Annotated in this window: 42 protein-coding genes and 1 tRNA gene; 20 read left to right on the forward strand and 23 right to left on the reverse strand. The window is 72.3% G+C overall.

What is annotated here, in order from left to right; translation table 11 throughout:
- Positions 1-64 precede the first annotated feature (64 nt).
- From AC060L_RS15325 to AC060L_RS15340, 4 genes are all read right to left on the reverse strand, one after another.
- Positions 65-643, reverse strand: a complete 579-nt coding sequence (locus AC060L_RS15325) for a Uma2 family endonuclease (RefSeq protein ID WP_483799280.1) — start codon at positions 641-643, stop codon at positions 65-67.
- A gap of 96 nt (positions 644-739) precedes the next feature.
- The gene (locus tag AC060L_RS15330) at positions 740-1,369 is read right to left on the reverse strand and encodes a hypothetical protein (protein ID WP_483799281.1); all 630 of its coding nucleotides are present in this window, start codon (positions 1,367-1,369) and stop codon (positions 740-742) included.
- Positions 1,370-1,485: 116 nt separating this feature from the next.
- Positions 1,486-2,397, reverse strand: a complete 912-nt coding sequence (locus tag AC060L_RS15335) for an undecaprenyl-diphosphate phosphatase (protein ID WP_483799282.1) — start codon at positions 2,395-2,397, stop codon at positions 1,486-1,488.
- Between the two features lie 218 nt (positions 2,398-2,615).
- Positions 2,616-3,158: a DoxX family protein gene (locus tag AC060L_RS15340; protein WP_483799283.1), complete on the reverse strand. Its 543-nt coding sequence runs from the start codon at positions 3,156-3,158 to the stop codon at positions 2,616-2,618.
- 127 nt (positions 3,159-3,285) lie between these two features.
- Here AC060L_RS15340 and AC060L_RS15345 point away from each other — a divergent pair, with 127 nt between their 5' ends.
- Together AC060L_RS15345 and AC060L_RS15350 are read left to right on the forward strand one after the other, a co-directional pair.
- A complete protein-coding gene (locus AC060L_RS15345; protein ID WP_483799284.1) occupies positions 3,286-3,561 on the forward strand; it encodes a barstar family protein in 276 nt (91 codons plus the stop codon).
- Positions 3,562-3,612: 51 nt separating this feature from the next.
- Positions 3,613-4,254 (forward strand): MarC family protein, encoded by a 642-nt coding sequence (locus AC060L_RS15350; protein ID WP_483799285.1) that lies wholly within the window; start codon positions 3,613-3,615, stop codon positions 4,252-4,254.
- A 46-nt stretch (positions 4,255-4,300) separates the two neighbouring features.
- Here the strand turns inward: AC060L_RS15350 and AC060L_RS15355 are convergent, their stop codons facing one another.
- The gene (locus tag AC060L_RS15355) at positions 4,301-4,774 is read right to left on the reverse strand and encodes an Lrp/AsnC family transcriptional regulator (protein WP_483799286.1); all 474 of its coding nucleotides are present in this window, start codon (positions 4,772-4,774) and stop codon (positions 4,301-4,303) included.
- Between the two features lie 135 nt (positions 4,775-4,909).
- On the opposite strand from AC060L_RS15355, the gene AC060L_RS15360 reads away from it, so the two are divergent.
- Both AC060L_RS15360 and kynU read left to right on the forward strand, forming a co-directional pair.
- On the forward strand, positions 4,910-5,758 hold the full coding sequence (locus AC060L_RS15360; protein WP_483799287.1) for a tryptophan 2,3-dioxygenase: 849 nt from the start codon (positions 4,910-4,912) through the stop codon (positions 5,756-5,758).
- Positions 5,755-7,017, forward strand: a complete 1,263-nt coding sequence (kynU, locus tag AC060L_RS15365; protein WP_483799288.1) for a kynureninase — start codon at positions 5,755-5,757, stop codon at positions 7,015-7,017. The genes AC060L_RS15360 and kynU overlap by 4 nt, the downstream gene beginning before the upstream one ends.
- Before the next feature lie 86 nt (positions 7,018-7,103).
- Here the strand turns inward: kynU and AC060L_RS15370 are convergent, their stop codons facing one another.
- Entirely contained in the window at positions 7,104-8,546 is a 1,443-nt protein-coding gene (locus tag AC060L_RS15370) for a choice-of-anchor A family protein (protein ID WP_483799289.1), read from the reverse strand.
- Between the two features lie 245 nt (positions 8,547-8,791).
- Between AC060L_RS15370 and AC060L_RS15375 the strand changes: the two genes are divergently transcribed.
- Positions 8,792-9,295, forward strand: a complete 504-nt coding sequence (locus AC060L_RS15375; protein ID WP_483799290.1) for a hypothetical protein — start codon at positions 8,792-8,794, stop codon at positions 9,293-9,295.
- A gap of 31 nt (positions 9,296-9,326) precedes the next feature.
- Here AC060L_RS15375 and AC060L_RS15380 read toward each other — a convergent pair whose 3' ends face one another.
- Positions 9,327-10,334, reverse strand: coding sequence for an Lrp/AsnC family transcriptional regulator (locus tag AC060L_RS15380; protein WP_483799291.1), 1,008 nt, complete (start codon positions 10,332-10,334; stop codon positions 9,327-9,329).
- Between the two features lie 101 nt (positions 10,335-10,435).
- On the opposite strand from AC060L_RS15380, the gene AC060L_RS15385 reads away from it, so the two are divergent.
- Positions 10,436-11,227, forward strand: a complete 792-nt coding sequence (locus tag AC060L_RS15385) for an inositol monophosphatase family protein (protein ID WP_483799292.1) — start codon at positions 10,436-10,438, stop codon at positions 11,225-11,227.
- 7 nt (positions 11,228-11,234) lie between these two features.
- Here AC060L_RS15385 and AC060L_RS15390 read toward each other — a convergent pair whose 3' ends face one another.
- Entirely contained in the window at positions 11,235-11,870 is a 636-nt protein-coding gene (locus tag AC060L_RS15390; RefSeq protein ID WP_483799293.1) for a nucleoside/nucleotide kinase family protein, read from the reverse strand.
- 76 nt (positions 11,871-11,946) lie between these two features.
- Here AC060L_RS15390 and AC060L_RS15395 point away from each other — a divergent pair, with 76 nt between their 5' ends.
- Both AC060L_RS15395 and AC060L_RS15400 read left to right on the forward strand, forming a co-directional pair.
- Positions 11,947-13,500 (forward strand): carboxylesterase/lipase family protein, encoded by a 1,554-nt coding sequence (locus AC060L_RS15395; protein WP_483799294.1) that lies wholly within the window; start codon positions 11,947-11,949, stop codon positions 13,498-13,500.
- Between the two features lie 213 nt (positions 13,501-13,713).
- Entirely contained in the window at positions 13,714-16,788 is a 3,075-nt protein-coding gene (locus tag AC060L_RS15400; RefSeq protein ID WP_483799295.1) for a hypothetical protein, read from the forward strand.
- Positions 16,789-16,875: 87 nt separating this feature from the next.
- Here the strand turns inward: AC060L_RS15400 and AC060L_RS15405 are convergent, their stop codons facing one another.
- Both AC060L_RS15405 and AC060L_RS15410 read right to left on the reverse strand, forming a co-directional pair.
- Positions 16,876-18,162: a M23 family metallopeptidase gene (locus tag AC060L_RS15405; RefSeq protein WP_483799296.1), complete on the reverse strand. Its 1,287-nt coding sequence runs from the start codon at positions 18,160-18,162 to the stop codon at positions 16,876-16,878.
- A gap of 125 nt (positions 18,163-18,287) precedes the next feature.
- On the reverse strand, positions 18,288-19,154 hold the full coding sequence (locus AC060L_RS15410; protein WP_483799297.1) for a GyrI-like domain-containing protein: 867 nt from the start codon (positions 19,152-19,154) through the stop codon (positions 18,288-18,290).
- 172 nt (positions 19,155-19,326) lie between these two features.
- Between AC060L_RS15410 and AC060L_RS15415 the strand changes: the two genes are divergently transcribed.
- Positions 19,327-19,551, forward strand: a complete 225-nt coding sequence (locus AC060L_RS15415; protein ID WP_483799298.1) for a hypothetical protein — start codon at positions 19,327-19,329, stop codon at positions 19,549-19,551.
- A 54-nt stretch (positions 19,552-19,605) separates the two neighbouring features.
- Here the strand turns inward: AC060L_RS15415 and AC060L_RS15420 are convergent, their stop codons facing one another.
- The 4 genes from AC060L_RS15420 to AC060L_RS15435 all read right to left on the reverse strand — a co-directional run bounded on the left by AC060L_RS15420 (position 19,606) and on the right by AC060L_RS15435 (position 24,289).
- The gene (locus tag AC060L_RS15420; RefSeq protein ID WP_483799299.1) at positions 19,606-20,754 is read right to left on the reverse strand and encodes a serine hydrolase domain-containing protein; all 1,149 of its coding nucleotides are present in this window, start codon (positions 20,752-20,754) and stop codon (positions 19,606-19,608) included.
- Positions 20,755-20,940: 186 nt separating this feature from the next.
- Entirely contained in the window at positions 20,941-21,861 is a 921-nt protein-coding gene (locus tag AC060L_RS15425) for an SGNH/GDSL hydrolase family protein (protein WP_483799300.1), read from the reverse strand.
- Complete coding sequence (locus AC060L_RS15430; protein WP_483799301.1) at positions 21,858-23,018, reverse strand: glycosyltransferase; 1,161 nt, start codon at positions 23,016-23,018, stop codon at positions 21,858-21,860. The genes AC060L_RS15425 and AC060L_RS15430 overlap by 4 nt, the downstream gene beginning before the upstream one ends.
- The gene (locus AC060L_RS15435; protein ID WP_483799302.1) at positions 23,015-24,289 is read right to left on the reverse strand and encodes a glycosyltransferase family 4 protein; all 1,275 of its coding nucleotides are present in this window, start codon (positions 24,287-24,289) and stop codon (positions 23,015-23,017) included. The genes AC060L_RS15430 and AC060L_RS15435 overlap by 4 nt, the downstream gene beginning before the upstream one ends.
- Positions 24,290-24,524: 235 nt before the next feature.
- On the opposite strand from AC060L_RS15435, the gene AC060L_RS15440 reads away from it, so the two are divergent.
- On the forward strand, positions 24,525-27,353 hold the full coding sequence (locus AC060L_RS15440) for a penicillin acylase family protein (RefSeq protein ID WP_483799303.1): 2,829 nt from the start codon (positions 24,525-24,527) through the stop codon (positions 27,351-27,353).
- A 130-nt stretch (positions 27,354-27,483) separates the two neighbouring features.
- On the opposite strand, the gene AC060L_RS15445 is transcribed toward AC060L_RS15440, so the two are convergent.
- Positions 27,484-27,840, reverse strand: a complete 357-nt coding sequence (locus AC060L_RS15445; protein WP_483799340.1) for a winged helix-turn-helix transcriptional regulator — start codon at positions 27,838-27,840, stop codon at positions 27,484-27,486.
- Between the two features lie 167 nt (positions 27,841-28,007).
- On the opposite strand from AC060L_RS15445, the gene AC060L_RS15450 reads away from it, so the two are divergent.
- Positions 28,008-28,673 carry an NAD(P)-dependent oxidoreductase gene (locus AC060L_RS15450; protein ID WP_483799304.1) on the forward strand — a complete coding sequence of 222 codons (666 nt, stop codon included), beginning with the start codon at positions 28,008-28,010 and terminating at the stop codon, positions 28,671-28,673.
- Entirely contained in the window at positions 28,667-29,206 is a 540-nt protein-coding gene (locus AC060L_RS15455; protein WP_483799305.1) for a nitroreductase/quinone reductase family protein, read from the forward strand. Before AC060L_RS15450 ends, AC060L_RS15455 begins: the two co-directional genes overlap by 7 nt.
- 7 nt (positions 29,207-29,213) lie before the next feature.
- Here the strand turns inward: AC060L_RS15455 and AC060L_RS15460 are convergent, their stop codons facing one another.
- Entirely contained in the window at positions 29,214-30,869 is a 1,656-nt protein-coding gene (locus AC060L_RS15460; protein WP_483799306.1) for an MFS transporter, read from the reverse strand.
- Positions 30,870-31,032: 163 nt separating this feature from the next.
- On the opposite strand from AC060L_RS15460, the gene AC060L_RS15465 reads away from it, so the two are divergent.
- Positions 31,033-32,112, forward strand: coding sequence for a TetR/AcrR family transcriptional regulator (locus tag AC060L_RS15465; protein ID WP_483799307.1), 1,080 nt, complete (start codon positions 31,033-31,035; stop codon positions 32,110-32,112).
- Positions 32,113-32,238: 126 nt separating this feature from the next.
- Positions 32,239-32,955 carry a DUF899 family protein gene (locus tag AC060L_RS15470; RefSeq protein WP_483799308.1) on the forward strand — a complete coding sequence of 239 codons (717 nt, stop codon included), beginning with the start codon at positions 32,239-32,241 and terminating at the stop codon, positions 32,953-32,955.
- 56 nt (positions 32,956-33,011) lie between these two features.
- Here the strand turns inward: AC060L_RS15470 and AC060L_RS15475 are convergent, their stop codons facing one another.
- Positions 33,012-33,611, reverse strand: coding sequence for a hypothetical protein (locus AC060L_RS15475; RefSeq protein WP_483799309.1), 600 nt, complete (start codon positions 33,609-33,611; stop codon positions 33,012-33,014).
- Between the two features lie 367 nt (positions 33,612-33,978).
- On the opposite strand from AC060L_RS15475, the gene AC060L_RS15480 reads away from it, so the two are divergent.
- Positions 33,979-43,755, forward strand: coding sequence for a LamG-like jellyroll fold domain-containing protein (locus AC060L_RS15480; RefSeq protein ID WP_483799310.1), 9,777 nt, complete (start codon positions 33,979-33,981; stop codon positions 43,753-43,755).
- 135 nt (positions 43,756-43,890) lie between these two features.
- The gene (locus tag AC060L_RS15485) at positions 43,891-44,169 is read left to right on the forward strand and encodes a hypothetical protein (protein WP_483799311.1); all 279 of its coding nucleotides are present in this window, start codon (positions 43,891-43,893) and stop codon (positions 44,167-44,169) included.
- 136 nt (positions 44,170-44,305) lie between these two features.
- Here AC060L_RS15485 and AC060L_RS15490 read toward each other — a convergent pair.
- A tRNA-Val gene (locus AC060L_RS15490) sits at positions 44,306-44,380 on the reverse strand.
- Between the two features lie 121 nt (positions 44,381-44,501).
- Here AC060L_RS15490 and AC060L_RS15495 point away from each other — a divergent pair.
- Positions 44,502-45,911, forward strand: a complete 1,410-nt coding sequence (locus AC060L_RS15495) for a coiled-coil domain-containing protein (protein ID WP_483799312.1) — start codon at positions 44,502-44,504, stop codon at positions 45,909-45,911.
- Positions 45,912-46,025: 114 nt separating this feature from the next.
- Positions 46,026-46,250 (forward strand): FmdB family zinc ribbon protein, encoded by a 225-nt coding sequence (locus AC060L_RS15500; protein WP_483799313.1) that lies wholly within the window; start codon positions 46,026-46,028, stop codon positions 46,248-46,250.
- A gap of 1 nt (position 46,251) precedes the next feature.
- Here the strand turns inward: AC060L_RS15500 and AC060L_RS15505 are convergent, their stop codons facing one another.
- Positions 46,252-47,088 (reverse strand): HAD family hydrolase, encoded by an 837-nt coding sequence (locus tag AC060L_RS15505; protein ID WP_483799314.1) that lies wholly within the window; start codon positions 47,086-47,088, stop codon positions 46,252-46,254.
- Positions 47,088-49,646, reverse strand: a complete 2,559-nt coding sequence (locus AC060L_RS15510; protein WP_483799341.1) for a phosphoribosyltransferase — start codon at positions 49,644-49,646, stop codon at positions 47,088-47,090. The genes AC060L_RS15505 and AC060L_RS15510 overlap by 1 nt, the downstream gene beginning before the upstream one ends.
- Before the next feature lie 402 nt (positions 49,647-50,048).
- Here AC060L_RS15510 and AC060L_RS15515 point away from each other — a divergent pair, with 402 nt between their 5' ends.
- Entirely contained in the window at positions 50,049-50,984 is a 936-nt protein-coding gene (locus AC060L_RS15515) for a TerD family protein (RefSeq protein WP_483799315.1), read from the forward strand.
- Between the two features lie 43 nt (positions 50,985-51,027).
- Here the strand turns inward: AC060L_RS15515 and AC060L_RS15520 are convergent, their stop codons facing one another.
- A complete protein-coding gene (locus AC060L_RS15520) occupies positions 51,028-51,771 on the reverse strand; it encodes a Tellurium resistance (RefSeq protein ID WP_483799316.1) in 744 nt (247 codons plus the stop codon).
- 232 nt (positions 51,772-52,003) lie between these two features.
- Between AC060L_RS15520 and AC060L_RS15525 the strand changes: the two genes are divergently transcribed.
- Complete coding sequence (locus AC060L_RS15525; RefSeq protein WP_483799317.1) at positions 52,004-53,041, forward strand: DUF2637 domain-containing protein; 1,038 nt, start codon at positions 52,004-52,006, stop codon at positions 53,039-53,041.
- A gap of 126 nt (positions 53,042-53,167) precedes the next feature.
- On the opposite strand, the gene AC060L_RS15530 is transcribed toward AC060L_RS15525, so the two are convergent.
- Positions 53,168-54,337 (reverse strand): DUF475 domain-containing protein, encoded by a 1,170-nt coding sequence (locus AC060L_RS15530; protein ID WP_483799318.1) that lies wholly within the window; start codon positions 54,335-54,337, stop codon positions 53,168-53,170.
- Positions 54,338-54,409: 72 nt separating this feature from the next.
- Positions 54,410-54,994: a TerD family protein gene (locus AC060L_RS15535; RefSeq protein WP_483799319.1), complete on the reverse strand. Its 585-nt coding sequence runs from the start codon at positions 54,992-54,994 to the stop codon at positions 54,410-54,412.
- Positions 54,995-55,274 lie beyond the last annotated feature (280 nt).

Raw genomic sequence — 55,274 nt, forward strand, 5'->3', positions numbered from 1 at the left:
GGACGCCATTCTCATTACCCCCCCCCCGCCTTCCTACCTCTTGCGTCCCCCCCCCCGCGGTGGGTCAGAGGCGACCGATGGCGGTGAGGTCGATGTCGACGTCGAACGGGAAGCCCGTCTTCAGCCGAAGGTGGTGGACCCCGGTCGCCACGTACGTCTTGGTCACCGGCTCCAACTCGAACGTGTAGACCACCGGTCGTCCGGCCTCGCCCTTCTCCACCAGCCAGAAGTACCGGATACCCGCTTGGGCGTACTTGCGCGGCTTGACCTCGCGGTCCCGCACGAGGGAATCCGGCGAGACCACCTCCACTGCGAGCAGCACGTCGGCAGCCTCGTAGCCGGTCTCGTCCAATTCCGCCGTGACAGCCGCAGCCCGCACGACGCAGAGGTCGGGCTCGGGACGGTCACGCCTGCCGAGTGTCACGGTCATCTCGCGCGCCACCCGGAGATCCGGCGGTGCTGCAACTCGGAGGCCGTGAACCAGCAGGTCAATGGCCAGCGAGTGAAAGTACTTCTGCGGACTCACGAAAACCAGGCTCCCGTCGAGCAACTCCGTGTGCGGCGGGAGGTCGGGCAGGTGGTCGAGATCCTCGGCGAAGTACCCCTCCGCCGGCGGAATCAGCCAGTCGGGTGCGGCAGTCATGGTGTTTCCTCCCATGGGCGTGATCCTCACCGACAGGGCCAGCGTAGCGGGCACGATCCCCGCATGGGTCACTCCGAAGAGTGATTGCCGCGTTTCTCAGTACCGCAGCGCGTTGGCCACGCTCGCCGTGACGGTGCCCGAGAGCGTGCGGTGGCTGGTGGCCGTGGCGGTGGCGCTCTGGCCGGCCGGGACGGAGGCGGCGGTGACGGCGACGACGTCGAGCAGGTTGCCGGAGGTGTCCTTGAAGTCGACCTGGATCACGTAGCTCTTTGCCTCGGACTGCTGGTTGGCGACGGTGAGCTGGACCGTCGCGTCGCCCGAGGAGTTGATGCTGACCGTGCCGAGCGTGATGTCGCCGGTGGCGTCGAGGCCGGCGGTCGCGCCGGCCAGCGCCGAGGAGGCCGCGGACTGGGCCGAGGCGAGCGCGGAGGAGGCGGCGGAGCCACCCGCGGCGGTCGCCGAGCTGACCGCGGACTGGAGTGAGGAGGCGCCGGACTGGAGCGCCGAGGCCACCGAGGACGCGGCCGAGGACGCCGCCGAGCCCGCGCCCGACGGGAGCGCGGAGAGGAGCGAGCTCACCCGGGCGCTGGCGCTCGGCGTGACGGCGGGCTTGCTGGACGAGCAGCCCGCCAGTGCGCCCACCGCGCAGAGCACCGCCCCGAGCGCTAGGGCGACCGGGGCGGTGCGGGTACGGCTGGGTGGGACGGCGTGCGTGGTGCGGTTCATGGCGGCCTCATCGTGCGCAGGGCTGGGGTCACCCCTCACCCTGCGCGGGGCCGGACGGACCGGCCAGCGGAGCGCGCCCGTCCGCGTGACGCGCCGTCACGAGCCCGCAGTGGCCGTCACATGCTCAGGTAGACCGCGCTGCCGACGCCGGCGACCATGCAGTAGATCGCGAACGGGGTCAGGCTGCGGTTCTCGAAGTACTTGGTGAGGAACTTCACCGAGACGTAGCCCGCCACGAAGGCCGCGATCGAGCCGGCGACCAGCGGGCCGCGTATGCCGGCGTTCTCCGGCTTGAGCAGCTCGGGGAGCTTGAGCACCGAGGCGGCGAGGATCACCGGGGTGGCGAGCAGGAAGGAGAAGCGAGCCGCGTCCTCGTGGTTGAGGCCGCGCAGGATGCCGGTGCTCATGGTGACGCCGGAGCGGCTGATGCCGGGCAGCAGCGCGAGGATCTGCGCGGCGCCGATCCAGGTGCCCTGGCGCAGGCTCAGCTTGGCGAGGCGGCGGTCCGACTCGATGTCCGGGTCCACGCCCGGGGTGTGCCCGACGTGCTGTCCGGCCCGCCGGCGGCCGCCACCGCCGCGCTTGAGCCGGTCGGCGAAGAGCAGCACGATGCCGTTGAGCGCGAGGAAGACGGCGGCGGGGACCGGCTTGCCGAGGGCCGAGCGCAGGGCCTTCTCGGCGACCAGACCGGCGATGCCGACCGGGATGGTGCCGACGATCAGCAGCCAGGCGAGCCGCTGCTCGACCGTCTCTATTCGGCGCTCGCGTATCGAGCTGACCAGACCGCCGATCACCCGGACCCAGTCCTTGCGGAAGTACGCGACCAGGGCGAGTGCGGTGGCCAGGTGCAGGCCGACCAGCACGGTCAGGTACTGGGAGTTGGGGGAGGTCATGTCGAGGTCGTGCTTGACACTGCCGCCGATCAGCGCGGGGAGCAGGATGCTGTGCCCGAGGCTGGAGACCGGGAAGAGCTCGGTCACGCCTTGCAACAGGCCCACGCCGATGGATTCCGGGTAGGTCAGGGACATCGCACACCCTCAGCTCTGCGGTACGGGTCGTCTTCGTCGGAAGGCGACAGCGTACCGAGGCGCGGCTGCACAGCCTCAGGCCCCTCCCAGCGAGAACGTACTACAGATCTGTAGACGCCAAGCCGGGAGGGGCCCGAGTTCATCCCATGGTCATATTTTGATCATCTTCTCCTGGAATCAGCCTGGGATCGGCCTGCGATCGGCTCGCACCGGTGCGGTCACTCCGGCTCCGACTCCATCGCGGCCGCAGCGGCGGCCGCGACCGCCTCCTCGCGCTTGGCGACCACCTTCGCCGCCCCGATCGCGGCCAGCACGAAGGCGATCGCGCCGATCCGGGGGCGGTCCAGGGCGTGCCCGGTCAGGTGGTCGAGCGAGTACCGCCCGGCTCCGGACAGGCCGATCGCCAGCCCGCAGACGCCGAGCAGCGCCGGGTACTCGAAGCCGCCCTTGGTGGCGAAGAAGCCGTGCTGGAAGTGGACCGCCGTCGCGCCGGCCATGGTGCCCGCCACGATCGGCCCGGCGACCGGCGTGGCCAGCCCGGCCACCAGCAGCGCACCGCCACCGGCCTCGCCGAGCCCGGCCGCGAGCGCCGCCTGACCGCCGGGCTTGAAGCCCATCGCCTCCATGCCCTTCGCGGTGCCCTCGATACCGCCGCCACCGAACCAGCCGAAGAGCTTCTGGGTGCCGTGGCCGATGAGCACACCGCCGACGGCCGTTCGCAGAATCAGCAGCCCGAGGTCCTTGCGGTTGACGCAGCCCATGTCGTGCCTCTTCTCTGCCGGCTGCTCGGCCCCCGGCTCCATCCCACCGGACGGCGGCCCGGTCCTCGACCCGGGTAGGCCATCCGGGGGACGCGGCGGGGCACGCGGCGGGCCGCAGAATGAAGGCATGACCGAATACCAGCTGGACGGCTCACGGGTCGCCGACCGGGCCACGCTGTACGCCGCGCTCGGCGCCGCGCTGAACGGACCGGGCGGTTACTACGGCAGCAATCTGGACGCACTCGCCGACTGCCTGCGCGGCGGCTTCGGCCCGGTGCCGCCGTTCACGCTGGTCTGGCACGACTACCCGGTGGCCGCCGGCGCCCCCGCACTGCCGCCCGGCTACGCCCGCGCGGTGGTGGACCTGCTGCGTGAGAGCGGAGTCACAGTCCGGCTCGGCTGATCCCGGTGCGGCGTCCCCGGCCCGGTGGGAGCACTCGATCATGCTGGGTGGATGTCCGTCCTCAACCTGAGCAGCACCTTCATCACGTTCTTCGCCGTGGTCGGCCCGCCCAAGATCCTGCTCGCCTACGCGCAGCTGAGCCGCACCCGGTCGGTGGCCGAGATGCACCGGCTGGTGCTGGTCAGCTCGGTGCTGGCCGCACTGGTCGGCGGGCTGATGGCGTTCTGCGCGGACGCGATCACCGCGTTCTTCCACGTCAGCGACGAGTCGCTGCAACTGGCCGGCGGGGTGATCTTCTTCCTCTACGCGGTCGGGCTGGTGCTCGGCCTGCACCTGGGCAGCACGCCGGAGGACGAGCAGGACCAGCTCAGCAACCCGCTGGCCGAGGGCGTGCGCGAGCTGCTGCTGCCGTACGTGGCGAGCCCGCTGGCGATGACGGCGGTGCTGGTCGAGTCGCTGGCCAAGGACACCTGGAGCTGGCGGAGCACGGTGGCCGGCTCGTACCTCGCCGTCGTGGCGATCAACACGGTCTGCGTGCTGCTGCTGGCCCCGCTGCTGCGGCGCACCCACCAGACCTCGCTGGAGGTGCTCTCCCGGCTGCTCGGCCTGCTGCTGGCCGCGGTCGGCGTGGAGCTGTTCCTGAACGGCCTGGCGGGACTCGGCGTCCCGTTTGCCGGCCCCGGCGGGCACTGAGCGGCTACGGGCACCGAGCGACTGCGGGGTCTGAGCGACTGCCGGTTTACGGCGGGGTGACCGGCCGCCAGGGCACCGGGCTGGAGAGGATCATCGAGCTGGCCGGCTGCCCGTAACCGGCCAGCCGGTCGATCAGCGCCTCGAAGTCGGCCATCTGCGAGACCGCGACCAGCAGCACGCAGCAGGCTCCGCCGGTGACCCGGTGCAGTTGGAGCACCTCGGGCCACTGCGCCACCTGCGGGTCGCGCAGCACGCAGCGCGGCCCGTAGCACTGCACCTGGACCAGCGCGGTGATCGGCAGTCCGGCCCGGCCCAGGTCCACGTGCGCGTGGTAGCCGCCGATCACGCCGTCCGCCTCCAGCCGGCGGACCCGCTCGGCGACGGCGGGTGGCGAGAGGCTGACCCGGCGGGAGAGCTCGTTGTAGGAGAGCCGGGCGTCGGCCTGGAGCTCGGCGAGCAGGCGGCGGTCGAGTGCGTCCATCTGGTGGTGCTCCGATGGTGGATCCAGTGCTGTTGTCATATGACAGGCGATACCAGGAAAACACCTTTCGGATGGAAGGCGCCCGCCCGGATCGCGTCGTCAACGCCCATTCAACGGCTGGAGAACCCGCCGCACAATAGTCGTGACCAGCCGCCAAGGGGGAGAAAAACGACCATGACACGGCCCACGATCCACACGCCGAATCTGGCCTTCGACCCCGCCCGGGACCCGGGTGCGGACGAGCAGAGCGGCGCGACACCCTACGAGCGCTACGCCCGCCTCGACGTCCTGCACACGCTCCAGCAGCCGCGCAGCAAGGTCGACGCCGAGCTCTCGTTCATCATCACCACGCAGGTGATGGAACTCCTCTTCGACCTGCTGCGGCACGAGTGGACCAAGGCCCAGCACGCGCTGCGCGAGGACGACCTGACCGGCACGCTCGCCGCGCTGCGCCGTGGCACGCAGGCACAGGACGTGCTGAACAGCTCCTGGGAGCTGCTCGCCACGCTCACCCCGGTCGAGTTCACCGCGTTCCGCCCGGTGCTCGGCGAGGCCTCCGGCTTCCAGTCCTCGACGTTCCTGCACCTGGAGTTCCTGGTCGGCAACAAGTCCGAACGGCTGCTGGAGATGTACCAGGGCGCGCCGGCGGTGCACCAGGAGCTGACCGCCGCGCTGCGCGGTCCGAGCCTGTACGACGACGCGCTCGCGCTGCTGGCCCGCCGTGGACTCGAGCTCGGCGACATCGAGCCCGGCACCGGCCGCTACCGGCCGAGCGAGACGGTCGAGCAGGCCTGGCTCGCCGTCTACACCGACCCGGCGAAGGCCGATCTGGCCGCACTCGGCGAGGCACTGCTCGACACCGCCGAGCGGGTCACCCGCTGGCGCCAGCGGCACTACGCTTCGGTGAAGCGCTCGATGGGCGCCAAGCCCGGCACCGGCGGCTCGAGCGGTCTGAGCTGGCTGAAGGCCGCCGCCGACCAGGATGTCTTCCCCGAACTGTGGACCGTCCGAGGAGCGCTGTGAACCCGGTACCCGACGTCTCCCTGCCCGGCATCTCCCTGCCCGGCTCGCGCGCGGAGTGCGCCGCGCTCGACGCGGCCGACCCGCTGGCCGGCTTCCGCGCGGAGTTCACCCTCCCCGCGAACGGCATCTATCTGGACGGCAACTCGCTCGGTGTGCTGCCGGTGCGCACGCCCGAGGTGGTCCGCCGGACCGTCGAGGAGGAGTGGGGCCGGGACCTGATCACCAGCTGGAACAAGCACGGCTGGACCGACTTCCCCTACACGCTCGGCGACCGGATCGCCCCGCTGATCGGCGCCGGCGCTGGCGAGGTGGTGGTCTGCGACACCGTCTCGGTGAACCTGTTCAAGCTGCTGACCGCCGCACTGCGGCTGCGCCCCGGGCGGCACAAGGTGCTCGCCGAGGCGGCCGCCTTCCCGACCGACCTCTACATCGCCGAGGGTGTCACCGGGCTCTTCGACGGCGCCCGCAGCGTGCTGCTGCCCTCGGCGGACGATCTGGACGCGCACCTGGACGACGGCGTGGCCGTCGTGCTGCTCTCGCACGTCGACTACCGCACCGGCGTGCTGCTCGACATGGCCGGGATCACCGAGCGGGTGCACCGCGCGGGCGCGCTGATGATCTGGGACGTGTGCCACTCGGTCGGTGCGCTGCCGATCGAACTGGCCGCCTGCGACGTGGACTTCGCGGTCGGCTGCACGTACAAGTACCTGAACGCCGGGCCGTGCGCGCCGGGCTTCCTCTACGCCGCCGAGCGCCACCACGCGGCCGCCGACCAGCCGCTGACCGGCTGGTTCGGACACGCCGAGCCGTTCGCCTTCGACCCGAAGTACCGCTCGGCCGAGGGGATCGGACAGTTCCTCACCAGCTTCCCCTCGCTGCTCGCGCTGGCCGGGCTGCGGGCGACGCTGGAGGTCTGGGAGCGGGTGGACCTGGCGCAGGTGCGGGCGAAGAGCCTCGCGCTGACCGGGATCTTCATGGAACAGCTCGGCGATCTGGAGATCGTCACGCCCCGCCGGCCCGAGCAGCGCGGCAGCCAGGTGTCGATCCGGCACGCGGACGGTGGGTTCCCGGTCGTGCAGGCGCTGATCGAGCGCGGCGTGATCGGCGACTTCCGCTCGCCCGATCTGATGCGGTTCGGCTTCACGCCGCTCTACCTGTCCCACGTGGACGCGTGGGACGCGGCGACGGCGGTGCGCGAGGTGCTGGCGAGCGGCGTCTGGCGCGAGGAGCGGTTCGGCCGGCGGGGCGCGGTGACCTGACGCGCCGCTGGCGGGCGAAGTTCTGCTGCCGGTGACGGCCCTCGCCGAGGGCTGTCACTGGCAGCTGTCGTTCACGGCCGTCCGGGTCAGCTGTGGCGGCCCCGGCGGCGGCTGACGACCAGCGCGATCGCTCCGCCGAGCAGGAGCGTGCCGGCGGTGCCGATGATCGGCCAGGTCGCCCCCTCACCGGTGTTCGGCAGGCTGCCGCTGCTGCTCGCGCTGGGGGTGCGCGTCCACGTCCTGCTCGGCCGGCCACCCGTGGGCCAGCCCGTGGGACTCACGGTGGGGCCGGCGGTGGGGGTCGCGGTCTTGGTGGGCGTCGGGCTCGACGTGGGGGTGGGGGTCGGGGTCGGACTGGGCGTCGGCGTGGGGGTCGGAGTCGGGGTGGGCGTTGGCGTTGGTGTGGGCGTGGGTGTCGGGGTAGGCGTGGGAGTGGGTGTCGGAGTCGGGGTAGGCGTCGGCGTCGGCGTCGGTGAGGAGCAGTCCGGCAGGTCGCCGTCGAACGGGTAGGCGTGCAGCTCGTAGCCGCCGCCGTTGCTGGTCTGCACCAGGTTCCCGGCCACGTACACCCGGCCGTTGACGCCCGGGGTTTCCAGCGTGGTGGTCCCGTTCGGGTTGCCCGCCATGACCGAGCCCTGGAACTGCGCGCCGCCGGTGATCCGCGCGGTCGAGGAGGTCGGGAAGTTCCACAGCAGCTTGGGCCGCAGCGCGGTCAGCGGGTCGTTCGGCTCACCGGTGCCGCTGTAGGTGTTGATCACCGCGTGCTCCGGAAGCATGTTGACGATCACGGTCGCACCGGCCGGGATGTTCCGGAAGACCAGCCCGATCTGGCCACCGTTGCCGCTCGCGAGGTTCTGGTTGACGTTGAAGACCTGGCGGCTGCTCGTGCCGTCGCCCCGGAACGTCGCCTCGCTGTTGGTGACCGTGACGGTGCCGGTGGCGGTCGCCTCGGCGGAGCAGGCGGAGAAGGTCTCGATCGTGGTCCGCAGCGGCGCGTACTTCGCGCCGACGCCGGTGTCGTGGATCTGCTGCCCGGTCGGCGCCAGCGTGACCGTGCCGGTGCTGGTGCCGCCGTAGCGCAGGTTCCCCCAGGCGGTCGTGGTGGCGTCGGAGCCGCCGATCTCGACCCTGCTGGCCGGCTCCACCAGCACGTTGCCACCGACCGAGACGAAGTCGGCGCCGTCGGGCGGCGGCACCCGGGAGCCGACGCCGACCACGCCCATGTTGAAGAGCCCGCCGCCGTTCTTGTCCACCGTCAGGTTGCCCAGGGCGACGACCCAGCCCTCGGCCTCGGCTGCCCGACCGGTGACCGTGTAGTTGCCGCCGGCGAAGATGTTGACGTTCGCATCGCGGCCGGCGAAGTTGCCGTTGTTCGGCGGGTTCCAGGTACTCGGGCACTGCGGGCCGCCGCACGGCCCGAGGGGCGATGGCAGTGGCACGGCCACGGCTGCCGAGACCGGGAGCGCCAGCGCGGCGACGGTCACCGCTGCCAGCAGCACGGGTCTCGCGGGTCGGTGCGACTGTCTCATCTTCATACCTCCGAGTTGTCCGACTGTCTGCTCGTCCGACCCGTCGGGCCGCCCTTGGTCATCCAAAGCGGGCCCGGGGCGGTGGCAGCTCAGGCAGCGCCGGGAGGCGAGCGGGCCAAGCCGACAATTCCCCCGCCCGGGGTAACGGCAGACCGGCTGTCATGGGCGCAGCGCGCGGGTGTTAGCGTGCCGGGCGGGGTTCCGTCCGAGCCCCTCGCACCAACCCGAAGGCAGTCGTAACTCCCATGGCCAAGTTCCTGTTGAGCCTGCACGTCCTCGCCGCGATCGTGGCGATCGGCCCGGTGACGGTGGCCGCGAGCATGTTCCCGCGCAAGGCCCGGACCGCACTGGCCGCACTCGCCGGCGGCGGCACCGAGCAGGCCGGCGAGCAGGCCGAGGCGGCCGCCTCGGTGAAGCTGCTCTACCGGATCACCCAGGTGTACGCGCTGATCGGGCTCGCCGTGCCGGTGCTCGGCGTGGGCCTCGCGCAGGTGATGGGCGTGATGGGCAGCCCCTGGCTGATCACCTCGCTGGTGCTGACCGTGATCGCCGCCCTGGTGCTGCTGGTGCTGGTGCTCCCCCGCCAGGAGGCCGTGGTCGCCGCCCTGGCCGGCGATGCCGAGGCCGACGCCGTGAAGGCGGTCGGCGGGCTGAAGCTGCTCACCATGAGCACCGGGATGTTCTCGCTGCTCTGGGCCGTGGTGACGGTGCTGATGGTGGTCCGCCCGGGCTCCACCACCCACGTCTGACACCCGAGTCAATCTGACGCCCGGCTCGCGCTCAGCTCCGGTCCCGGCGTACCCCCGGCCTGATGAGTCGGACGCCGGCCCGCTTGACCGCCCGTCCCACGATCGCGGTCTCCACCCGGTCGGCGCCGAGCGGGCCGAGCACCTCGGTGGTGAACCGGTACAGCCCCGCGTAGTCCGGGCAGAAGACGGCGGCCATCAGGTTGTGCGGCCCGCTGGTCGCCAGCACGCCGTGCACCTGCGGATGCGCGGCCAGCACCCTGCCGGCCTCGGCGAGTCGGCCCGGCGGCAGTGAGAGCCAGAGGTTGGCGTCCACCGCCATGCCCAGCAGGCGCGGTTCCACGGTCGCATGGGTGCGCAGCAGCCCGGCCTCGTCCAGCCGGCGCAGCCGTCGGCGGACGGTGGACTCCGGCGCGCCGACCGCCCCGGCGAGCGCGGCGGCCGAGCAGCGGGCGTCCCCGGTCAGCTCGGCGAGCAGCGCGCGGTCCAGCTCGTCCAGCGCGCCGGGGTCCAGCCGCGGCGGGCGCGGGCGCGGCGGCGGGGCCAGCGCGGCGGCCTGCTCGGCGTCGAGCAGCCCGGCCTGCCACTGGCCGGCGTCCGCGAAGAGGTGCAGCACCGCGTGCACGGTCGTCTCGGTCACCGCGTCGGTGCCGGGCAGCTGGCGATAGAGCAGCCGGTCGCGCCCGGCCTCGTCGGTCAGCACGACGGCACTGACCTCCTCGCCGCCGAGCATCAGGTCCACGAACGGCACGTCGGCGCGGGCCGCCAGCGCGTCCGCGACCGCCGCGACCCGGCCGCGCAGCACCCGTACCCGCAGCAGCAGCGCGCCGATCGCCTCGTCCTCGGCACCGGTCATCAGCACGACGCGCAGCACGCCGGTCTCGCGCAGCCGGGCCAGCCGGCGGGTCACCGTGCGCACCGAGACGCCGAGCACCTCGGCGATCCGGCCGGGTTCGGCGCGGCCGTCGAGTTGCAGCGCGTTGACCAGTCGGCGGTCGAGCAGGTCGAGGGTGCTGTCCGGATCCGCCGAATCGCTGTGCATCGCTGTCCGATCTCCGCCGCTGTGGCGGGTAGCAACGCCGTCTTCTGCCGCTCCGACGGTACTCCTGTCTCCAGCGGAGGAAACGAGCGAGGAGGCAGGCCATGGAACGGCTGGTGGAGCAGGTCGAAGCGGCGGTGCGCGAGGTCGGCGCCGGGCTGGCCGAACGGCAGAGCGGCCGGCCGGTCGCCGGCAGCACCCTGGACGAGACGATGGCCGCGTTCGCGGCGCTGGACGGGCCGGCCTCGGCGCTGCTGCGCGAGCGGCTGACGGCGCTGCGGCCGGCGGCGGGCTGGATCGAGGACGAGCTGGAGACCGCGCTGCCGGTCACGGGCGAGTGGTGGCTCTGCGACGCGACCGACGGCGCCGTTCAGTACCTGCTCGGCCAGCCGCAGTGGGCGGTCACGGCCACCCTGCTGCGCGACGGCGAGGCCGTGCTGGCCGTGGTCCACGCGCCGGTGCTCGGCTTCACCTACACCGCCGTCCGGGGCGGCGGCGCGCTGCTGAACGGGCAGCCCGTCACGCCCTCACCGCGCGAGACGGCCACCGCCGTCCTCGGCACGAGCCAGCCGCCGACCGCCGCCGGGGATCCGGTCGCGCTGCGCCGGGCCGGCGAGTCGCTGACGGCGGTGCTCGGCGGCGGCGTGCTCGCGGTGCGCAACCTCGGGCCGACGGCGCTCCAGGTCGCCCAGGTCGGCTCGGGGCACCTGGACGCGTTCTGGGAGTACGGCCGGGACGGCACCAACCTGCTCCCCGGCGCGCTGATCGCCGCCGAGGCGGGCGCATCGGTGACCGACGCGCAGGGCGCGCCCTGGACGCCGGCGGCGGACGGGTTCCTGGCCGCGCCGGCGCAGCAGCGGGCGCGGCTGCTGGAGCTGCTGGCGACGGTGGGCTAGTACGGGCCTACGGCTGGTTCCAGGCGGGGTGGGCGGGGTCGTCGGCGCGGACCAGGACGTCGGCGGCCTGGGCCGGGTCGACCTCGGCCTCGTAGCGGGCGAAGGCCGGCAGCGTCCACTGCTCGGGCTCGGCGGTGCGGCGGGCCAGCGCGGGCGCGGACATCCGCAGGTGGACCGTCAGATCGAACGGGAACCAGCGCCCGAGCAGCAACGGCCCGTCCAGCAGCAGCACAGTGCCCGGGGCGAGCTCGCGGTACGGGCTGCGGGTGGCCCGATCGGTGACCGGGTCGCGCAGGTCGGGCAGCACCCGGCCGGTGCCGCCGGGGTCGAGCGGGGTGAACACCTCGCGGAACAGCGCGTTGTCGTCGAGCCAGAGGTCGTAGTACGCGTCGGCGTCCTGGTGCCCGTACTCCAGCCGCAGCGAGGCCGGCCGCAGGAACCCCTGCGCGCGCACCCGCTGCACCGCGAGCCCGCGCAGCCGCAGCTCCCCGGCCAGCGCCTCGGCGAGCCGCTCGGGCTGCGCCGCCGGCGCGCCGTCCACGGCGACGCGCGGCCAGGCGCCGCCGTCGGCGGGCTGCAACCGCTCGACGCGGTCGGCGAGTTCACCGGTGAGCTTGGTCCAGCTGATGGGGTGCAGACGCATGATCACATGATGCCTCGTTAGGCTGGCGATGCTGTCGAAACCCTGGTCGGCTCCTTCGCTGAACGGAGACTGCTCGGTGTCGAAGATCATCGCCGGCGTGATCGCCGTGCTTCTCGCCGCGTTCGCGCTGCCCGGCCCGGCGGCCTCGGCCGCCACCGGTGCGGTCAGCAGTGGGGATGTGCTGGCCGCGACCGGCTCGGGGCTGGTGCGCGGCAGTGCGCACCCCGGCTACCGCACGTTCCAGGGCATCCCGTACGCAGCTCCCCCGGTCGGCGCGCTGCGCTGGCGCGATCCGCAGCCGGTCGAGCCCTGGCCGGGCGTGCGGGACGCGACCGCGCCCGGCAACAGCTGCCCGCAGGCGCCGGGCATCGGCGTGCTGGGCGGCGCGGGCGGCAGCGAGGACTGCCTGTACCTGAACGTGACGACGCCTGCGCACGCCGCGCACCGCCCGGTGGTGGTCTGGCTGCACGGCGGCGGGTTCCTCAGCGGCGCCGGCAGCGACTACGACCCGCACCGGCTGGCCGAGGCCGGCGACCTGGTCGTGGTGACCGTCAACTACCGCCTCGGGGTGTTCGGTTACTTCGGCTACCCGGGCCTGGCCGGCTCCGGCGACTTCGGGCTGGCCGACCAACTGGCCGCGCTGCGCTGGGTGCGGCAGAACGCGGCCGCGTTCGGCGGCGATCCCGATGCCGTCACGCTCGCCGGGCAGTCGGCGGGCGCGATGAGCACCTGCTCGCTGCTCACCTCGCCCGCCGCCGACCGGCTCTTCGACCGGGCCGTGATCCAGAGCGGGTCCTGCCTGCAGAGCTTCCCGAACGACCTCTTCTCCCCCGGCATCGCGGCCGGCACGCCGTGGACCAGCCGCGCGGCCGTCGAGGCGGCGGGCGCCCAGGCGGCCGCGCAGCTCGGCTGTACCTCGGTGGACTGCCTGCGCGCCCTGCCGGTGGACCGGCTGAGCCCGTACGACGCGGCGTTCGGCCGGCTCGCCTACGACACCCCGCTGCTGCCGATCGAGCCCGCGCAGGCGCTGCGGGAGGGCCGGTTCCGCCGGGTGCCGGTGCTCTCGGGCGGCAATCTGAACGAACACCGGCTCTTCGCCGCCTTGGTGGACGCCGCCGCGCCGATCACCGCGCAGCGCTACCAGCAGTTGCTCACCGCGAGCTTCGGCGAGCTGGGCGGGGCCCAGGTCGCGGCCCGCTACCCCGTCTCCGCGTACCCGTCACCCGCGCTGGCCTGGGCGGCGGTGGCCACCGACCGGATCTGGTCCTGCCCGACGCTGACCGGCGACCAGCTGCTCGCCGCGCGGACCCGGGTCTACGCGTACGAGTTCGCGGACCCGGCACCGGCCGTGCCGCCGGGCCTGCCGCCGTTCGACTACGGCGCCTACCACGCCTCGGAGTTGCCGTACCTCTTCGACGTCACGGGCGCTCCCGGGCCGGCCACCGCAGCGCAGCGGGACCTCTCGGCGCAGATGATCCGGGCCTGGGCCGCCTTCGCGAACACCGGGCACGTGCCGTGGCCGCGCTTCTCCGGCGCCGAGGTGCACGCCTTCGCCCCCGCGCCGATCGAAAGCGGGCCAGTGGACCTGGGAGCCGAGCACAACTGCGGTTTCTGGGACCACCTTCGATAACTCGATACCCTGGCCAATTCGACAGCGTAGTGCCAGTGTGGAGACAGAGCTTCACTGAGCGCGAGCCACACAGCCTCGTTCTGTTGTGCAGCGATAGCGGTCAGTGGCCGAACTGGTCCAGGCGGGACCGCCGTCCGAAGCCGCGTGAAAATATGTGCCTTGCGGCATGCGATCCAGCCAGGTGCCTCCGTTCGGCATGAGGAGATGGCACCCATGGACACTGAGAAATCAGACGAGGGATTAGGCATCGACGCGAATCTGCAGGATCTTGGCGCACCCTCTGTACCGCTCGCCCGGCTGTCCCGCGGTCCGTATGAGCTTGATGAAGCCGAGCTGTTCGACCGCACCCTCGACAGCGTGTGTGACAGGGAAGACATAGTCAGACAGTTGGAACCGGTACAGGAACGTCCGGAGCTGAAGGACGTCATCCGGGAACAGCGCGACGTGATCTGGGCGCAGACAGCCGACCAGATGGAGCGAGCCCGAGCGGCCCGGCTACGCCTGAACGACCTCCTGGTGACCACGCTGGCCTCCGACACCGCCAGACTCGGTTACTTGACCTGGCTGGTTGGCACTGCGGAGAAACTACGGGGAGCAGATCGGACACTCTTCGAGCTCGCCTCGGTGGACGTTCTGACCGACGACGGCGAGGCTCGCAGACGTCTGGCAGAAGCGCTGGTGAAGACTCGGGCACTCCGCGCGAGTGCCTCTGAGCGGCTGTCGGCGGGCGCGGACCAGAGCATGCGGACACGTGCGGCGAGCAGCACACGGGCACACTTCCGCTGGTATCGATTCCGCAGATCGGATCCGACGGGTGACCTGCCCGATGACCTGCTGGCGGCTTCGGGCACATGGCTGAGAGAAGAGGCGCTACGCGAACTCTCGGCATGTCGGCAGACCGTCACCAGCATCGAGAAGGAGGAGGTGGCCGTTCTCAGTAGCCAGCTACCGCGTGCCCAGGAGCAACTGGAGTACCGGGCGTTGGAGACCTCCTGGGAGACCGCTCGGCGTGAGATAGCGCAGGTACTGGAGTCCGCGATGCTGACGTTCGCCCTGACCGCGGTGAACACGGCTCGGGATGCGTCTTTCGCGCCTGTCATGCAAGTGATGAACACCACCGGACTACGTGAAACCCTGACCAATGACTCGCCCGTCATCACCCCCGGGTTCACCCGGCTGGAGCGAATGATCCGGCAGCGCCAGGGCGGCAGCATCGGAATCGCCGGGCCGCGAGGTGTGGGAAAGTCCACGCTGATCAAGTGCTTCACCGGTGCCCCGCAGCTGAGTATGGCGATCGCGCCTGATCAGCGACAGGACGACACGGAGGAGCGACCCAGAACGAGAATGGGTGTCATGGTCCCGGCACCGGTGGACTATCGGGCGGACGAGTTCGTACTCCATCTCTATGCGAAGGTCTGCGAGAAGGTTCTTGGGGGACGGACAGAGGCCAAACAAGCCCTCGACGGTACGGCCCGCGCGGAGCTGGAGCGCACCGAGGCGCTCTCTCCTCTCTGGTGGCGGGTGGCCATGCTCGTTGGGCCGGCCGCGGCGATCGCAGGCGTCGGACTGCTGGCCTGGGCGCTGCATCGGATGCTGCAGGCGTCGCTCAGCCCGCTCGCCTGGCTCAGTGCGGGACTGCTCTGCCTTTCCGTGAGTTTCCTGGGTCTTGCCCTGACAAGCGAATTGATACCGGCATCCCCCTACCAGGACCGGCCGTACCCTGGGCCCTGGCCGCCCGACGAGCTGAGACGTCTGTACCGTGGGCCCTGGCCGCCCGACGAGCTGAGACGTCTGTACCGTGGGCCCAGGCCACCCGACGAGCTGAGACGTCTGTACCGTGGGCCCGAGCCGCCCGACCAGCTGAGACTGGCATACATGAGGCCACCGACGGATTGGTACTGCCTCGCGTTCAGCGTTTCGCTGGCAGTGGGCCTGCCTCTCCTGGTCTTCGCTGGCGGCTGGCACGCCAGCGGCTGGCCACTGATCGGAGGTCTGCTACTGACCGCTGGCAGCGTTCAGCTGGTGGTCACGCTGCGGGCAGCGCTGAAGCAGCAGGTCATTCTGGAGTTCGAGCCGACGTGGCCGGTCGCTCTGGAGTTCGGCCGGTTGCGTTACTACACGACCGAGCAGCGCGAGGCGGCGATCGAAGGACTGCGGCAGGTCCACTACCAACGGACCAGCAGCACCGAACACTCGAGGACCTTGAGGCTGACCGGCCCTTCCCAGCTCCCCCTCGGCCTCGAGGCCGCACGGAAGCAAGGCAGTACGGCGGCAGAGCGGCTGAAGACCTTCCCGGAGGTCGTCGACGAGCTCAAGGCCCTGCTGAACACCGTGACGAAGACCGACGACGTGATCATCGGCATCGATGAGCTGGACAAGCTTCGATCCGCCGAGAAGGTCGAGGACTTCCTCAACGACGTCAAGGCCGTCTTCGGCACGCCGGGCTGCTTCTACCTGGTCTCGGTGTCGGAAGACGCCGCCGCCAGATTCGAGCGCCACGGAGCCCCGTTCCGCGACGTCTTCGACAGTTCCTTCGACGACGTCCTGGCATTGGCGCACCTGGACCTCGATGACACCCGGAAAATCCTTTACGGCCTGGCAGCGCAATGGACGGAGCCGTTCGTCTGCCTCTGCTACGTCATGTCCGGCGGGCTGGCCCGGGATCTGCACCGCACCGCCCGCCAGCTTGTCGCAGGCACGGACGAGAACGGCGAACTCGAAGTCAGCCGGTCGGTGCTGGAGCTGTGCCGGAGTGAAGGCGATGCCAGAATCCGAGCGGTCCGGTACGAGCTGATGCGAAACCCGCGCGACGCCACCGGCCTCGAACTACTCAAGACGATCGCCGATATCGCTCCGGCGCGGGCAACCACACCCGACTTCGAGCGCTGGCACAGCGACCTACAGGCCCTGGCCGGCACCGCGGCGGGAGGTCAACCACCCGTCTCGGTGATGCCCGGCAGCTCGGATCCGGGGCGTCTGACCCAGGAGCTGGCAGCCTTCATGCTGTTCGCGGCAACTCTGCTCGACTTCTTCCAAGCGGCCGGAATCAGCGATCGACTGACCACCGCGGAACAACCCGACGCCGGGCACAAGGCCCTCAGCAGCCTGGCCACTGCCCGCCAACTCATGGCGCTGAGCCCGGAGATCACCTTGTCGTGCATCGAACGGTTCAGAGGCGACTGGGGTATGGCCAATCCTGGTCGCCCCCGGGTGGCAACACGTTGGCCACTGGCCGCCACACAGGCAAGCACGCCCCAACCACCCGGACCCGCGGCTTCGGCTGCCTGAGCAAGGGCACGAGGCGGGCTCCGGGACTCACTGGACCCAGCAGCCCGGTGACGCCAACCGCACTGCTCAGCCGGCACGCTGTTTGGCTCAGCGGTCGAGGCGGGCGCCGCGCAGCAGTGGGCGGTTCGGCTGGTGGGCGAGCCGGAGCGGGACCGGGACGAGGGCACGGTCGCCGGTGGTCCGGGCCTCGGCGTGGATGTGCAGGTGCGGCTCGGTGGTGTTGCCCGAGTTGCCGACCTCGGCCAGTGGCTGACCGGCCGTCACGGTGTCGCCCACCCGGACCAGCAGGCTGTCCTTGCGCAGGTGCGCGAGCAGCACCACCACGCGGTCGGCGCCGGGGTGCGGTGAACCGACCAGCAGCGCGAGGTGGTTGCCCGTGGCGGGCTGGTTGGCCAACGGCTCGTGCTCCCACGGGCTGACCTGGGCCGGCTGGTCGTCGAAGCCGTCCACGCAGGCGATCACCGTCGCGTCGCAGGGGGCGGCCACCGTGGCGCCGTAGACGTGGAACGCGTCCAGCCGGCGCGGCAGCGGGGTCCGGGCCCGGGCGCCGGTACGGCTGAGGCCGATCACGTCGAGCGCGTAGCGCTGGATCGGCACGCCGGCATGCTGGTTGACCGCCGGGCCGCCGCCCTGGAGCACCAGCGCGCGGGTGCCGGGGAGGGGGTTGCCGATCGACAGCGGGCTGATCGCGGAGGCCGGCTCGCGTGTGGTGGCCAGCCTGGCGACCGCGACCGCCGCAACGAGCACGCCGAAGCCCACGCCCTCGGGCGTGACGTGGCCGGTGGGCAGCGTGGTCATCCGGATCGCGATCAGCGCGGTCAGCACGAGCGTGACGACCGCGCTGGCCGTCCGGGTGTACTGGCTGGTCCAGGCCCAGGGCGCGCCCAGCCAGCTGATCACGAACAGCGCCAGCGTGGCGACGAGTTCCTGACCGGCGGAGATCCGGGTGACGGCCAGCAGGCCCGAGACGGCGAACAGGGGCACACCGGCGTACGGGACGGTGAGCGCGAGCAGCGGGGTGAGGTAGCGCTCGCGCAGTGGGCGCGGCGGGTGCGGGTGCGCTGGGCCGGTCGGCTCGTCGAGGCCGAGCCAGAGCAGCGAGATCAGGCCGTCGGCGGAGAGGTTGACGACCACCCGGGCGAAGCCGCGCTCGCACTCCAGCCAGTGGACGCCCGAGGCGCCGTCGGCGGTGATCGCGAGCAGTTCGCCGCACTGCTCGTACAGCGCGCCGCGCAGGTCGGAGAGGAACTCGGGGGTCAGCCGGTCGATGAAGCCCGGGGCGAAGAGCGCCGGGTCGAGCTCCGGGCCGGTCAGCCAGGCGCGCAGCCGCTCCTGTTCCAGTGTCACCGTGGTCGTGCGGTCGTTCGTCGTCATGCGGTTGTTCCCCCCGTGATGGCCCAGCTCAACGGGCAGCCTACGGGCGGCGGCCGGGGCCGGGCGGACGGGGCGGGCGGACGGGGCTGGGCGGACGGACTCTGGGGCTGTCCGCCCGGCGCCGGTCAGGTGGTGGTGCGCTCGACCGGGATCCACAGCTGGCTGTCCGACTCCGTCCAGTCCTGCGACGGCCGGGTGCGCAGGATCTCCGGCCCGGGCCGGTAGGCGTACGGGTTGGACGGGAACCACTGGGTGGCCACGTCCCGCCACATCTCCTGCAGCGCCTGCGGATACGGGCCGGTGTTCTCGAAGACGGCCCAGGTCCCGGCCGGGCAGACCAGCACGTCGAGGTCCTCCGGGGCCTCGGCGCCGGTCACCGCCGCGTGGTAGTAGTCGAACTCGATGCCCTCCTCGCGGCTCTCCGAGAAGTACTGGATCACCGAGAGGATCCCCTCCGGCTCCTGGTCGGACAGGCTCGCGATGCGCTGCACCGCCTCCGGCCCGACGCTCTTGATGAGCTCGGCGATGTGCGGGTTGACCCCCTCGTGGATCATCGGGACCCGCCCCTTCCGCCCGACGACCCGGAACTCGTCCTTCTCCACGATCCGGTAGCGCATGCTGCTGGTCCCTTCGACGATGAGGCGGAAGGACATCCGTGGTTGCGAGTGCAGAGCCGCACCGGTGCGCCGGGCCTCGCCGGGCCCGATGCCGTGCACGGCGCGGAACGCACGGGCGAACGCCTCACCGGACGTGTAGCCGTAGCGCACCGCGATCTCCAGCAGCGTCCGGTCCCCCGCCAGCACCTCGGCGCCCGCGACGGTCAGCCGCCGGCGCCGGACGTACTCCGACAGCGGCATCCCGGCCAGCGCGGAGAACATCCGCCGGAAGTGGTACTCCGACGTCATGGCGATCCGCGCCAGCTCGGCCGTCTCGATGGCCTGGTCGAGGTGGCCCTCGATGTGCTCCAGGGCCCGGTTCAGCGGCTCAAGCAACCTGGTCTCCTTCCCTTGCGCTCACCAACCTAGGAAGGACCCACCCTGCCGCACCCGACATCCTGTGCCCGCTCCGGTCGGGTGGGCCGAGGCCGGTGCACGACACGGCTCACCTCACACCCGTACACCCGTACACCCGTGACTTTCGGGCTGACGGCGCGTTGGGCAGGGCATGAAGAAGCGCAGCATGCTCGCCGTCGCGTCCCTCGCCGTCGGCTTCGCCGCCTCCCTGGCAGCCCCCGCCGCCCATGCCGACGCCCTGCACGGGGACGGCAAGACGCCCAACATGCTCGGCAACGCGACGCTGCTCAGCCCGCTGCTCGGCGGCCAGCAGCCCGCCAACGGCACAACCGCGACCGGTGACGGGACCGCCTCCGCGATCCAGAACCTGGGCTGAGCCGGCACTCAGCCGACAGGCCCAGGCCCAGGCCCCAGGTCAGATCTGGTCAGATCAGTTCAGTGCCAGGGCCGCTCGCACCTCGTTGACCAGCCGGGTGTCGAGCTGGTTCACCGACATCCGGGTCCGGGTCAGGGCGAAGGAGAACCGCAGCGCCGGATCGGCTCCCGCGCCGCTGCCCCCGGAGCCGTTGGTACCGAAGCCGGTGTCGCTGCGGATCGCGCTGCCGTCGCCGCCGAGCATGAAGCCGTAGGACTTGGGGAGCAGGAAGCCGAGCAGCCGGTCGGCGCCGGTGGTCCGCTCGGCGGTGGCCTCGCGCAGGGTGGCGGCGGAGAGCAGCCGCAGGCCGTCCAACTCGCCGTCGCAGGCCAGTGCCGCGTACATCCGGGCCGCCGCGCGGGCGGTCATGGTGGCGTTGGCCGGCAGCGCGGTGCGGCGGAAGTCCGCACGGTTGGCCAGCTCGGCGACCGGCAGCACGGCGGCCGGGGCGAAGGTGCGGAACGGGGCGTCCGGCGGCATCGAGCGCAGCCGGTCGGCCCAGCCGTCGTCGTAGCAGGTGGCCAGTCGCGGCAGCAGGTGGGCGGGGACGGAGAAGAGCAGGTCGTCCGCGAGGCCGAGCGGCGTGGCGAGTTCGTCGCGCAGCAGCTCGTCGCAGCTGCGGCCGGTGGCCCGGCGCAGGAACTCGGCGAGCAGGATGCCGTAGGTCCAGCCGTGGTAGCCGGTCGCGGTGCCCGGCTCCCAGAGCGGTGGCTGCTCGGCGAGCCAGGCTGCCTGGGCGGGGACGTCGAAGAGTTCGGGGGCCGTCAGGTCAGCGCGCAGCTGCGGCAGGCCGGCCGAGTGCGAGAGCAGCAGGCCGAGCGTGATGCCGGCCTTGCCGTGGCGGGCGAACTCGGGCCAGTGGTCGGCGATCGGGGTGTCGTAGCTCAGCAGGCCACGGTCCACCAGGACGGCCACCAGGGCCGCCGCGACGCCCTTGCCGGTGGACCAGGACGGGACGAGCGTGTCACCGTCCATCGGCCGGCCGGTCTGCTGGTCGGCGATGCCCGACCAGGCGTCCACCACGAGCTCACCGTCCAGGTAGGCAGCGGCCTGGAGGCCGACCTCCTCGCCCGAGGCGGTGAGTTCGTCGAGGATCTCCTGGATGCGTTCCTGCGCCGGGTTCTTCGGCGACGCCGCTGTGGAAAGCCGGGAAGTCTCGGTCATGCCTGGGATGCTACGGCCAACGGGCCGCCTGTGAACCGGGTCTGCATGATTCGAATCGCGCGGTCCGCCGCCGGGCACCGGCGGCGGAGGAGTCGGGTCGGGAGCCGGGCGCACGCGGGAGCGAGGGCAGGGCGCACGCGGGAGCGGTGCGGGGGGCTGGGCGGGGCGGGAGCAGGGCGCGCGGGGTCAGTTCAGCGCCCGGTCGGCCTCGGCGGCGCAGCCGAGGGCTGCCAGTGCCGCGGCCGTGGCCGCGCGGGAGTCGGTTTCGAGGGTTTCGAGGCGGCCGCGCAGCCGGTGCAGCGTCTCGGCGGCGGCCAGTCCGAGCAGGCCCGGCAGCAGGTCGACGCTGCGGCGGGCCACCCAGGCGGTGCCGCGTGTGGCCAGCCACCAGAGGTCGGCGGCGCGGCTCGGGGCGGGCGGAGCGTGCACGGCGGCGGGTTCGGGGCCGACCGGGTGGCCGGCCTCGGCGAGCAGCGTGCGGTACTGGCGGGCGATCAGCAGATGGCCGGTCGGGCTCGGGTGCAGGCGGTCGGCGCTGAGCAGCGCGCGCCGGGTGAGCCACGGGAAGTCGGCGAGGTGCAGGTGGACGGCCGCGTGACGGTCCGAGAGCTCGTGGACGACGGTGTTGACGGCCGCCATCCGGCGGGCCAGCGGGCGGGCCAGCGGGGTCGGGAGGCCGAGCAGCAGGCCGGGGTCGGGCAGGCAGGCGGTGAGCAGGACGGCGCCGGTGGCGGCCAGTTCGGCCAGCGCGGTGTCCAGCGCGAGCGCGCTGCGGGCGATGTCGAAACCGGCCCGCAGGGTGTCGTTGCCACCGGCGACGACGGCGGCGACGTGCGGGCGGAACGCGAGCGCGGCGGGCAGCTGGCGCTCCCGCAGATCGGTGGTCAGCGCGCCGCTGGTGGCCAGGTTGCGGTACTCGACGGCGCCCGGCTCGGCCGCCAGCGCGGGCGCGAGCAGGGCCGGCCAGCCGCACCAGCCCTCGCCGGTCGGGGCGCCGACGCCCTCGGTGAGCGAGTCGCCGAGCGCCGCGAAGCGGACGGTGCCGACGGGGGCGGCCTGGGGCGAGTCGGTGGCCGTCCGCTCCGGCGGCCGGGTGGGGGCGGTCATCTCGCTCTCCCGGAGGTCGAGGCGCCGATCCGGGCGCCCTCGTGGACGGCGAGGAACCCGGCGACCGCGAACGCCCAGTCGTAGTTCTCCGCGCGGGCCCGGGCGGCGGCCCGGCGAGCCGCCTCGGGGCGGGCCAGCAGGCTCTCGACGGCGTCCGCGAACCCGGCGCCGGTGTCCGCCGCGATCGCACCCGCCGAACCCACGATCGCCGGCAGTGCGGAGGACCGGCTGACCGCGACCGGCGTGCCGCAGGCCAGTGCCTCCAGCGCGGCCAGGCCGAAGGTCTCCACCGGGCCCGGCGCGATCACCGCGTCGGCGGTGGCCAACAGGCCTGCCAGTGAGCTGCGTTCGGCCAGGTGGCCGAGGAACCGGACCGGCAGCCGCTCCCGGTCGGCCCGCGCCTGGAGCCGCTCGCGCAGCGGCCCGGCGCCGGCCACCACGAGCACGGCCTCGCTGCCCCGGGCGCGCAGCACGGCGAGCGCGTCCAAGGCGAGCCCCGGGTGCTTCTCGGGCGAGAGCCGGGAGCAGAGCACCAGCAGCGGCTGCCGGCCGGCCGCAAACCGCTCGCGCAGCGCGCGGTCGTGGCGGGCCGGGTGCAGTGCCAGCAGGTCCACGCCGAGCGGTGCCTCGACCAGGTTGCGCACGCCGAGCCGGCGGAACTCGGCGGCCGCCCAGGCGGTGGTGCAGACGACGGTGTCGTAGCTCGCGGCGGTACGGGAGTTGAGCCGGTCGGCGACCGCCCGGGCGGCCCGGTCCGGCAGGCCCCGGGTGCGCAGCAGGCCGGTGGCGTTCTCGTGCGAGACCATCGCCGCCGGTACGCCGTGCCGGCGGGCCCAACCGCCGGTCCAGCGCAGCGTGGTGCGGTCGGACACCTCCAGCCGGTCGGGGGCCAGCGCGGCCAGCGTCCGGGCGAGGGCCCGCCGGTCGGTGAGCACCCGGTAGCCGCCGCTGCCCGGAAGCACCGGGCCGGGCAGCGTCAGCACCCGTCCCTGGTCGGTGAGTTCGTCGCGGTGCTCGGGGCCGGGGACGACCAGGACGGGTTCGTGGCCGGCGGCCAGGTAGCCCGCGCCGAGGTGGCGCAGCGCGGTGCGCAGGCCGCCGGAGACGGGGGTGACGAAGTTGGCGAGCCGGACGATGCGCAGCGCGGTGCCGGTCATGCGACCTGCTCCTCGACCGGTACGGGTGCGGGTGCGGGCGCGGTTGAGAGCGCGGGCGAGGGCGCGGGAAGCGGAACGGGAGCCGGAGCGGGAACAGGTGCGGCCGAGGGCGACGGCGAGGGCGAGGGCGACCCGCGGTGCTCCGCGAGCACCTCCTCGTAGTGCCGCAGCAGCAGGTCCCCGACCGCCTCCCAGGTGCGCGCGGTCACGTCCGCCCGCCCGGCCCGCCCGTAGCCGGCCCGCCGTTCGGGGTCCCCCGCGAGCTCGGCGACAGCCTCGGCGACCGCACGGGCGTCCCGGGGCGCGACCAGCAGGCCGGTGCGCCGGTGCCCGACCAGGTCCAGCGGCCCGCCGGCCGCCGGCGCCACCACCGGCACGCCGCTGGCCATCGCCTCCTGGATGGTCTGGCAGAACGTCTCCAGCGGACCGGTGTGCACGAACAGGTCCAGGCTCGCATAGCAGCGGGCGAGTTCCTCACCGGTGCGGCGGCCGAGGAAGACCGCGCCGGGCAGCTGCTGGCGCAGCGCACCCGCGCTCGGCCCGTCCCCGATCACCACCAGCCGCACGCCCGGCAGCGCGCAGACGCCGGCCAGCAGATCGACCCGCTTCTCGGGCGCGAGCCGTCCGACGTACCCGACCAGCACCTCGCCGCCCGGGGCCAGCGCGCGGCGCAGCGCCTGGTCGCGGTGGCGCGGGTGGAAGCGCAGCGAGTCGACGCCGCGCGGCCACAGGTGCACGCGCGGCACGCCGTGCGCGGTGAGGTCCTGCGCGGCGGGGGTGGAGGGCGCCAGCGTGCGGTCGGCGGCGCCGTGGATCGCGCGGATCCGGTGCCAGGCGGCGCCGGCGCCGAGGCCGCCGCCGACCCGGTAGGCCTGGGCGTAGCCGGCCAGGTCGGTCTGGTAGACGGCGATCGCGGGCAGGCCGAGCCGCTTGGCCTCGACGGCGCCGCGCGCGCCGAGCACGAACGGGCTGGCGAGGTGCACCAGGTCGGGCCGGTGTGCGCGCAGCGCCGCGGCCAGCCGGGAGCTGGGCAGCGCGAGGCGCACCTGGGGGTAGCCGGGCAGCGGGACGGAGGGGATTCGGACCACGGGCAGCTCGATGGCGTCCGGGCCGAAGGAGTGTGCCGGGCAGCTCGACCCGCGCGCGGGCGCGGGCGTGATGACCAGTGGCTGGTGGCCGCGCCGGACCAGGTGCTCCGCGGTACGCAGCACGCTGTGGGCAACGCCGTTGACTTCGGGCGGGAAGGACTCGGTGACGATGGCGACACGCATGCCATGGTTTTTGCCGGGCCGAACGTGCGCAGGGCCAAAGGGATCTGTCGAACGGGCGAACGCCAGCCAGCTCTTTGCCGCTACCGGGGTCGGCCGGCCTCACATTCGATCAAGACATGACAAAAAATCATGACAAAACCGCGCACAACAGCTAGCCAACCGGCAAGTAACCCACTTACCGTCAACTCTCACCTTCAGTACGCCCACAGCATGCTTTCAGAGTGAGGAGTCAGCCTTGCCCCGCCGCACCCTGCTCCCGCCCCGTCTGTTCCCCCAACGCGCGAGACGCCTCCTGAAGTTCCCGGCGCTCGCGGTCGTCGCCGCGCTGCTGGCCGCCGCCCCCGGCACGGCCGTCGCGACGGCGAGCAGCCCCCGGGCCACCGCCGCCCCCGACTACTGCCAAGGCCGCTGCAACGACATCCTGCCGGCCGGCGAGAACGGCAACGCCACGCTCGCCGACATCCTGGGCAACAAGCTGTTCGGCACCCGCCCGGCCCACACCGAGGACCAGCTCGGCCCGTACTCCGCGCTCGCCAGTGGCTACCCCGGGCTCACCGACGCGCAGTTGGGCAACTTCTTCAACGACTCCTCGTTCGGCGTGCCGGCCGACCAGGTGGAGAGCACCATCAGCCCGCGCTCGGACGTCACGATCGTGCGCGACAAGGCGACGGGCGTCCCGCACATCACCGGGACCACCCGCTACGGCACCGAGTTCGGCGCCGGCTACGCGGCCGCGCAGGACCGGCTCTGGGTGATGGACCTGTTCCGGCACGTCGGCCGCGGCGAGCTGTCCGGCTTCGCCGGCGGCGCCGAGGCCAACCGCCAGCTGGAGCAGAGCTTCTGGCAGGCCGCGCCGTACACCGAGGCCGAACTGCAGAACCAGATCACCGCGTTGGCCTCCCAGGGCGGCCGGGCGCAGCAGGCGCTGCAGGACGCGCAGGCCTACGTGGACGGGATCAACCAGTACATCACCCAGGCCTACAACAACCGTACGTTCCCAGGTGAGTACGACCTGACCGGGCACGTCAACGCGATCACCAACGCGGGCTCGATCCAGCCGTTCCAGCTGACCGACCTGGTCGCGCTCGCCTCGGTGATCGGCGCGCTGTTCGGCTCCGGCGGTGGCGGCCAACTCGCCTCCGCGCAGGTCAAGGAGGCGGCCGAGGCGCACTACGGCACGGTGGCCGGCGATGCGGTCTGGTCCTCGCTGCGCGAGGTGAACGACCCGGAGGCGGTCACCACGCTGCACGACGGGCAGTCGTTCCCGTACGCGCTGCCGCCGGCCGACCCGCAGGGCGCCGCGATGCCCGACCCGGGCTCGGTGGTCCCCGAGCAGCTGATCTACAACCCGACCGGCTCGGCGACCTCCTCCACCACCAAGGCAACCGGCGTACTGCCCGGCAACCTGCTGACCGCCAAGCACGGGATGTCCAACGCCCTCGTGGTGTCGGGCAAGTACACCGACACCGGACACCCGGTCGCGGTCTTCGGCCCGCAGACCGGCTACTTCGCCCCGCAGTTGCTGATGCTGGAGGAGTTGCAGGGCCCGGGCATCAGCGCACGCGGCGCCGCCTTCGCCGGCCTGAGCTTCTACGTCGAGCTCGGGCGCGGCCAGGACTACGCGTGGAGCGCGACCTCGGCCGGCCAGGACATCACCGACACCTATGCCGTGCCGCTGTGCACCACCGACGGCTCGCCGGTCACGCTGGCCGCCGAGTCCTACCTCTACCACGGCCAGTGCCTGCCGTTCGACAAGCTGGTCCAGCAGGACTCCTGGGCGCCGACCACCGCCGACTCCACGCCGGCCGGCTCGTACTCCCTGGTGATGTACCGCTCGGACTACGGACTGGTGACGGCCCGCGGCACGGTCGGCGGCAAGCCGGTCGCGTTCACCTCGCTGCGCTCGTCCTACCAGCACGAGGTCGACTCGATCATCGGCTTCCAGATGTTCAACGACCCCGGCGCGGTGCACGACCCGGCGAGCTTCCAGCAGGCCGCGCAGAACGTGAACTACACCTTCAACTGGTTCTACGCGGACGCCAACCACACCGCGTACTACAACTCCGGTGACAACCCGGTGCGCGCGCCCGGCGTGGACCCCGGCCTGCCGGTGCTCGCCCAGCCGGCGTACGAGTGGCAGGGCTTCGACCCGAGCACCAACTCCGCCCAGTACACGCCGCCCGCACAACACCCGCAGTCGGTGGACCAGGACTACTACGTCTCCTGGAACAACAAGCAGGCCACCGACTACGGCGCGGCCGGGTTCGGCGACGGCTCGGTGCACCGGGCCAACCTGCTGGACTCCCGGGTCAAGGCGCTGGTCACCAGCGGGCAGAAGGTGACCCGCAGTTCGCTGGTGCAGGCGATGGAGAGCGCGGCACTGACCGACCTGCGCGGTGAGGACGTGCTGGGCGACATGCTCCAGGTGATCGGCAGCCAGCCGGTGACCGATCCGCAACTCGCCAATGTGGTGCAGGAGTTGCAGAACTGGCAGGCCGCCGGATCGAAGCGCACCGAGACCTCGGCGGGCAGCCACGCGTACGCGAACGCCGACGCGATCCGGATCATGGACGCCTGGTGGCCGCTGGCCTCCCAGGCCGTCTTCCAACCCGGGCTCGGCAACGACCTGTTCAACGCGCTGACCGGCGCGCTGCAGATCAACGAATCCCCCTCGGGCGGCCAGACCGGCCCGGTGAGCGGCGGGGTGAGCGCCAACGAGTCGATCCCGCACAAGGGTTCGTCGTTCCAGTACGGCTGGTGGAGTTACCTGGACAAGGACCTGCGCGGCGTGCTGGGCCGGCAGGTGGCCGGCCCGCTGGCCCAGCCGTACTGCGGCGGCGGCGACCTGTCGGCCTGCCGGACCGTCCTGCTGACCAGCCTCCAGCAGGCCGCCGCCGAGACCCCGGCCCAGGTCTACCCCGGTGACAGCAGCTGCGCGGCGGGCGACCAGTGGTGCGCCGACACGATCATCCAGCGACCGCTGGGCGGCGTGACGGACGACTCGATCACCTGGCAGAACCGCCCGACCTACCAGCAGGTCGTGGAGTTCATGTCGCACCGGTGAGGCGTGAGCGGCGCACCCAATCGTGAGCAGTGCACCTAATCGTGAGCGGCGCACTCAATCGTGAGCAGTGCACCAAATCGTGAGCGCTGCTCCGAAACACGAGCGCTGCGCCACCACGTGAGCACCGCTCTCAGCGGGCCTGGTCCACAGCGGCCAGGCCCGCTTCGCGTGCGTCGATCAGCTCGTCCCAGTGCTCGGCGGCCCAGGTGCAGTACGCGTCCAGCGGTGCCAGCAGGCTGCGGCCGAGCGCCGTCAGCTCGTACTCGACGTGCCGGGCGGGCGCCTCGCGCACGATCCGGTGGACGAAGCCGTCCCGTTCGAGCATGCGCAGCGACTGGGTCAGTACCTTGGGCGTGACGCCGCGCAGCGGCACCCGCAGCTCGGAGAACCGGCGCGGGCCGCCCTCCAGGCAGCGCAGCACCATCCCCGCCCACTTGTCGCCGATCCGGATCGGCGACAGATCGGACGGGCAGACAGGGTCGAACATCTCGGCGTCCAGTGGTCTGCGATCCAGTCGCTTGGCGTCCAGTGGCGTGGGGTCCGGTGATCCGTGCACGGTGCCACCGTAACGCGGTATCCGATCGGTAACCACGGCCCCCACTAACGTGCGACGCACCGACAGAGACCGTTGCGACGCGGAGTGGAGAAGGAACAGTGCAGACAGACAGGGGCGGGATCGTGGTCTTCGGAGCCGGCGGGCGGGCCGGACGGGCGACCGTCGAGGAGGCTCTGCGCCGCGGGTACCCGGTGACCGCGGTGGTCCGGGACCCGGCAGCGCACTCGGCCGCACACCCGGTGCCGGCCGGGGTGCGGCTGCTGGCCGGCGACGTCACCGACCCGGCGGCGGTCGCCGGCCTCGCCGCCGGACACCACGCCGCGGTCAACGCGGCCGTCGATCTGGGCGCGCTGCCCGGCGAGTTCTTCCCGGCTGCCGCCCACGCACTGGCCGCCGGGCTGGAGCGGGCAGGCGTGCGGCGGCTGGTCTCGGTCGGGCTGGCCTCGGTGCTGGCGACCGCGGACGGCACCCTGCTGATGGACACGCCCGGCTACCCGCAGGAGTGGCGGGCGTTCTACGAGGGCCACGCGGCGGGCACCGAGGCCCTGCGGACGGCCGCGAACACGGCGCCGACCGGGCTCGACTGGCTGGTGGTCAGCCCGGCCGGGGACTTCGACCACGGCGGCACGCGCGCCGGAGGCTACGCGTTCGCCGCAGCCGGGGCCGACCTCCGGATCAGCTACCCGGACTTCGCGATCGCGCTGCTGGACGAGATCGAGCGCCCGAAGCACCACCGCACGCACGTCGGAGTGACGGCATGCTGACGGCCACCGCACCCGACCCCACGGACGACCCCGCCACGGACCCGCCGGCCACCGACGACCCCGCCACCGAAGCCCCCGCCACCGACAGCCCGAACGGCTGGGTCGCCGAGCACATCCGGCGCTTCCTCGAAACCGACGGCCACCCCCGGCCCGGCATCGACGACCTGCTGCTGACCACCCGCGGCCGCCGCTCCGGCCGACTGCGCCGCACCGCACTGGTGTACCAGCGCGACGGCGACGCGTACGTCGTCACCGCCTCCAACGCGGGCGCCGACCGGGACCCGGCGTGGTACCTGAACCTGCGCGACGAGCCCACCGTCACCCTCCAGGTCGGCGCCGAGACCTTCGCCGCCACCGCCCGGACCGCCACGCCCGAGGAACGGCCGCGCCTGTGGCGAGCGGTGGTCGCCGCCATGCCGTCCTACGCCGGCTACCAGAGCGCCACGACCAGGGAGATCCCGATCGTGCTGCTGGAGCGAACCGGCGCGCAGTCCGGCCCGCCGAGCGGTGGAGGGCTCGGCGGGCCGGAGTGATCGGTCGTCAGTCGCCCGCGGGAGCGGCCGCCGGAGCGCCCGACGACCGACCGCACTCCGCTGACCCACCCTCAGCTGACCCGCCCTCAGCCGACCCACCGTTCACCGCCCCGCCGTTCACCACCCGGCGCAGCGCCGTCAGGGCGATCACCGCGCCGAGCCCCATCAGCACCGCCGCGGCGATCGCCGCCGCCTGCAACCCGCCGGTGAACGCCTCGCGGGCGGCGGCGAGCACCGCGTGGCCCGTGTTCGCCGGCAGGCCGGCGGCCACCGCCTCGGCCGAGCCGAGCGTCTCGCGGATCGAGCGGACGGCGTCGGCCGGCAGACCGGCGGGCAGCGCATGGTCCAGGTCGGCACGGTAGACCGCGGTCCCGAGGCTGCCCAGCAGCGCCATCCCGAGCGCGCCGCCCAGTTCGGTGCCGGACTCCATCAGCGCGGACGCCGTACTCGCCCGCTCGGCCGGCGCCGCCGCCATCACCACCTCACTGACCTGCGACATCACCGCCACCGCCCCGGAGGCGTAGAGCGCGGCGCCGACCAGTACCCGCCAGAGCGGCGCGTGCGCGGTGACGAAGGCGAAGTCACCGAAGCCGGCCGCCATCAGCACGAACCCGGCGGCGATCACGATCGCCCGGCCGACCCGCTGCCCCAGCGCGGCGGCCGCCGGGGCGACCGCGCCGACCAGCAGGCTCGGCAGCACGCTCCACAGCGCGGCCCGCAGCGGGCTCATCGCGAGCACCGACTGCAGGTACTGGGTGACGAAGATGGCGAAGCCGACGATCCCGAACATGGCCAGCACGTTCATCGCGATCGCGCCGCCGAACGCGCGGCCGCGGACCAGCCGGGCATCGATCAGCGGGCTCGGGTGGCTGCGCTGCTGCCGGACGAAGAGCACGCCGACCGCCAGACCGATCACGACGGCGCCCAGCGGCAGCGGCCCGAAGCCGTCGCGCGCCAGCTCCTTGATGCCGTAGACGAGCGACAGGATCGCGATCAACGACAGCGCCGAACCGAGCAGGTCGAACCGGCCGCCGCGGACCCGCTGAGACTCGGGGAGCAACGCCGGGCCGAGCACCAGCAGCATCAGCATCGCCGGGGTGTTGATCAGGAACACCGAGCCCCACCAGAAGTGCTCCAGCAACAGCCCGCTGAGCACCGGGCCGAGGGCGATGCCACCGCTGGTGACGGCCGTCCAGACCGCGAGCGCCTTGCTGCGCTGCTTCGCGTCCGGGAACAGGTTGCGGATCAGGCCTAGCGTGGACGGCATCAGGGTGGCGCCGGCCACGCCGAGCACCGCGCGGGCGGCGATCAGACCGGCCGCGCTGGTGGCGTACGCGGCGAGCACCGAGGCGCAGCCGAAGGCGAGGGCGCCGGTCAGCAGCAGCCGGCGGCGGCCGATCCGGTCGCCGAGCGCGCCCATCGTGAGCAGCAGGCCGGCCAGCACGAAGCCGTAGATGTCGAAGATCCAGAGCTGCTGGGTGGCACTCGGCGCCAGGTCGCGGCTGATGAACGGGACCGCGAAGTAGAGCACCGAGACGTCCATCGAGACCAGGAGCAGCGGGAGCAGCAGCACGGTCAGCGCGATCCACTCGCGGCGGCCGGCGAGTCGTGGCTGGTCCGGCTCGGCGGTGGAGGCCGAGCTAGTGCGTTGCAGGGTGGCCATCGGAATATCCCCCGGGAGGTCTGGGCGTACACCGTACGCGCTTCGATGCGTACAGAGTACGCATAGTGCACTCATGGCAGCAACCAAGGAGCGTCCGAATTCGCTGGCCTGGTGCATCAGTCCGCACTAGTACACTCAAGCGGTGTCGACAGAGGAGCCCCGCATGTCCGCAGCCACCGAGCCCGCCGCCGAGGCGGACGTTCCGCCGTACCAGCGGATCGCCGCGCAGGTCCGGCAGCGGATCGCGGCCGGCGAGCTGCGGCCCGGCGAGCGGGTGCCGTCGACCCGGCAGATCACCCAGGAGTGGGGGGTCGCGATGGCCACCGCGACGAAGGCACTGGCGGCGCTGCGCCAGGACGGGCTGGTGCTGGCCCGGCCCGGCGTCGGCACGGTCGTCGCACCGGACGCCCCCCGGCTGGCGCAGACGGCGGCTGGCCCGACCCCCACCCCCGCCCCCACCCCGGCAGCAACCCCGCCCCCGGCCCCCTCCGAGCAGCCCCCCGCGCCGACCCGCCCGCGCGAGCGCCGCGAGCACGAGCAAGGCCTGACCCGCGGCCGGATCGTGCTCGCCGCCGTCGCACTGGTCGACGCCGAGGGCCTGGACACGCTCTCGATGCGCCGGGTCGCCGCCGAACTCGGCGTCGCCACCATGGCGTTGTACCGTCACGTGCCGGGCAAGGAGGAACTGCTCGACCTGATGACCGACGAGGCACTGGGCCGGATCCCCTCCCCCGAGCCGGACGCGCCGCGCGGCTGGCGGCCGCAGCTCGCGGCGCTCGCCCGGCTCCAGTGGGCGGCGTTCCGGCAGCACCCGTGGCTGGCCGAGACCATCTCGCTGACCCGCCCGGCCCCACTGCCGAACGCGGTCCGGCTCGGCGAGTGGATGCTGAGCGCGCTGGAGGGCCGCGGACTGGACGCGCAGACCAGGCTGCACGTGCACATCATGATGTTCGCGTTCATCCGCGGCCTGGCCGTCAACCTGAACATGCAGGCCCGCGACCGCCGGCACAGCGACCTGAGCGACGACGAGTGGATGGCCGCCCAGGAGGAGAACCTCGGCGCCGTGCTGAGCACCGGCGCGTACCCGGTATTCGGCGGCCTGCTGGCCGAGTTGGCCGGCTCCGCGGCGGACGGCGACGACTTCGACCTCGACCTCGACCGGCTCTTCGAGTTCGCCCTGGAACGGATGCTGGACGGGCTCGCCGCGCTGCTGGACGGCCCGCCGGCGCCGGTCATGCCCTGAGTCGCCGACCACGCCCTGAGTCAGGGTCCCGGCTCACCCGGGCGGCGGCGAGCGGTTGCCGCCGCACCCGGGGCGGCCGAGGCTGGCGGGGAGTCCGTCCTCTCCGCCGACGCCCCAGGACCGCCCATGACGCTCCCGCCGCAGGCCCCCGACGCGTTCCACCCGTACCGCACCCGGCTGCCCGGGGAGTCCGCCGAGTACCGCGCGGCGCGCGAGCAACTCCAGTCGGAGGAGATCGAGTTGATGCGCCACCGGGAGCGGCTCGCCGAGCAGCGGCGGCAACTGCCGCCGGGCCCGGCGCTCCCCGAGTACAGATTCCTGGAGGGGCCGCCGTACCTCGACCAGGGCGATCTGCCGGTCCGGCCGGTGCGGCTCGCCGATCTCTTCACCAGCCCCGAACGCCCGCTGGTGCTCTACCAGTTCATGTACGGCAAGGCGCAGCAGAGCCCGTGCCCGATGTGCACGATGTGGATCGACGGCTTCAACGGGATCGCCCACCACGTCACCCGCAACGCCGACTTCGCCGTGGTGGCCGCCGCCGATCCGGAGCCGCTGCGCGAGCACGCCCGCCGGCGCGGCTGGACCAGGCTGCGCCTGCTCAGCTGCGGGGCGAGCACGTTCAAGTACGACCTGGGCAGCGAGGACGAGCAGGGCCACCAGGACTCCACCATCTCGGTCTTCACCAAGGACCCGGACGGCACGGTGCGTCACCAATACTCGACCCGGCCCCGGATGGACGCCGACCTCGACCAGCGCGGCATCGACCTGCTCTCCCCGGTCTGGCACCTGCTCGACCTGACCCCGCAGGGCCGCGACGACTGGTACCCCGGCCTGGACTACTGACGCGCTCAAGCACCGACGCGCACCGACGCGCACCGGCGTGCACCGTCAGGCGACGGTCAGCCCCCGGCGCTCTCGGTGACGGCCTGCCGAACGCGCTCCGACAGGCCGTCGCCCGCCGCCACCAGGCGCACGTTCGCAACCGCAGCCCCCGCACCACCCGACGCCGCACCGCCCGCACCGCCCGTCCCGACCAGTAGGACATGCTGCTCCGGGTGCGCCTGCGCGAACGCCGTCACCACCGCGCCGAACTGCTCCCCCGCCGACTCGTCCCCCGCCGCGACGATCAGCGTGCAGCGCTTGAGCAGCAGCCCGCCCAGCGCCCCGGCCAGGTTCGCGGGCGCCGCCGTGACGTAGCTCGTCCGGGCGTGCAGCGCCCCGGCCGCCGCCTGGGTGCCCGCCCAGGCCTGGGCGCCGACCGCGTCCGGCGCGAGGCCCGCAGGCCCGGTGATCAGGCAGGCGTTGAAGTCGACGAACGGCTGCGAGGGCCGCGCCGGTGCCGGCGCCGGCGCCGCGTGGTGCGACGCGCAGCCGGCGAGCAGCACGGCGGCACCGCCGAGCAGCGCGCCGACGCGCAGGGCACCGACGCGCAGGGCACCGACGTGCAGGGCGCCGACGTGCAGGGCGCCGCCGGCCGGGGTGGTTCTCCGTGATGACACCGCTGTCGCTCCCTCGCGCTCAGGCTCGCATTCGCACCGGCCCCCGCGGTCGACTCCGCGCGGGCCGAGCAGAGCTTAGAGCATCACGAAGGCCACAAACTCCCCCCAAAATCGGCACCTAAAACCCTCTTTTCAAGGAACCTCTCAGGTTTCATCTCTGACTCACGGTCATTTTTAAGCACCTTTGTCGCCCTTGTACCGCAAGGGTCGTTCGCGTTCGCTCACACAATGGACCAGCAATCCGGCGCATTGGTAGAACTCTCCGGCTCTTATCAGATTTTTATCTACGGAGGGGATAGTGCGCCCGTATTCAGGGACGCCCTCAGCCGCCGCAAGGCGACGACAACTACTGCGCTGGACAGCGTCATTGACGACGCTCGCGCTCGGCTTCGGGCTCGCCACCGACGCCGCCGAGGCGATACCGCTGCCGGCCAGGGCCGTGGCCGCGACGGCCGGCAAGCGCGTGGACACCAGGAAGGTGGCCACCCCCAAGCAGCAGTCGGGTTCGGCGGCCGGCAAGCCGCACCTGGTCTCCACGGACACCACCCGCGGCGCCGACAGCGGTCCGGTGCCGGGCCACGGACCGGGCACCGCCCCCGGCCAGCTCCCGCCATTCGCGCCGAAGGACCGGGTCGCCGATCCGTTCCTGGTGGACCGCTCGGGCAACGTGCAGATCGCACCGGGCACCGAGCCCGGCAAGTCCGGGCTCGCCGGCTTCGATCCCGGCAAGAGCACCGAGGACACCAGCAGGCGCGACGACCACGAGAAGGTCTTCCGCAACCCGGACGGCACCCAGACCGTGCGGACCTACGCCGGCCGGGTCTCCTACCCCAACCCCGACGGCACCTGGTCGGACATCGACCCGACCCTGGTCCCGGACACCAAGCCGGCCGCCACTGCCACCGCCGCCCCGAGCGGGACGCCCAGCGCAACCCCGAACGCCAAGCCCGCCGCCAAGCAGGCCGCGTTCACGCTGGCCGCGGACAACGGCGCCGCCCCGAGCCCGACCTCGAGCCCGAGCGGCAGCGCGGCCGCCTCACCCGCCGCCTCACCCGCCGCCGCGCCCGCCGCCAGCCCCAAGCTGACCAAGAAGGCCGACTCGCAGGACGTCGAGTTCGCCACCGCCGCGAACGACCCGCAGCTGATGTCGATCAGCGGCGACGGCCGCAACCGCGTCTCGTTCGGCCTGGACGACGCGACCGCCGCCGCCGGCCAGGTCGCCGGCAACGAGGTGGTCTTCCCCGGCGCCCGCCAGTCCGCGGACCTGGACCTCAAGAGCGTCGACGAGGGTTTCAAGGAGACCATCGTCCTGCACGGCGCGGACGCGCCCACGGTCTGGACCTTCCCGATCACCGCTCCGGGCCTGACCCCGAAGATCGCCGCCAACGGCGACGCGGTCTTCCTGGACGCCACTGGCGCCGTCAAGGTGACCGTCCCCGCGGGCACCATGTCCGACGCGAAGATCGACCCGCGCTCGGGTGAGGGCGCCTTCTCGGACGGCGTGCACTACGCGATCGTCGACGACCAGGGCCGCAAGGCGCTCCAGGTCAGCGTCGACTCGGCCTGGCTGCACGACCCGGCCCGGGTCTTCCCGGTCAAGGTCGACCCGTCCTCGGCGAACACCAACACCGACACCACGGCGTTCTTCGAGAACAACCTGATCAGCGGCCAGACCAACATCGCGAGCAGTTCGAGCAACTCCGACCTCAAGGTCGGCGACTACGACGGCTCGCACGCCTCGGCCTCCTACGTCCGCTTCCCGGTGCAGACCTCGATCGCGAACGCCTCGGTGATCAGCGGCGGCGTCAACCTGTACGCCACCTGGTCCGGCTACTGCGCCACGGCCGCCGAGGTGGACGTCAAGGCGATCACCGGCGGCTGGAACCTGGGCACCGCACAGGGCTGGCCCGGCGTCGGCTACCCGGCCACCCAGTCCGGCTCGGCCTCGTTCACCGGCGGCACCGGCACCGGCTGCGGCGGTTCGCAGTGGGAGCGGATCCCGCTGAACTCCACCGGCGTCGGTCAGGTCACCTCCTGGACCCACGGCGGCGCCAACAACGGCTTCCTGCTGTACGGTTCGGCGAACGACGTGTACCACTGGAAGCGCTTCAACTCGGCCGCCTCCGGCTCCAACGCCCCGTACCTGGACGTCACTTACGCCCCGGACGACGCGAGCTTCAACTTCGCCTCGACCTGGGACTTCGCGCCCTCGCACATCCAGCAGGGCCAGATCGCCGTCACGGTCACCAACACCTCGTCCAACACCTGGGCCTCGGGCAGCAACAACGGCTCGTACGCGCTCGGTTCACGCACCTACCGGTCCGACGGCTCGCTGGTCGGCTGGGGTTCCAGCGTCTCGCTGCCGAACAACGTCGGGCCGAACCAGTCGGTGAAGCTGGAGGCGATCAGCCCCGCGCTGTCGCCGGGCACGTACACGCTCTGCTGGGAGATGGAGAAGCGCGGCTACTACGCGTTCAGCGACGTCGGCGGCCACAACGCCTGCTGGTCGTACACCATCACCAACATCGCGCCGCAGGTGGACACTTCGTACCCGCCGAACAACGCCTCCGAGCCGACCCTGACGCCGACGCTGTTCGCCACCGGCCACGACCCGGACAACTGGCCGGGCACCGGGCTGAGCTACAAGTTCGGCGTCTGCGGCGGCACTCCGGCGGCTCCGGTGAACTGCTTCGACTCCGGCAGCCTGGCGGCCGCCACCAGCTGGCAGGTCGCGGGCGGCAAACTCGCCTGGGGCCAGAGCTACTTCTGGCAGGTCTGGATCTCCGACGGCAACGCCACCGCCGGCCCGTTCGTGCAGGGCTACTTCAACACCGCCGTCGGCCAGCCGCCGGTCACCTCGCACCTGACCGAGAACCCGGCCGCCCGCGGCTTCGACCCGCAGAGCGGCAACTTCACCACCGAGGCCGCCGACTCCACCGTGGCCACCGCCGGTCCGGCGCTGGACGTGCACCGCACGTACAACAGCCTCGACCCGCGCAACAACGGCATGTTCGGCGCCGGCTGGATATCCCCGCTGGACATGCGGGCGGTGATCGACGACGACGGCTCGAACAACGTCGTGATCACCGACGTGGACGGCCGGCAGATCCGGTTCGGCTGCAACCCGAGCAGCAGCCCGAGCACCGGTCCGCCGTGCTCCTCCTACGCGCCGCCGCAGGGCATGTACGCCACGCTGACCGCGCAGACCGGCGCGAACAACGCCGTCACCTCCTTCACGCTGACCGAGAAGGGCGGCACCGCCTACACGTTCACGGTCTCGGCCGCGAACCCGGCGCTCTTCCCGCTCAGCCAGGTCAAGGACTCCGACGGCCGCGTCAACACCCTGGCCTATGACGGCAACGGCCTGCTGAGCAGCGTCACCAGCGCGACCAGCGGCCGGGCACTGCACTTCAACTGGTCCACGCCCACCGGCGCGAGCTTCCCGCACGTGTCGCGGGTCTTCACCGACCCGGTCTCCGGCACCGACCAGAACACCGACCTGACGTACCTCTACAACTACACCGGCGACCAGCTGACTTCGGTCTGCCCGCCGAGCTCGACCACGGCCTGCACGAGCTACGCCTACACCACCGGCTCGCACTACAAGACCGCGGTGCTGGACGCCGGACCGCAGTCCTACTGGCGGCTGAACGAGACCGCCGGCACCACCGCGGCGAGCAGCGTCACGCTCAACGAGGGCAACGACAACGCCACGTACAACAACGTGACGTTCGCCCAGAACGGCCCGCTGGCCGCCTCGCCGGCCGGCTCGGCCGCCTTCAACGGCACCAACTCCTCGGTCCGGCTGCCGGACAACCTGCTCTCGTCCACCTCGAACCTGGCCGTCGAGCTCTGGTTCAAGACGACGACCGCGGGCGGCCCGCTGCTCTCGTACCAGAACGCCACCCTCGGCAACACCCCGACCAGCTGGACCCCGGCGCTGTACCTGGGCACCGACGGCAAGCTGCGCGGTGAGTTCTGGCAGGGCGCGGCGACGCCGATCACCTCGGCCGGCCCGGTCAATGACGGCAACTGGCACCACGTGCTGCTCTCCGGCGCGCAGAACACCCAGACGCTGTACCTGGACGGCGCTCCGGTCGGCACGCTGGCCGGCGCCATCGCCAACTCCGCCCAGCCGATCGCCTACCTGGGCGCCGGCTACTCCAGCACGGACTGGGATGCCAACGTCACCCGGGGCGACCGCTACTTCAACGGCCAGATCTCGGACGTCGCGTTCTACGCCCACCCGGTCGGCGCGGCCACCGCGGCCGCGCACAGCCAGAGCGGCCGGACGACCGCCAACGCGCTGCTGACCAAGATCACCCAGCCCTCGGGCGCGGTGCAGGCGCAGATCTCCTACGACGCGATGGCCGACCGGGTCCTGCAGACCACCGACGCCAACGGCGGGACCTGGAAGCTCAACACCCCGACGGTGACCGGCTCGTCCGGCGTCTACCGGTCGGCCGTGATGGGCTCGGCGCCGCAGGGCTACTGGCGCCTGGCCGACTCCTCGGGGTCGGACGCCGCCAACCAGCTCGGCACCGCCTACGGCAACTACAACAAGGTCACCCTGGGCACCCCCGGTCCGTACGCCGCGAGCGACGTGACCGCGGCCTCCTTCGACGGCGCGTCCTCCTGGACCGCGCTGCCGAGCGGCCTGGTCCCGAACAGCGGCCCGTCCGCGCTGGAGATGTGGTTCAACACCACGACCCCCGGCGGCGTGCTCTTCTCGTACCAGGCGCAGCTGGTCACCGACCCGAACGGCCCGCAGTACTCCTACACCCCCGCGCTGTACGTGGGCGGCGACGGCAAGCTGCAGGGCGAGTTCTGGGACGGCAACGCGAGCGCGATGAGCTCACCCGCCTCGGTGGCCGACGGCAAGTGGCACCACGTCGTGCTCTCCACCGACGCGACCGGCGCCGGCCAGGCGCTCTACCTGGACGGCACCCAGATCGGCACGAAGACCGGCACGGTCAGCCAGACCGGCTGGGGGATGACCAACGTCTACCTCGGCGCCGGCCTGATCGCGAACAGCTGGCCCGACCAGCCGGGCGACCACGCCGGGCACTTCAAGGGCGCGATCAGCGAGTTCGCGTTCTTCAACCACCAGCTGACCGCCGCCGACGTGGCCAACCACTTCCAGGCCTACGCCGCCGGCAAGTTGGCGCCGCTGACCACCGCGACGCTCACCGACCCGAGCGGTAAGACCGTCAGCTCGTCCTACGACCCGAACAACGCCGGCCGGATCATCTCGTCCACCGACGCGCTCGGGGCGACCACCAGCTACGGGTACGACAGCGGCGGCTTCGAGTCCACCGTCACCGACCCGAACGGCAACACCCGGATCGAGGGGCACGACGCCCGCGGCAACGTGGTCAGTGAGACCAGCTGCCAGGACCGCGCCCACCAGATCTGCTCGACCAGCTACAGCAGCTACTACCTGAACACCGCCAACCCGGTCGATCCCCGCAACGACGCGGTGACCGACACCCGGGACGGCCGGTCCGCCTCGGCGACCGACAACACGTACTGGACGCACAACGACCTGGACGCCGCCGGACGGGTCGTCGCCACCACGACGCCGCCGTACACCAACGGCACCGGACGGGTGAGCAGCACCACCTACACGGCCGGCACCGAGGCGGCCGTCGACTCCGGCACCGTCCCGCCCGGCCTGATCGCGAGCAAGACCACCGCGGGCGGCGCCAAGGCGACGTACGCCTACTTCCACAACGGCGACCTCGCGCAGGTCACCGACCCGGCGGGCCTGGTCACCAAGTACGCCTACGACCAGCTCGGCCGGCTGACCGGCCACACGGTCTACGACGCGGTCAGTGCCCCCGGCGGCCTGACCAGCACGGCGACCTACGACGGCGACGGCAGGTTCCTCACCCAGACCGAGCCGGCCGTCACCGACCGGGTCACCGGCGTGGTGCACACCGAGCAGACCGCGTACACCTACGACCCCGACGAGCACCTGCTCACCGAGGTCAAGTCGGACCTGACCGGCAAGGACGCCGCCCGGACCGAGACGTACGCGTACAACGGGCTCGGCCAGCTGGCCACCATGACCGACGCCGCCGGGCACAGCGAGTCCTACCACTACGACGCCTACGGCAACCGGTCCTCCAAGACCGACGCCGCCGGCACCACGATCGCCTACGCCTACTCCCCCCGCGGCGAGCTGCTGACCAGCACGCTCAAGGGCTTCACCGGCGATCCGACCGCACCCTCGGCGCCCGCCGACCTGCTGCTGGACTCGAAGGCCTACGACCCGGCCGGCCGCCTCGCCTCGGACACCGACGCGATGGGCCGCACCAACTCCTACACCTACTACGACGACAACTCGACCAAGACCGAGCAGCGCACCGACGGCACCGCCGCCAACACGATCCAGCTGCACGCCTTCACCTACGACGGCGCCGACGACCGCCTCACCGACCTGGCCGACGGCGAGACGCTGACCACCTACACCTTCGACGCCGCGCACCGGGTCACCGCCGAGGCCGTCAAGGCCGGGCTGGGCACGACCGGCCAGCCGATCTGGCGCACCACCTCGACCACGTACGACGCGGACGACCACGAGACCTCGGTCGCCAGGACCGACTCGACCGGCGCGCTGACCACCCAGACCGACTACACGTACGACCCGATGGGCCGGGAGCTGACCGAGACCGTCCACAACGGTGCGACCGGCAACCTGACCACGACCTGGACGCGTGACCAGCGCGGCCTGACCGCCGCCGAGCGGGACCCGAACGGAAGCGAGACCGACTACCAGTACGACGCGGCCGGCCGCCAGGCGTACGTCACCGAGCCGAGCCGCCCGATCGAGGCGGTCGGCGGCACCGTCGTCACGGCCTCGCCGTTCGAGTCCGTCGGCTACAACACCTTCGGTGACGCCACCTCGCACTCCGACGAGAACGGCAACACCACCTACAGCAGCTACGACGCGCTCGGCAAGCTGACCGGCACGATCGAGCCGAACTACACGGCGCCGGGCAGCACCACCCCGATCACGGCCACCACCGGCAACACCTACGACCAGCTCGACCAGCTGATCTCGCACACCGACCAGCTGGGCAACACGACCACCTCGGTCTACGACCAGCTCGGCCGCGACGTCACGAAGACCGAGCCGGCCGTGGGCGGCGCGACCACCGGCGGCCTGTGGCACTACGGCTACGACGCGGTCGGCGAGCAGATCTCGCAGACCGACCCGACCGGCGCCGTCCAGCAGGCCACCTACGACTTCCTCGGCCGCAAGCTGACGGAGACGGAGGTGGAGCGCTCCCCCGTGGCCGCCGCGTACACCACCACGCTGGCGTACAACGCCACGGACGACCTGGCCACCGAGACCTCCCCGACCGGGGTGGTCACCAGCTACGGCTACGACCTCGACCACGAGAAGACCAGCCAGACCGACGCCTACGGGAACACCACGGCCATCGCCTACGACGCCCTCGGGCGCCCGGTGACGACCACCGACCCGTCCGGCACCGGGCAGAGCACCGTCTACGACCCGGCCGGCCGGATCACCGCGGTCAACGACTTCGACAGCACCGGAAAGGTCCTGCGCACCCGCACCCTGGCCTACGACCCGGCGGGCAACGTCACGACGGCGACCTCGGCGCTCGGCTCGACCGACACCTACACCTACGACTCCGACCACCACCCGCTCACCGAGACCGAGACGACCGGCCCCGGCGCGACCATCAACACCTCCTTCGGCTACGACGCGGTCGGCAACCGCACCCGCTACACCGACGGTCGTGGCAACAACTTCCTGACCACCTACAACAGTTGGAACCTGCCCGAGAGCCAGGTCGAACCGGCCACCACCGCCTACCCGAACGCGGCCGACCGCACCTGGACCACGAGCTACGACGCGGCCGGGCAGGCCGTCACGCTCGCGGAGCCCGGCGGCGTCACCCGCAGCCGCACGTACGACCAGCTCGGCCGGCTGACCCGGGAGACCGGCACCGGCGCCGAGAGCGCCACCAGTGACCACACCTTCGGCTACGACCTGATGGGACGGATCACCTCGGCCGGCGCGACCGGCGGCAACGACACCTTCAGCTACAACGACCGCGGGCAGCTGCTCTCGGCCGCCGGACCGTCCGGCAGCTCCTCGTTCGGCTACGACGGCGAGGGCAAGACCACCAGCCGCACCGACGCGTCCGGCACCGCCACCTACACCTACGACCAGGCCGGCCGCCTGGCCACCATGGCCGACCCGGCCTCCGGTGCCACCGCGGGCTACGGCTACGACAAGGACTCGCAGCCCGTCACGATCGGCTACGGCGCCGGCAACGACACGCGCAGCTTCGGCTTCGACGCCCTGCACCGGCTGACCAGCGACACGGTCACCACCGCGACCGGCGCGACCGCCGCCTCGATCGGCTACTCCTACAACCTCGACGACCAGCTGACCGGCAAGACCACCGCGGGCTACGCGGGGGCCTCGGCCAACACCTACACCTATGACACCGCCGGTCGCTTGACCTCGTGGAACAACGGGACCACGACCGTCCCGTACGCCTACGACGCGTCCGGCAACCGCACCCAGATCGGAGCGCAGAACCTCAGCTACGACGCCCGCAACCGGCTGGTCTCCGACGGCAACGCGAGCTACACGTACACCGCCCGCGGCACCATGTCCGGCAAGACGCCGAACGGCTCGCAGACCACCGAGGCCATGCAGTTCGACGCGTTCGACCGGCTCAAGACGGACGGCGCGCAGAGCTACGACTACGACGCGCTGGACCGGCTGGTGACCACGGGTTCCACCGCGGGCCCGACCACCACGCTCGCCTACTCCGGCATCGGCGACGAGGTCGCCTCGGACGGCGCGGCGCTCTACTCGCGCGACCCCGGCGGCGACATCACCGGGATCACCGAGGGCGGCCTGCACACCATCGCCACCACCGACCAGCACAACGACCTGGTCGGCACGTTCACCGCGGCCGGCAGCGCGCTGACCGACTCCGCGGCCTACGACCCGCTCGGCAACACCATCGCCACCACGGGCACCCGGCACTCGCTCGGTTTCCAGTCGGACTTCACGGATCCGACGACCGGCAAGATCGACATGCTGTCCCGCTGGTACGACCCCTCGACCAGCAACTTCATCTCCCGGGACAGCTACAGCCCCGACCACGCCGTCACGGACCTGCCCGACCGCTACGCGGTCCAGGGCATGGACCCGTGGTGGTCGGACCCCAACCCGAGCGTCGCCCAGGACCGTTACGCCTACGCCGACGGCGACCCGCTGGCCTTCACCGACCCCGACGGGCACTGGCCCGGCTGGCTGAAGAAGGCCGCCCACGTGGTCGCCCACGACTCCGGCGTCGCGTTCCACGCGACGGTGAGCGGCATCGAGACCGGCGCGAAGGTCGCGTACCAGGTCTCCGGCGCGGCCGACGTGGTCAGCTGCGCCACCCACCCGGGCTGGGGCAACTGCGCCCAGGCCGCACTCGCGGTCGCGTCGTACATCCCGGCCGTCGGCGAGGGCGCCATCGCACTGCGCGGCCTCTCCGCCGCCACCAAGACCGCCCGCGTCCTCGGCGCGGTCGGCCGCGGTGCCCGGGCGATCAACACCGGCCTGTACGCGGCCCACGTGGGCAGCGACGTCTACCACGGCCACTACAAGCAGGCCCTCAAGGACGTGGCGACCGGCTACATCCTGAACAAGATCGCCAAGCACGGCGGCGCCCTCGGCCGACGAGCCGGAAACGCCCTGCGACGCGGCGAGTCCAGGGCCGGCCGGGCACACGTGGAGGCACCGCACTCGGCCGAACCCGCCAAGTGCCCGCCGAAGCGCTGCGTGGTGCGGATCCAGCCGCCGGACCGGATCACCGGCTACAAGCGGCACGGACTCCACCAGGCCATCAGCCGCAACGACGGCCAGGGGGTCAACATCGCGAAGATGCACGACGCCGTCAAGAACCCCAAGAAGATCGAACGCGACTTCCGCAGGAACCCGGCCACTGGATTCCGGGAATTCTCCTTCCGCTACACCGGCAAGGGGAAGAAGCGCGCGATGGTGGTCCTGACAACGAAGGGCAAGGTCATCACCGCCTTCGGAACGTCCCGCGGCAAGCCGAACGGAAAGCGCTCCTCGCGCCCCGCCGACATGCACTGACCGCGTACTGACCGCGTACTGACCATGCACCGACTCGGCGGCAGGCGGGCCCTCGGGCCCACCTGCCGCCGAGTTACAATGAGCGACTCACGACGTACGGAGCAGCACCATGCGAATCCCGGCCCGGAGGGCACAGTGAAGGCCACCGAGGAATCCGGCAAGCCCACCTGGTTCACCGGCTCGACCGAAAAGCTCGAGCTCCTGCACCAGGCAGCCACCCACAGCGGCATCCCCCTGAACCCCAGCACCCCACCCACAGAAGACGAAGCCTGGGAACTCGCCGAAGCCCTCCAATCCGCCCTCCTCGAAACCGGCTTCGACGCCGACTACAAGGCAAACCCACGCGGCGAACTCATCGAATCCCTGATCGACGCCCTCGCCATCTACTACGACCCGGACGACGAGGACGACTGACCCGACACCTCGTCCGCCGGCACCGGGCTCTCGGCGACCCAGCGGGCCCCGCGCCGGACGTCCAGCTCGCCGACTTTCCGAGGAACGGCAAAGGGCCGGTTCGTGAGGATCACTCCTCCGAACCGGCCCTTCGTGGTGGTGGGCGCGGACGGTTTCGAACCGCCGACATCTGCTTTGTAAGAGCAGCGCTCTACCGCTGAGCTACGCACCCCCGCCGCGCGGTCGATTCCCGGGGGAGGCCGCGCGGTGAAAGGTAAGAGTACCTGGTCCGGCGGCCGGTGGTGTGCAGGGTTTGGGGACGCGGCGGGGGTGGCGGGGGGCGGTCGGGGAGAATGAGGGCCCGGTCGGTGGCGAGCAGGGAGTGCGGAGTGACGGCGGGTAGCGCGCGGGGGAACGGGGGGCGGGCTGCCGGGTGGGCGGTCGGGGAGCTGGTGTTGCTGCCGGTGGTTCTGGGTGCGGCGCTCGCAGCTTCGTTCAGTGGTGCCGGTGGTGGCGGTGGCGGCGGGTGGGGCCGGCGGCGGCGTGGCGGGGATGAGGCGCGGGCCGGGGCGCTGGCGGCGCGGGACGCGGCGCAGCAGGCGTTCTACGAGTTGGACTCGGCGCAGCGTGAGGCGCAGCTCGCCGTCGCGGCGGTGCGGGCGGCCGAGGAGGGCGCGCCGGCCCGGCAGGCGCTGGAGGACTTCCAGGACCTGTCGGCCCGGATCGACCAGGTCAACCTGGCGTACTTCGCCGCGCTGGACTCGTGTGATCTGGAGGCCGCCGAGCTGGCGCCCGGCGCGGCGGCGCAGGCGCGGCAGCGGCTGGAGCAGGCCGGGCGGGAGCTGGCGGCGAAGCAGGCCGAGCTGAACAACTACCTGAGCCGTCTGCAGCCGCTGGTTCGGCACGCGGAGGCGCAGCTGGCCCGGGTGACGCCGGCCGTCGAGCAGGCGAAGCGGGCGCTGCTGGCCGCGAGCGGTGCGCTCGACGCCGTGCGGGCCGGTGGCCTGCGGGCGGACGAGCCGGCGGCCCGGCTGGCCGAGTTGGCGCCGGAGCTGACCCGGCTGAACGAGGGCGCGGCCAAGCACGGCGTGGCTGCCACCGTGCAGCGGGCGGAGGACGTCGCGCAGCGCGCCGAGCTGGTCCGGGCGGCCGCGGCCAGGCTGCCCGAGCAGCAGCGCGAGCTCGCGCAGCGGATCGCCAGCCTGCGGACCAGGGCGGAGGCCCTGGAGACCAGGACCGGGACGCTCGACCCGGCGCTGAGCGAACTGCGCCGCCGGTTCTCGGCGGCCTGTTGGGAGGACCTGCAACGGGTGCCGCAGGAGGCGCAGGCGGCGGTCCGCTCGGCGCGGCAGCGGCTGGCCGAGGCGGACGACGCGCTCGCGGCGCAGCGCTGGGCGGACGCGAGCTCGGCGGTCGGTGCGGTGCGGACGCTGCTGGAGACGGCGGACGGCGCCGTGGCGGCGGTGTCGCAGCGGTTGCGCCGGCTGAACGAGGCGGAGCGGGACGCGCACGGCGAGGTGGAGCGGGCCCGGTTCGCGCTGCGTGACGCCCAGCGGCTCGCGATGACGGGTCGCCAGGTGCCGGACCCGCGGCATGCCGGTCCGCTGGACGCCGCGGTCGGCCGGCTGGACCGGGCGGTGGCGGCGCTGGATGCGGCCGGACGTCACCCGGACTACTGGCACTTCCTCGTCGAACTGGACGGAGTGCGCGAGACCGCCGCACAGGTGGTCGCGATGATCCGCGACGAGCAGGCGCAGGGATAAGGGGAGATGGAGCAGAGATGGGGAGATGGAAGGGGAGGCGGTGGGGAGCAGGAAGGCAGCGGGTGGCGGGCGGTCGCGGCGGTGAAGCGGAGCTGGGCTGGGTAGGCTGCGGGCATGCCTCGCTATGACTTCCGCTGCCGCACCTGCGGCGCCACGTTCGAACTCCGCCGGCCGATGGCACAGGCCAATGCCCCGGCGATGTGCCCGCAGGGGCACCTGGACACCGCGAAGCTGCTCTCCACGGTCGCCGTGACCGGCTCGGCCGGTGCGAGCGCTGCCCCGGCGGCCTCGGCCGGTGGTGGTGGCGGCGGTTGCTGTGGTGGCGGCTGCTGCGGCTGAGTCACCCCCGCACGTGGCTGAGGAACGCGCGCACGATCTCCTCACCCGCGAGTACACCGCGCTGCTCCAGAGCCGTCAGGTGCGGCGCGGTCCAGCCCTGGTCGGCGAGTTCGCCGTGGCCGGGGCGCCAGGCGTGGTCGGCGGCGAGCAGCAGGTCGGCGTCGAGCAGGGAGTCGCCGGCGGCGAGTACGGTGCCGCCGCCGATCCGGCGCAGCACCTCCGCCAGGGCCGCGCTCTTGGTGAGCGCGGCGGGCACGGCGTACAGCTTCCGCCCCTGGAGCGAGACGGTCCAGCCGCGCTCGGCGCACCAGCCGGTCAGCTCCGTCAGCCAACCGTCGGGCAGCCGGTCCCGCTCGACCACCAGGTAGGCGAAGAGCTCGTCGGCGACCCGCCGTTTCACCGTCCAGCCGGGGTCCGCGCAGCGCGCCAGGTGCTCGACCACCTCGGTCAGCGGCACAGCGGTGGCGGCCAGCCGGGCGGTGACGGCCGCGTCCCAGTCCGGATCGGGGTCGGCCGCGCCGCCGACCAGCAGCCGGCCGCCGTTCGCGCAGATCGCGTACGGCGGTCGCCAGTTCGGCGTGGGGCCGGGCAGGTTGATCCGTTCGTACTGGGCGACAGTGCGCGTGGTGGCCGGGACCACAACGGCCTCGGCGGCCAGTTCGGCGAACTGCCGGGCGGCCCGCTCGGTGAGGTAGGAGAGCGGTCGGCCCTGGTACACCTCCACCGAGAGCAGCCGCGGCGCCGCGTGGTCCGGCCCCGGCAGCGCCAGCGCGTCGCCGGAGTAGATCAGCGTGCGGTCCAGATCGCCGGCCACCACGAACGAGTCATCGGTGAGCACTAGACGGCCCGCCCGCTCGCGCCCGTCGCGCCGCGGCTGTAGCGCGGGTGCACCAGGCCGACGCAGGAGTACGGCAGCCCGTCCACCTCCTCGACCGGTACGCCGCGCTGCGCCGCCAGCAGCCGCACGTGGTCCAGGTCGCTGCCGACCCCCCGCCGGGCCAGCACCCGCCAGGGCACCCGGCGCAGCATCACCCGGGTCGTCTCGCCCACCCCCGGCTTGACCAGGTTGACGTTGCCGATGCCGTATTCGGCGCTGATCCGCTCGACCGCCGCCCAGCCCTCCCAGGTCGGCGTCCGGTCCTCGGCGGCGAGCAGCAGCGCGGCGGCCGCGGCCTCCCGCCGGACGGCCGCGAAGTGGTCGGCGACGGTGTCCAGGAAGGCGTGCGACACGTCCGCGCCGGCAAGCTCCGCGTAGTACTTGGCGCCGTGGAAGTCCTCCGGGCCGATCAGGTCGTCCCGCAGCACCGTGCGTGACACCAGGCCGGTGACAGTGGAGTTGAGGCAGGCGGACGGGATCAGGAAGTCGTCCCTGGTGCCGTACGTGCGGACGCAGCGGCCGGGGTCGGCGAGCACCGCGAGGTCCGGATCGAACGGCGTACCGGCCAGCGCGGCGGCCAGCTCCCGCGTGATCGCGCCCTTGCCGGTCCAGCCATCGACGAAGACCACCTCGGCCGGATCGTGCCGGGTCGCCAGGTAGCGCAGCGCGACCGGGTCGATGCCGCGGCCGCGGACGATCGAGACGGCGTAGTGCGGCGTCTCCACCTGGTGCACGGCCGCCAGCCAGCGGCGGATCAGGATGCCGATCGGCGTCCCGGCGCGGGCCAGCGAGGCCAGCACCAGTCCGCTCCCCCGTTCGCGGACCAGCGACTCGGCGACCGTGCCGACCGCCAGCGCGATCCGGCGGGCCGAACCGCGCAGCGCCCGGTGGAACAGCTCCTGGTACTCGGGGCTCGGCTGGTACTCCACCGGCAGCGACTCGGCGTAGTGCGCGCCGGCCTGGACGGCCTCCTCCCGCTCCTCGGTGGGCGCCTCCAGGGCGACCGCGGAGAGGTCGGTGAGCAGCCAGCCGACCTCGGCGGTCGCGTAGGAGGAGAAGCCGGGACCACGCAGCGGCCGCGGCAGCTCCGACGCTCGCGCGGGCCCCGGCAGCGCGGACGGCAGGACGGTCAGCACCACCCGGTCGGTGACCGCGCGCAACTGCGCCAGCAGCCCGCCGGGCGCGTGCAGCGCGGGCGTGTCGGCCGCCGAGTCGATGACCAGGACGATCGCGTCGTACCGCCGCGAGGGGTCGGCGCCGGGGGCGACGTTGTAGAGATAGCGCAGCGCGGCACCAGCCGAGCCGGCGAGGGACAGGCCATCGTGCGCGGGGAAGGCCAGCCTGGTCCGAATCGGGTACCCGGGCTCGTCCACCGCCAGTACGGGCGAGCGGGTGGTCGAGCCGAACCGCACCTGCGCGGCGGGCCCGAGCCGCTCGGCCAGCGCCTCGGCCAACCGCAGCGGCGCGTACATCAGCTCCTCGCACCCCAGCACCAGCACCCGCCGCCGGGCACCGGCCGGCGCCGCGAACGTCGGCTCCGCCGACGTCCCGGTCAGCGCCCGAGCCAGCCGGCCGGCCGACTCGGCCAGCAGCGCCTCCAGCCGGACCAGGTGCGCGGGCGTGAACCCGTGCCGGCCACCGTCCGGCAGCCCGTCCGGCCAGGCGAGTTCGGCCCGGACCAGCTCCGCCTCCCGCCCGGCTGCCTGGCCGGCTGCCTCGACGACCTCCCGGCCCGCCACCGCCACCGCCACCGCCACCGGCTCCGGCGCCGAGCTCGGCCCGGCCGCCTCCCCCGACCTCGTCGCGGCCAGCAGCAGCCGGGCCCGCTCCAACGTGCCCGCCGGCAGCCGGATCCGGCCCTCGGCGAGCGCCAGCTCCTCGATCGTCGTGCCCAGCTCCGCCGCGAACTTGGCCAGCCGGGCCCTGTCCTGGTCCTCCCGCAGGTCCACCAGGGAGGCCAGCAGGTAGCGCCGCCGCGGCCATCGCCGGTGCAGCTCGCTGATCGCGTTCAACGCCGTCCGCCCGGTGGACAGTTCGTCGTCGACCAGGACCAGCGGGACGTCCGCCGCGAGCAGCCCGGGATCGGCCGGGAACAGCAGGTGCGAGCTGGCGTGCGAGTGCACCTCCTCGAAGCCGGCGGCCGGCACCACCCCGGGCACCGGCCGCCGGGTGGAGTGCAGGTACGGCGCGCCCAGGACGGCCGCCACGCACTGGCCGAGCCCGCTGGCGGCCTCCGCGAAGCCCAGCACCACCGCGCCGTTGCCCTCGCCGAGCCGTTCGCGCACCGCCAGCCCGAGGCGCTGCCCGGCGCCGCGGACCAGCTCCGGCCGCTGCGGCACGTACTTGCCGAGCACCTCGGAGACCAGCAGGTGCGCGCGCTTGCGGTTCTCGCGCACCGCGAGGCCGACCAGCTCCGGCAGTTCCGGCGCACCGGACAGCTCGATCCCGAGCCGGTCGGCCACCCACCGACCGGACCAGACCGCCGAGTCCTCGTCCAGACCGCCGAATTGGCGCAAGATGCACTCCCCAGAAACATCGCCCACGGAATCGGCCCTGGCCGGCGGGCCGCTTTCTGCCGACACGGGACGGACTCGATTCCGGCCACCGCGTCGCGCACCGACCGCCGTCTCATATCCGCAGCCCGCGCCGCCTTCGGCCGCCCATCGTACGGTCAGACCGGGCGCCTGGAACGACCGGAACAATGATTCATGGATTATCGACACCAGATTCCCGGGAATCGATCGCCAGTAAATTACTTGCGAAATTGAGCAAGTTTTACCGGGCGCGCCGCCGGCCCGCCGATAAACCGCTCCGGCCGACCGGCTGCCCCGCTCCGCCGGCCCGGGCGGCGCCCCGGCGCGCGGACTCGCCCCTGCACCCGCGTTGTCCGGCGGGCCCGGCACCCGGCAGGATGGTCAGTTATGACCCACGTGATGGCGAAGGGCGCGAACATCCCGCTGACCGCGGCGGCGGTCCGCGCCGTGCTGCGCTGGAGCACGGCGCCGGGCACCCCGGACGTCGATGCGTCCGCGCTGCTGGTCGGCACCGACGGCAAGGTCCGCTCGGACGCCGATTTCGTCTTCTACAACCAGCCCCGGCACCCGTCCGGCGTGGTCCGCCACCTGCCCAAGCACCAGGTGCGGGGCGGCGAGGAGATCGCCGACACGATCGAGGTGGACCTGGCGAAACTGCCGGCCGACGTCGACCGGGTGGTCCTGGCCGGCTCCACCGAGACGGGCTCGTTCCGCCGGGTCGTCGGGCTGCGGGTGCTGCTGTACGACGCGGCCGCGCCGGCCGGTGCCGAGCCGCTCGCCCGGTTCAACCTCACCGAGTTCCCGCCGACCGAGGTCGAGGACGTCTCCGCGCTGCTCTGCGCCGAGCTGTACCGGCGCTCGGGCGAGTGGAAGTTCCGCGCGGTGGGGCAGGGCTACGCCTCGGGACTCGGCGGCCTGGCCACCGACTTCGGCATCACGGTCGAGGACGAGGCCGCGGCCGGCGCCGGCGCCCGCACGCCGAGCGCGGCGCAGCCCGACGCTCCCGGCCCGACGCCCCCGCAGCCGAGCACGCCACCCGCGTACGGCTACCCGCAGCAGCCCGCGCAGTCACCCGCACAGGTCCCCTCACCCGCACCCGCCTACGGCTATCCGCAGCAGCAGCCCGCAGCGGCCGCCGCCCCCGGATACCCGCCGCAACCCGCGTACGGCTACCCCCAGCAGCACCAACAGCACCCCGGCTACGGCTACCCACCCGCAGCGGCCCAGGCCCCTGCCCAGCCCCAGGCCCCCGCCTACGGATACCCGCAGCCCGCCCCGGCCTTCGTGCTCCCGCCGCAGGGCCCGCAGTTCCAGCCCCGCTGACTCACCTGGCGCGAGGCCCCGGACAGGCCCTGGCGGACAGGCCCTAGTCCTCGTCCTTGTACCCCCGCTGCCAGTCCATCCCGAAGCCGTACAGCCGGTCCAGGTCCGACTGGAACCCGTGCACGTACTTCACCTCCCGACGGGCCATCAACTGCCCGTCCCCCTTGTTCTCGATCAGCACCACCGCACACGAACGGGCCGCCGACGCCCGCTCGTCCAGGTTGATCTCCAGCCGGGGACCGCTCGGCGGGACCATCTGGATCTGCGCGTGCGTCTGGTCGAACGCGGGCGTGCCGTCGTAGATGTACACGAACACCAGCAGCCGCTTGAACTGGTCCTTCTTCTCCAGGTTGATGTACATCGACTCGCCGGACGGCGCACCGTACTTGTCGTCGCCGCTGAGCTTGATGAACGGCGGGTGCTGGAGGTCGCCGAAGAACTTGCCGAGCGGCTGCACCACCCCGGTGGTGCCGTCGGTCATCTCGTACATGCACGCCAGGTCGAGGTCGACGTTGTCCGAACCCTCCTGGAACGCCTCGGTGTCGGCCGGGCGCAGCAGGCGCGGCTGGAGCAGCGCGCGGCGCAGCTGGGCCTTCGGCCGCTGTCGCACCCGGGAGGTCCAGTGCAGATTGATGTAGAGGTTGCCGGTGGTCGGGCCGGCCGCCGTGATGGCGTGCATGGGCTGCGACTTGGTCAGCGTGATCTTGCCGCCGCCGACTTCGAAGTGCGGTGTCTGCCCGCCCGACAGGTTCCGTTCACCTCGCAGGAAGTCCCATACCGCGCCCACCTGACCGCCCCCTAGCCTTCCGAGGGTCCACCGACCCTCTAGCACAGCTTTCTGACGCACCATTGTGCATTGCGGTGCATACCCCGCCCCGGGCCTGAGCCACCGTCGGACGCGATATCGTCTAGCCGCACAGGTGTCCCCCCGTCACGCAACGGGCACGCCGAACGGCCCAGCGTTCCCCGTGACGCACCGTCAGGCACGCTGCCCAGGGAAAGCAGAGGCTCACGCCGCAATGACACTCTCCTCCATACAGCTGGTCTGGGCCGTCGTCGGCGGCGCAGCCCTGCTCTTCACGGCCATCCTGGTGGCCACCCTGCGCTTCAAGAACCAGAAGGCCGAGGAGAGCGGGGACTCCTGGGAGCGCAGCGAGGACCGCCGCCGCCGCAAGGAGATGCTGTACGGAATCTCCTCGTACGTCCTGCTCTTCGTCTGCGCCGGCGTCGCGGCCGCGCTCTCGTTCCACGGTCTGGTCGGCTTCGGCACCCAGAACCTCGGGCTCAGCAACGGCTGGGAGTACCTGGTCCCGTTCGGCCTGGACGGCGCCGCGATGTTCTGCTCGGTGCTCGCCGTGCGCGAGGCCAGCCACGGCGACGCCGCGCTCGGCTCGCGCCTGCTGGTGTGGCTCTTCGCCTTCGCCTCGGCCTGGTTCAACTGGGTGCACGCGCCGCGCGGCGGCGGCCACGACGGCGCGCCGCAGTTCTTCTCCGGCATGTCGATCTCGGCGGCCGTCCTCTTCGACCGCGCGCTCAAGCAGACCCGCCGGGCCGCACTGCGCGAGCAGGGCCTGATACCGCGTCCGCTGCCGCAGATCCGGATCGTCCGCTGGCTGCGCGCGCCGCGCGAGACGTACGCGGCCTGGTCGCTGATGCTGCTGGAGAACGTGCGCAGCCTGGACGAGGCGGTCGAGGAGGTCCGCGAGGAGCGGCAGACCAAGCTGGACGCCAAGGTCCAGGCGCGCAGCGCCGACCGGCGCGAGCGGGCCGAGCTGAAGGCGATCTCCCGCGGCGGCGTGCTCGGCCGGACCCGCGGCGGTCGGCAGGTGCCGGCCCTGACGGCCGGCAGCGGAGACGGCCAGCCCGCTACGGAGCCTGCCCTAGCCCCCGCACTCCGCACCAAGCAGCAGTCGCTGACCCCGCGCACCGGCGGTACCACTGCCGCCCCGAGCATCGACCTCACCGCGGACGATGACACGCTCTCGATGCCCACGGTCGACTCGCCCTTCGACTCCCTGGAGCGCAAGCTGCGCGCCATGGAGAAGCGCCTGGGCTGAACGGCTCGGCTGAACGGCTGGGCTGAACGGCTGGGCTGAACGGCTGACGCCGACAGGCGGTGGTTCCCGGTGGATCCGGGAGCCACCGCCTGTCGGCGTCTGTGTCTGTGATCGAGGGCGGGCCCGTCAGCGCTTGGCGCTGCCCGCCGCTGCCTCGGCGCCCAGTTCACCGGACGAGTCCGGGTCCGCGTCGGACTCCGTGTGCGGTTCGCGGCGGTTGCGCAGCACCGAGGAGGCCAGGGCGGCGCCGATGAAGGCGACGCCGATCAGGCCGGTGACCAGCTCCGGGATCTCGTGCCTGATCGAGACCAGCAGGATCGCGGCGAGCGCGCCGATCGCGTAGTGGGCGCCGTGCTCCAGGTAGACGTACTCGTCCAGCGTGCCGCGGCGGACCAGGTAGACCGTCAGCGAGCGGATGTACATCGCGCCGATGCCCAGGCCCAGGGTGATCTGGAAGATGTCGCTGGAGATCGCGAAGGCGCCGACCACGCCGTCGAACGAGAAGGAGGCGTCCAGCACCTCCAGGTACAGGAAGAGGAAGAACGCGGCCTTGCCGGCCACCTGCACGAGCGAGCGGCCGCCAGTCGCGGCCGGGCTACCTGCGACGGCCCGCTCGTCCTCCTCCCCCTCCTCGTCGTCCTCACCCTGCTCGTCCAGCGAGTCCTCGAAGATGCCGGAGAGCCCGTTCACCGCGAGGTAGGTGGCCAGGCCGAGCAGACCGGCGAGCAGAACCGTTTCGGCGCGCGCCCCGGCGAAGAAGCGCGCGACGAGGGCCAGGACGACCAGCGTGGTCACCGAGGAGAGCGCCTCCAGTCGGCCGATCCGCTCCAGCGGCCGCTCCAGCCGGGCCAGCCACTGGTAGTCCTTCTCGCCGAAGATGAAGTCCAGGAAGATCATCAGCAGGAAGACCCCGCCGAACGCCGCGATCGCCGGCTTGGCGGCCGTGAGGTGCTCGGCGTAGGTCAGCCCGTTGTACGTGTGGCCCGAATGCAGCGCCAGGTCGATCACGGTGCTCGGCCCGATATGGGCCGTCAGGCCCACCACCAGCAGCGGGAAGAGCAGCCGCATGCCGAAGACCGCGATGAGCACACCGACCGTCAGGAAGATCCGCTGCCAGAACGGGTTCATCCGCTTGAGGACCGTGGCGTTGACCACTGCGTTGTCGAAGGAGAGCGAGATTTCGAGGATCGCGAGGATCAGGACCACGCCGAATCCCTCGGCGCCCCAGATCAGCCCGGCCGCGACCAGCCCGGCAATGGTGATCGCGAAGGACCATCCGAAAGTGCGGAGGAACACGGGTATGACTACCTTTCAGTCATCGCTGGCGGCGCCGGCGTCGCCGCCTTCGCCGTCATCACTCATCACTCGTCACTGCACGTTGACACCGAAGTCCAGCGCGATCCCCCGCAGGCCGGAGGCGTAGCCCTGGCCCACCGCGCGGAACTTCCATTCACCCTGGTACCGGTAGAGCTCGCCGAAGATCATCGCGGTCTCACTGGACGCGTCCTCGGTGAGGTCGTAACGGGCGATCTCCTGGCCGCCGGCCTGGTTGACCACCCGGATGTAGGCGTTGCGGACCTGGCCGAAGTTCTGCCCCCGGACGTCGGCCTCGTAGATCGAGACCGGGAAGACCACCTTGTCGACCTGCGCCGGCACCAGGTCCAGGTTGACCACGACCACCTCCTCGTCGCCCTCGTCCCCGCCCGCCCCGCCGACCAGGTTGTCGCCGAAGTGCTCGACCGAGCCGTCCGGGCTCCTGAGGTTGTTGTAGAAGACGAAGTACTCGTCGCCGAGCACCTGGCCGCCAGCACACAGCAGGGCGCTCGCGTCGAGGTCGAACGGCGCGCCCGTGGTGGACCGGGCGTCCCAGCCGAGACCGATCTGCACCCGGGTGAGGTTCGGCGCGGCCTTGCTCAGCGAGACGTTGCCGCCCTTGGCGAGCGTGACACTCATGCTGGTCTTTCCTCCCACTCCCGGGCGCCGGCTACCTGGCGACGGCCGGGAGAGCGCATCTCAGCATGCCCTCCCGCGGCTGCCGACGGTTTCGACCTGCCCGCTGAACTTCCTGAACTCACCGAACCTACCAGCGCTCATCAGTTCGAACGGGAGTACACGGCGGGTGTACGGACGTACTCGACCGGGGCATCAGGAGCACCAGGGAGCACACGCAAACGGCCCCGGGGTCTCCTTTTCCTTTCTTGTGGGGAAAGGGAAAGAAGGGGCGCTTCTGGGG

It is taken from the genome of Kitasatospora sp. NEAU-69 (assembly GCF_057158765.1).

What these genes read in the sequence shown, in the direction of transcription:
- AC060L_RS15325 (WP_483799280.1), bottom strand. Translation starts at nt 643, where the DNA reads ATGACTGCCGCACCCGACTGGCTGATTCCGCCGGCGGAGGGGTACTTC.
- AC060L_RS15330 (WP_483799281.1), bottom strand. Translation starts at nt 1,369, where the DNA reads ATGAACCGCACCACGCACGCCGTCCCACCCAGCCGTACCCGCACCGCC.
- AC060L_RS15335 (WP_483799282.1), bottom strand. Translation starts at nt 2,397, where the DNA reads ATGTCCCTGACCTACCCGGAATCCATCGGCGTGGGCCTGTTGCAAGGC.
- AC060L_RS15340 (WP_483799283.1), bottom strand. Translation starts at nt 3,158, where the DNA reads ATGGGCTGCGTCAACCGCAAGGACCTCGGGCTGCTGATTCTGCGAACG.
- AC060L_RS15345 (WP_483799284.1), top strand. Translation starts at nt 3,286, where the DNA reads ATGACCGAATACCAGCTGGACGGCTCACGGGTCGCCGACCGGGCCACG.
- AC060L_RS15350 (WP_483799285.1), top strand. Translation starts at nt 3,613, where the DNA reads ATGTCCGTCCTCAACCTGAGCAGCACCTTCATCACGTTCTTCGCCGTG.
- AC060L_RS15355 (WP_483799286.1), bottom strand. Translation starts at nt 4,774, where the DNA reads ATGACAACAGCACTGGATCCACCATCGGAGCACCACCAGATGGACGCA.
- AC060L_RS15360 (WP_483799287.1), top strand. Translation starts at nt 4,910, where the DNA reads ATGACACGGCCCACGATCCACACGCCGAATCTGGCCTTCGACCCCGCC.
- AC060L_RS15370 (WP_483799289.1), bottom strand. Translation starts at nt 8,546, where the DNA reads ATGAGACAGTCGCACCGACCCGCGAGACCCGTGCTGCTGGCAGCGGTG.
- AC060L_RS15375 (WP_483799290.1), top strand. Translation starts at nt 8,792, where the DNA reads ATGGCCAAGTTCCTGTTGAGCCTGCACGTCCTCGCCGCGATCGTGGCG.
- AC060L_RS15380 (WP_483799291.1), bottom strand. Translation starts at nt 10,334, where the DNA reads ATGCACAGCGATTCGGCGGATCCGGACAGCACCCTCGACCTGCTCGAC.
- AC060L_RS15385 (WP_483799292.1), top strand. Translation starts at nt 10,436, where the DNA reads ATGGAACGGCTGGTGGAGCAGGTCGAAGCGGCGGTGCGCGAGGTCGGC.
- AC060L_RS15390 (WP_483799293.1), bottom strand. Translation starts at nt 11,870, where the DNA reads ATGCGTCTGCACCCCATCAGCTGGACCAAGCTCACCGGTGAACTCGCC.
- AC060L_RS15400 (WP_483799295.1), top strand. Translation starts at nt 13,714, where the DNA reads ATGGACACTGAGAAATCAGACGAGGGATTAGGCATCGACGCGAATCTG.
- AC060L_RS15405 (WP_483799296.1), bottom strand. Translation starts at nt 18,162, where the DNA reads ATGACGACGAACGACCGCACGACCACGGTGACACTGGAACAGGAGCGG.
- AC060L_RS15415 (WP_483799298.1), top strand. Translation starts at nt 19,327, where the DNA reads ATGAAGAAGCGCAGCATGCTCGCCGTCGCGTCCCTCGCCGTCGGCTTC.
- AC060L_RS15420 (WP_483799299.1), bottom strand. Translation starts at nt 20,754, where the DNA reads ATGACCGAGACTTCCCGGCTTTCCACAGCGGCGTCGCCGAAGAACCCG.
- AC060L_RS15425 (WP_483799300.1), bottom strand. Translation starts at nt 21,861, where the DNA reads ATGACCGCCCCCACCCGGCCGCCGGAGCGGACGGCCACCGACTCGCCC.
- AC060L_RS15430 (WP_483799301.1), bottom strand. Translation starts at nt 23,018, where the DNA reads ATGACCGGCACCGCGCTGCGCATCGTCCGGCTCGCCAACTTCGTCACC.
- AC060L_RS15435 (WP_483799302.1), bottom strand. Translation starts at nt 24,289, where the DNA reads ATGCGTGTCGCCATCGTCACCGAGTCCTTCCCGCCCGAAGTCAACGGC.
- AC060L_RS15445 (WP_483799340.1), bottom strand. Translation starts at nt 27,840, where the DNA reads ATGTTCGACCCTGTCTGCCCGTCCGATCTGTCGCCGATCCGGATCGGC.
- AC060L_RS15455 (WP_483799305.1), top strand. Translation starts at nt 28,667, where the DNA reads ATGCTGACGGCCACCGCACCCGACCCCACGGACGACCCCGCCACGGAC.
- AC060L_RS15460 (WP_483799306.1), bottom strand. Translation starts at nt 30,869, where the DNA reads ATGGCCACCCTGCAACGCACTAGCTCGGCCTCCACCGCCGAGCCGGAC.
- AC060L_RS15465 (WP_483799307.1), top strand. Translation starts at nt 31,033, where the DNA reads ATGTCCGCAGCCACCGAGCCCGCCGCCGAGGCGGACGTTCCGCCGTAC.
- AC060L_RS15470 (WP_483799308.1), top strand. Translation starts at nt 32,239, where the DNA reads ATGACGCTCCCGCCGCAGGCCCCCGACGCGTTCCACCCGTACCGCACC.
- AC060L_RS15495 (WP_483799312.1), top strand. Translation starts at nt 44,502, where the DNA reads ATGAGGGCCCGGTCGGTGGCGAGCAGGGAGTGCGGAGTGACGGCGGGT.
- AC060L_RS15500 (WP_483799313.1), top strand. Translation starts at nt 46,026, where the DNA reads ATGCCTCGCTATGACTTCCGCTGCCGCACCTGCGGCGCCACGTTCGAA.
- AC060L_RS15515 (WP_483799315.1), top strand. Translation starts at nt 50,049, where the DNA reads ATGACCCACGTGATGGCGAAGGGCGCGAACATCCCGCTGACCGCGGCG.
- AC060L_RS15525 (WP_483799317.1), top strand. Translation starts at nt 52,004, where the DNA reads ATGACACTCTCCTCCATACAGCTGGTCTGGGCCGTCGTCGGCGGCGCA.
- AC060L_RS15535 (WP_483799319.1), bottom strand. Translation starts at nt 54,994, where the DNA reads ATGAGTGTCACGCTCGCCAAGGGCGGCAACGTCTCGCTGAGCAAGGCC.